Genomic DNA, 57,671 nt, shown 5'->3' with positions numbered 1-57,671 from the left:
ATCAAGGGCAGCAGCCCGGTCATCCAGCAGTGCATGGAGACCATTCGCAAGATCAGTACCACCTCAGCAACCGTACTTATTCTAGGGGAGAGCGGCACAGGCAAGGAGTTATTCGCGAAAGCCATTCATGATCTCCGTGAATTGCAGACTGCACCGTTCATCGCGATTAACTGCGGGGCAATCCCTGCTTCCTTGTTTGAAAGTGAGTTATTCGGCTACGAAAAAGGTGCCTTCTCCGGAGCGGATCCCAAAGGCAAAAGGGGCAAGATCGAGCTTGCCGAAGGGGGGACGCTTTTTCTGGATGAGATCGGTGAGATGCCATTGGAATTGCAAGTGAAGCTGCTTCGGGTGTTGCAGGAGAAGAGCTATTTCCCCGTGGGCGGAACGCGCATGAAACAGGCGGACTGCCGGATTATTGCAGCAACCAACCAGAATCTAATGAGTATGATTGCCCGTAATCAATTCCGAGAAGATCTCTACTATCGGCTGAATGTCATTAACCTTGTCATCCCTCCTCTGCGTATGCGCAAGGAAGATATATATGAATTAACCCAGACGTTCCTTCAAGAATTCTCATTGCTCTATAACCGTCATATTGAGTTGGTTCCACCTGAAGTGTTCAAGTTGCTGTTCCAGTATGATTGGCCAGGCAATGTCCGTGAATTACGAAATGTGATCGAACGCTTGACCATCCTGACGACAGATGGTGAGGTTAAATCGGAATACCTGCCTGACACCCTCACTTCCCTCACCATGCAAGAACAGTCCGAAATTCAACTGACATCCGGAATCCATTCACATGAGAGCAACGAATATCAGCAACGTCAGGATTCGGCGGGAGCAGGAGCAGAACAAGAACCTCGAACGGTTGCAAATGCGGACGAACTAGATACCTCGGATGATTCCGAACTTGTCTCCGGTGTTACCTATCAGCAAAAATTGGACACCTATGAGGCGCAACTTCTAATTCAATATCTGAAAGAAGCAGGTGGCAACAAACGAACACTCGCCAAGCAACTAGGCATCTCCAGAGCAACGCTCTATAATCGCATGAAGAGGCTTGGTCTATGACCAGCCTCTTCTTGTCGTCGCTATATTGAATCAACGAGCTATGCATTCGATGACAAATATTGTTCTGAACGGACTGGGCGAATGACGTTCTTCTCACTACAATATCCGCGCCAAGCGAGTCACCGCTATTCTGAGATGGCGATAGAAGGTCGCCCGACTCATGGAACACGTCTGGGCTGCGGCAGTTGGATTGCCAGCATGCGTCCAGTAGGCCGCGTACAACAGCATCTGATCCTGCGGGGACAGGCCATGCACTCTGCCTTCCAACAAATCCATGATATACAGCTGTAATTGCATACCATCCCTTACTCCTGTAACTCTGCCAGCGTATTCATGCAATTCTCCAGGAGATCGAAGGTATCCCAACATCTTGCGAACATCCTGTTCGGTCCAGACGACATCACCCGCTTCCGTTGTTTCCGGCTGTATACGATTCTCTGTTGATTCCGGATCAAGCAAAGACATGACCCACTGTCCGAATTGCCCACTACGCAAATCCAATTCAAGTACGTCCGCCTGATTCTCAAAGCTGTCGCAGACCCGGGTGCTTGTTCTTCGCATCTGAAATCCAATGCTTTGCAAAAACAGTTTCAGATGAGGATTCGTTGCGACGAGCATCGCTCGCGCACCATCACCCAGCAGAGCCAGTCGGTCCAGTGTCATGTATCCAACGAGTTCTTCTCGTGTATAACCAGGCACATCATCTCTTGCGGCAGCCAGTAAAGCAAAGTGCGTATCACTCTGATCCGGGTCATTTCCGAGCTCCTCTGATGTGAAGCATTCATACATCTCATTCGGAAAATATTTTAATAGCAGCTCACTACTATCCTTATGCACAAGCACTGTAATGAACATGGCGATTGTCTCCCCATGCTTGTCACGCATTAATACGATTCCTTCGGGATAACGGTGTGCCAGTTCATCCAGGAAGGGGCCATAGGGTACAGCCTGCCATGGTTCTACACTGTACTCGCACCATTCTTGTAACAGGCTGTGCAGAGCAGGCAGATCCTCGCTTCTCATCGTTTCCAGAGGTGAGAACAAGGAATCACGGGACACATCCGCGTACTTGCGGTATTGAAGCATGGATTCCTGACAGAGCAACAGCATCTTCCGGGCGATCTGGCGACGCTCATGCGGCCCCGCCTGTTCATGCAGCGGTTTGAGCAATTTCACAATCTTGATGCGCATGGTCTGCAATCGATGAGGCTCACGTTGGCGAAAGTCCCGGAGTAGATGTACCCTGGCCATATCATGCAGGGCAAGACCGTCCGGGCCGGAACGGATAAACGACATCTGTCTCAGCATGTGGTACTCTTCTTGTGTCACGGTCATATCTAGTACGGATGATAACAATTCCTGATTGGCTGTCTCAAGCAATGTTAGTACCTCCACCATGGGATGCAGACGTGGTGTAGTCAGTTCCAATAATAATCGAGCACTGATCATATGCGACAGTTCAGCCCATTCGGATTGCGGAAGATTCCGCCTCTGATCCGCAGCTTCTACAGCTAGGGCAAGACCCAGTGGATGCCCATCGGTCATTCTCGTAATGGTGCCTGCCATGCCCTGATTCAAAAAACCTGCCACCGTGATATATTCCGTAATCTCATCAACTGTGAAATGTTGAAGCCGCATTTGTATAAACCTCTGATGCAATCGGGGATGTGTCCGCCAGGTAGATGCTAATTCCGGGCGTGATGCAAGAATGACAAGTATTCCTCTTAACGGAAGTTTGGATACAAAGACTTCCATAAACCAACTTTCTAACAGAGCCAACTCTTCATAATTATCCACTGCCAGGACCATTCGCCTCTCGATGGATGTGTCTTTCAGCAGACTCAATGGCCGCGGGTACCCTTCACTATCCAGTGTTTCCAATCCTAATGTAGAGGACAAATAATCCATAAAAACGGAAGGTGTCGCTCCACATGATCGGCCATCCATCCAGATTGCTGTCGCACCTCGATTCCGAGAGAAAGATAACATCTCTGAAAGCAATGAAGATTTACCGATGCCTCCCATGCCGGTAATTGAAAATATGGTCAATGGGGCTTCCGGATGATTGAACCACCGCTCCAGTGTCGTCATTTCCATGATTCGACCAACAAAACGTTTGCCATCCTCAACATACTCGTCGTATTGAGCCTCACTACTGTTTCCCATATATGTCCTCCGTACTAGATACTGGTACTTTTAATGTATTTATTTTCTAACCAAAATTGAGACTATATTGAGACGCGCAGCTGCATGTGAAGTGATAGAATCTTGTTAAAAGCCAATTTATAGGGAATTATCAAAAAAAGCGTACAGGGAAACGTTTAACATGGTATACATAACCCCCTCTGCGCTACTTCTCAATATAATGGATCATTCCGCCAATCAAGTTACAATTACCATGTACATGAGCATTTACTGATCTCGAATTCATGCTTCCCTTTCAAACCCTACTACCAGCCCGATATTCCAGGAAAGGCGGATTTGTGTGAGAATAAACCTCGATATCTGTAATCTGAGCGGACAACTCGGAATCAATCCAAGACGACTTCATGAGTGGCTTCACCAAAGTGGCATTTCAACGGCAGCCAATGAAGCAGAACCGGAAGGACGCCCCGACCGGTCATCACCCCCGTATCGACTGGCTGCTCCCTCTTCATTATCACTTGCACCATCCTCTAGTCAAACGAAGCTTTATCGGGGCCGACGCTCCACTTCCACCCTGCAACGCCTGCCTGTTTCATCACAACATACCCGGCGGATTAGTAAAAACTGCTAGACTGTGCATAAGGTAGTTTAATATCGATGCACAGTCTGTCTTGCATCCCTTTCACCTCATTAAGAGGATTGCCACTGACCATTCTCGATCATCGCGTGCGCCAGTAGCGCCATCTCCAGACAGATTCTTCTCCCTTGATCCATGTAACCTGGCCCCATCAGTTCTTCCAGCTTCTCCAGTCTGTTGTACAACGTTTGCCGATGAATAAATAACTGGGCGGCTGCGTCCCGCTTGGAACCAAAGTTCTGCAGGTAAGCATCCAACGTCTCGACCAATCGCAGGTGATGCGTTTGGTCATGTTCAATCAACATACCCAAGTGATCTTGGACAAAGGGTTGCAGAAAGGATTGAGGCAATGCCTTTAACATTTGATATATACCCATACGTTCGTAAAAGTGAACATGTTCCATCCGATCTACCGACCTCGAAACTTCAATCACCTGATAGGCCTCCTGAAGGCTCTCCGGCAGGCTGGTCAAACGGCTGCGTAACTTGCCAATTCCCACATGAATCATAACCTGCTTCAAGTTACGACTGGCAAACCGTTTCACATCCAGGGCAATCCCTTCCAGCAATCGTAGCAGTTGATGACGTGCAGCAGCCGATACCGCTTCTTTCGCACAGCACAGATATACCTGGTTGTTCTTCAGCATAATCAGGCTAGGCAGATTGTTCTTCTTAAGCAGGGAACGAAGCAGGACAAGAACATCCTGATGATTCGCTTCCATTCGCTCCCGGCCTGTACCTTTCAATCGATGCTCTATCTCTATAACTCCTCCTGCAAACCAGTACTGTCCCTTCACCAGCAAACGAAGCCCCATTCGAGTCTGAGCTTGGTCTTCCTGATGGATGTTGCCATTCATCAGATCCTGGATCAGCTCGTTCTGATTGCGGACCATCTTCTCTTCAAGAAACTGGGAACGAAGTGTGAGTGCTGCCGCTGCCTTCGCTGTGTAGTCGAGCAGCAGCTTGAGATATTCAACTGGAGCCGCGGGATGCACAATCATGCCTACAGCAGAAAATACCTGGCCAAAACAGACGACCGGATGGCAGAGCAGAACTTTCTCTTCATCCATATGGAACCATAATTCGGTATCGGAATCATTCAAATCCAGATGTTCTACCTCTTGTTCATACCAGGTATAGATGGCCTGTTCCATCTCCGGAGCCAGTTCAGGCACAAAACTGCCCGGCTCCATGGACGAAATGTACACCACCGGTTTGGCAGCATACTCATGCAGCAGATTCAGTACAGCAGACATATCAGTACTCTGTAATGTTCGTTGCTGAAGCTGACGGGAGTAAGCTTCGAGACTCTTCAGCAGCTGGTGTTGATGATTAATGAGCAGCGAGTGAATATCCTGTGTGATCTCGACAAAACGGACCGGTTGCTCAAATACGATCAGTGGAAACTGGTGTCTGTCCGCCAACTCAATCAGTTCTTCCGGAATTCCGTATATGCTGGTTCCAAACTCCACACATAGCCCCGCTGCCTCACTGCCAATGAGCTGGAGCAGATACTCTTCGCGCCCTTCTTCCGATTGAAGCCACAATCCAGTGGATAAAATAAGGTCATGGGGGCTTACAAATGGAGATACATTCGTAATCTCAAGCACATGAACCCAGCCCACCTGACGGTTCACTCCATCCTTCCCTGCCGCTAATCGTGCTCGGCCAAATACCGGACGTGCAAGGATATCTTTAATCGTAAACACGCGATCATTTTGCAATGGCGATCCCTCTTCGTGTTATTTTTTCTTACATTATAATCCATGGACAAATGTCCTGAACAGTCTTTTTCGACAATATGTTGAGTACTATTTCTAATAATTAGACATCAAGTAAGGTGCAAAACGAATATCCAAGTCATAAACTTGTAGTATAAGCTAACAACCAATAAATGGACGAGGTGCATGGTGATGAGAATCGGAATTCCCAAAGAAATCAAAAACAATGAGAATCGTGTAGCAATGACTCCGGCCGGGGCTGCTGATTTCATCAGAACCGGTCACCAGGTGATGATTGAGCAAGGCGCGGGGATCGGCAGTGGATTCACGGATCATGAATATCAAGCTGCGGGCGCAGAGATTCGAATGGATGCCAAGTCAGTGTGGAACGAGGCCGATATGATCATCAAAGTGAAAGAACCGCTTGCCAGTGAATATGAATATTTTCGTCCGGGGCTAATTCTGTTCACCTACCTGCACCTCGCAGCGGAACCTGAGCTTGCAAAAGCGCTTATTGCAAGTCGGGTAACAGCCATCGCCTATGAGACGCTGGAGGTCAACAGTACTCTTCCCCTGTTAACACCTATGAGTGAAGTTGCAGGCCGCATGGCCTCCCAGATCGGAGCACAGCTGTTGGAGAAGACCGAAGGTGGCAAAGGCATTCTGTTGTCTGGTGTACCGGGTGTCAGTCGGGGGAAAGTGGTCATTATTGGCGGCGGTACGGTGGGAACAAATGCTGCCAAAATCGCCATTGGTCTTGGAGCGGATGTGACCATCCTCGATCTGAATCTGAATCGTCTGCGCCAGCTGGATGATATCTTCGGCAATCAGATCCACACGCTGGTATCCAGCCCGTCCAACATCGCGGCAGCTGTTGCGGCGGCAGATCTGTTGATCTGTGCGGTGCTGATTCCGGGCGCCAAGGCGCCAACGCTAGTCAGTGAGCAGGTCGTGAAGACGATGGCACCGGGATCGGTCATTGTGGATGTGGCGATTGATCAAGGCGGGATCGTTGAGACCATTGATCATATTACCACCCACGATGAACCGACCTATGTGAAACATGGCGTCGTGCACTACGCGGTGGCGAACATGCCGGGCGCTGTACCGCGTACGTCTACGGTGGCGCTGACCAACGCCACCATGCCTTATGCGCTGCAGCTGGCCAACCACGGTGCAGCCGCCGCGATTCGCGGCAGTTCGTCCATTCGCAGCGCGGTTAATGCGCTGAATGGACACATCACGTATGAGGCGGTTGCCCGGGATCTCGGGCATGCCTATGTTCCTGCGGGTCAGGCGCTGGAGAATGCCGCCGCCGTCCAGTAATCTTGATAGGATCGTTCCACCCCGGCGCCATGTCGCCAGGCCTGTGGAACGCAATAGAAGCGCGAGTCGGGCAGATGTTGTACCCGGCTTGCGCTTCTTGATTTTTTTGCACATATGAAATAGATCAATTCGGATAAGGCCTTGTCTTATGTTCCTCCGATTTTGGCGCTTTAGACCGCCCGTTCACTGCATACTTCGCGGAAGTTGCAATCCCGGCAGGACCGGTGCGAAGGCATCGCTGTGAAATAGCTGACGTCCTTTGGACGGTTATAATATTCATCCTCCACACAGGAGCGCATCTCCTCGATGTAACGACCCACGTTCTCTTCCACCTTCCGAATATCCTCTTCTGTGGCTGTAAACTCCCGATGTTTACCGGTTAGGAGGTACTCCACTCGCAGCTCAATCTGCTCCAAAGGAACCCGGTAGTGCTCTCTTACATACGATGCGTACAGCATGAGCTGATCCGAGAAGTCATCTTCCTTGCCCGTCTTCCAATCCACAATGACAATATTGCCGTTACTGCGCCGATACAATAAGTCCATCTTCACATACACGCGTGTATCGTGCAGCATCATCGTATCCCATTTCTCGATCTCCAGAATGTCCGTGCTTGCCCGGGACAAGTCCTCCCACGTAAGCGTCTGGTACAGATTACTGACACAGGCTGAAGCCCGCTCCTTAATCGTCGCGATCCGGTCATTCAATGTGTCATCCCCGTAATAGATCTCGGACAACATCGTGCGATTCTTGGGGTTCAGCCGCCACTGATCCGCGTCCATTGATTCCACATACGCCTGATTCAGCAGCTTGCGTATCGTCTGTTCCAAAAAGTGTTCACGCGGTTTATCATTACCCTCTTCTCTGCTGCGTACCGCCGACTCACACATCCGATGCGCGAGGTCTCCGAAGACAAGGTACAGATTGCTAAGTTGTTTCAAACGGTACAGACGAACCTGCATCTCATCAGCAGAGTCTGTCTTCCAGCCGTTATGGGCACCGTAATAATGATAATAATATTTGCGCAGGCACTCATCGAACATACTCGCCCGCGACTGCGAATAAGACCATTGCGGGTATTGTGCCATAAGAAATTCTGCCTTTCTGTATGCCGGATCTGCATGAGATCCCTTAATGCTCACAGTATAAAGCCAGGGCAACATTGCCGCAAGCTCGCTTCCGTTATTTTCTTCAGACGCAACCGTTTCCGATTCAATCCGTATCGTTTATATAGTAACATCACCAAAAGATGAAATTGCGGAGCAGAACGCATAATATACTCCATAGAGGGCAGCTAATCCGGGATGCTAGTTCTGATCTAGCCCGGGGCCAGTGCGGGCCCGGCGCTAACGAATCTCACACACCTTATCACGTGGATCATGAGGTTTTACGGAATCTAACGAACTCCAGAAACGCTAATTAGTCTTATTTCGATTGTAGAACGTGTTTACTGCAAGCAAATGATCTATAGCGTGTCTCTGATTCGTTACATTTTCAGATCTGCCGATTTACGTGAAATAAGACTTACTCGGTTCGTTAGAAAATGATTATATGAAAAAATTGTACAGGCATATCCAAAAAGGAGGCACGACCCATGAATCGACCGGATTGGTTCCAGGCGGAAGAAGCATTACAACAGATCCAAGTCATCGGAAGCGACCGGAATGAGCTCGTGAACATCATCGGCGATGTAGAAGGATTGAATTGCATTGGCACAGGTACGGATGCGGCTGTATTTACGTATGACGGCTTGCCGCAGTATGCCTTCAAGATGTACTCGGATCATGCCTTGGACAAACTAGAAAATGAAAAGCAGGTATACGAACAGCTCAAAGGACTGCCATACTTCCCTACCTATTACGGCAGCGGCCGAAATGTTCTCGTGATCAGTTTTGAACCCGGAGATACCCTGCTGGAATGTTTGGAAAAAGGAATCCCCGTCCCCGAGCAGGTGATGCTCGATGTGGACGCAGCGCGAGAAGCCGTTCGCAGCCGCGGGCTGAACCCCCGTGACATTCATTTGAAAAATGTAATTCTTCAGGACGGGCGTGGCAAAGTGATTGACGTATCCGAGTATATTCAAGACGGCAATGACAATCGCTGGGAGCATCTCGTCTGGGCCTATCACAACATCTATCCGCGAATCAAAGGAACGCCCATATCTCCGCGCATGCTGCAGACGATCAAATGGGGATACAATCAGCTCGATCATGCCAATGTCAAAATGGACGATCTCGCCAAGAAAGCCAATCGTCTGTTCTCCAGATTTATGAAATGAGTACGTTGTACACATTATAGGACTGTCTTTTTGCTTTATTAAAACCAAACCACCCGGATAATAGCCTTGAAGGGGCCTTTATCCGGGTGTTTTTTTTGTGTAGGTGCGTATGCGTATCCGTATGCATATGTGTGTGTGCTGACTGTTGCGGTAATCACTGATGTATACTCTGCTTCTGCTCACATTGTGATTGCGAGTTGCATATGGCTAAAGCCTTCGTTATGCATATTTTATTCGAGACTACTGCCAACCTGGTTGTGTTCAACCTTCTTTTCTCCCCCGCCCTTGCGAGGGGGTCATGCCCTTATATTGTTTGTATAACTTCGTAAAATAATTGGCATTGTCGCAGCCTACTCTGGCGGCGATCTCCGTAATGGTCAGACTGCTGCCTTGCAGGAGTTGTTCTGCCTCGCTCATCCTGCATCCGTTCACGTATTCAACAAAGGTACGTCCAGTCAGCTTTTTGAACATTTTGCAGAAGTGATACGCATTCAGTCCCACATGGCTTGCCGCTTCCGTAACAGACATCTTGCCTGTGGGATCCGCTTCAATCTGTGCAATCAACTGCTTGAAGCGTTCGCGGTTTGGAAAATACGATCCAACCGATCGATCCGGCAGCTGCTCCGGCATAAAGGTTCGCGCAAGCAGCGTGAATAAGGCATGCAGCTTGGACTTTACCACGAGCTGATAAGCCGGGGGCTGGAACGCCATTTCCTCCACAGCCTCATTTAGCAAAGAATAATAGCCTGTGCAGGCGATGTTTTCCTCGGCCGGTTTGACCGGAAACCTCACTCTTCCTTCCAGATACGGCGCGACATATTGCTCATGCACGGGATCGTGGGTGAAATCATGAAACAGTGCACGGTTGACTACAACGGAATCATAATGCACATCCCCCTCGTGCAAGGCATACCCCACATGCAACGTGCCTCCAGGAATGATGATGACCTCACCTGCGCGAACCACATAAGGCTTGCTATCAATATGAAACAGCGCACTTCCCTTGCGCATAACAATCAGTTCGAAATGTTCATGCCAATGCAAATACAGAATGCATTCTTCCGCTTTCATATCAGAACATCGATTTCGGAACAACTGAAATGGATGTGATTTATGATCAATTCGGGTATTTTCGTGAAGCGCTTTCAGATCCAGCACGACTTCTTCCCCCTCTTCACAAGATCCGACTAATATTACACAAGATTGTGTAGAGCCATCCCGTTAATGCACGGCTATAATGAGTGTGTCACGAAGTACTATAAGCCAATATTGGAGTGAAATACAACCATGAATAAATCATTACGCATCGGTACCCTTGTAGGCGGGCAGGACGCCATCCGCGTTATCCCGCAGATCATGCAACATGGCTTCGAATCATTTAACCTGACCTTCTGGCAAACCACTGGTGATCTGGACCTGGCTGAGACAGCCAAGCGTGTCCGTGAAATTGTGGACGAACAAGGTATTGTCATCTCCGCGGTGAGTGTATTTGGTAACCCCCTCACGGGAGCAGGAGACAACGCCGATACACTCGCAAGCTGGGAGCGGGTGATTGATCACGCACAGCTCTTCGGTGCAGATATTGTCTCCGGGTTCACTGGCCGATTGACCGATCAACCCATTAACGAGTCCATCCCCCGGTTCAAGGAAGTATTTGGTGAACTCGCACGCCGTGCAGCAGATCGGGGTGTACGGATTGCTTTTGAAAACTGTGATATGGGTGGAACCTGGCAGACAGGCGACTGGAACATTGCCCATAACCCGACGGCCTGGGAGATGATGTTCGATGCTGTTCCGGATGAAAATGTCGGTCTGGAGTGGGAGCCTTGTCATCAAATGTCCAGCCTGATCGATCCGATTCCACAGCTGCGCAAATGGGCTCACAAAGTCTTCCACGTACATGGCAAAGATGCCACGATTGCCTGGGATATTGTCAAGGAATATGGCGTACACGGTCCACGGGAATTTGTCTGGCATCGCACCCCGGGCTTCGGGGATAACAACTGGGCAGACATTATCACCATTCTGCGTCAGAACGGTTATCAGGGCACGATCGATATTGAAGGTTGGCATGATCCCGTCTACAAAGACGAACTCGAAATGACCGGACAGGTACATGCTTTGCGATATTTGAAACAATGTCGTGGCGGCGATTTTGTGCCCAATCCGACTTAGAGAATCAACCTCCACTGAAACTTAACCTAAGTTGCTGCTGGCCTAAGACTGAATAAAAACCATAGTTAAATCTATTTCTCATTTCTCGAAAACCATGCGAGCTAAAAACACAATCCATACGAAGGAGATGAGCGGATGAGTCATCCTTATCGGGTAATTATCGCTGGCTGCGGTGCCATGGCAAACACGTGGGCGGACTATGCCTTGCAAAGGCAGGATACAGAAATCGTCGGGCTGGTTGATCTCTATGAACAGACAGCCATTGCTTTTGCTACAAGACACGGCCTCACCTGCCCTACGTTCACCGATATCCGTGAGGCCATTCAAGCAACTGGCGCGAATATCGTATTCGATGTTACGATTCCGGCGAGTCATTACGGCATTGCCATGACAGCGCTCAAGGAAGGTTGTCATGTATTTGGCGAGAAACCCCTCGCAGAGTCCTTCTCCGACTGCACAGATATTGTACAAACCTCTCGCAGTACAGGACACATTCAAGCCGTGATGCAGAATCGTCGATTCGATCCGCGTATCCGTGCCTACCAGCATCTCATTTCCGGCGGAGCTATAGGGCAGGTAGGTTACGCAGGGGCAGACTTCTTCCTCGGGCCACACTTCGGCGGATTCCGGGATCTGATGGATAGCCCATTGCTGCTCGATATGGCAATACATACGTTTGATCAGGCACGATATATTCTCGGGGCTAACCCGGTATCAGTGTACTGCCATGAGTTCAATCCTCCAGGTTCCTGGTATCAGGGCAATGCGATGGCGTTATGTATATTTGAGATGTCTGACGGGTCTGTATTCAACTATCGCGGATCCTGGTGCGCAGAAGGTGTACCCACATCATGGGAAGCAAGCTGGCGCGTAATCGGTGAAAAAGGAACCGCCATCTGGGATGGTCATGATGACATCTATGCTGAGGTGGTCGCTGCGCAAAGCCTGGATGCTGATGGCAAACCATCCTTTTTCCAGCCAAATGAGCGGATTGAAGCGGAACTGCCTGTCATGGACAAAACAGGTCATCATGGCTGCCTCGAAGACATGTTCGCTGCACTGGAATCAGGCCGATTGCCTGAAACGGATTGCAGTGATAACCAGTTCAGCATGGCTATGGTCCTCGCATCTTTGGAAAGCGCACGCACAGGCCAGAAAGTATTCATCGCCGATCTGCTGAAAAACACATAACAAAGCGCCTGTGTACATCAATTAAACAAAGCCCAAACTGCAAATTTCAGCAGTTTGGGCTTTCTTGTTTTTTACCCACTTCCCTTTTCTATACAAGGTACAAAAAAAGTTTCTGACAAAACGAAAAGTAGTGCAGGGGACGAAATCGATTCTGAAGAAACGAAGTGTTCGCCTTTATCACCGGATTTCGACTTTACAAAAGTCGATCAGGAAATCCGGGGATAACAGCGATCGAAAGAACGATTCGTAACCGGAACGGCCTCTTTACGAGCAGTCAGCATTCTTTTTCCGAACTCAATCACCTATAGAATTCCTTTTTTCATTGCCTTATACACCAGTTGCGAGAACAGACTGTTGGACCAGGCAAACCACGGTCTTGTGAACGTGTTAGGATCATCGGCGTGGAAACCCTCGTGCATATATCCGGCACCCGCATCCGTGTTCTCCAGCAATTCAATCATGGCCCGCATTTCCTCGTCATTGTCTGCGGTCAGACCCTGCATGGACAGCGCCATATGCCAGATGTATCCCGGAGGGGTGTGGGGGCTACCGATCCCTTTGGCTACCTTCCCTTCATAGTAGAACGGATTCTCCTTACTCAAAATGAATCGGCGTGTGTTCTGATACACAGCATCCTCCACCGAAGCAAACTCCATATACGGAATGGACATCAGTCCAGGCGTGCCCGCATCATCCATAAGGCAAAAGTTGCCGTAACCGTCCGTCTCATAGGCATAGATCTGTCCATACTCTGGATGACGGTAAGTACCGTATAGGGAAATGCCATGTCGTATGTCTTCTTCCAATCGAGCCATCCGGCTCACCAGTTGTTCATCCCGAAATACCCACTTCGCAATCTCCCCCATCTGGCGCAAGGTTACCGCAGCGAACATATTCGCCGGAATATTATAATGAAAATCACAGGCATCATCGCTTGGACGGAATCCGGACCAGATCATACCCGTGTAATTCACAGGCATACCCAACCCCTCATTACGCAGCGTATCATGAGCTGGACAATTGCGACGCATGAACCGATAAGATGAACGCTCTGCATGATGCTGCTCTGTTTCCCATAAGTCTACGATATTCTCCATCACCCTCTTGAAGCGCTCGTCAAATATATCTGTAAGTTCCGTCTCCCGCCAATATGTATAAGCCAGCTTCATGGAGAAACAGAGGGAATCGAGCTCAAACTTCCGTTCCCACACCCAAGGTGACATCTGCGTCTCATCATTGGCATCCCAATGCCATCCATTCGCCGTTTCATTGAACGCATTGGCATAGATATCCTTATCAGCATAAAATGTATGCTTTTTGATCAGGCCTCCGATGATTCGCTGCAACTTCTCGTCATCCTTCGCAAGTGGAACATAATGCATGACCTGCTCTACGGAATCCCTTAACCACATGGCGGGAATATCCCCTGTAATTACAAAGGTTGTCCCATCATCATGCAGCTTCGTGGTCGTTTCCAGCGTATTGGGAAAACAATTACGAAACTGAGCCAGCAATCTCGGTCGATGTTGCAAACGCTCGTCCGCCTCAGTCAGAATATCCTGCACAGCTTGTGGCAACTCCAGATGCGGCATAGGGATTTTCGGTAATCTGAACTGTTCCATGGATGTCGTCTCCTTTGAATTGAGGTTTTATGTATAAGTTGATAAAAAGATTATTTACACTGGCACTACGATGACAGAACAACTTTCCAATCGCTGTTATCCCCAGATTTTTTCGATCCCCTTTCTCAAGGGGAAATCCGGTGATAAAGGCGAGGTTTATGCTTCCGATGCAGCTTTCTTGCAGAAAGCTTTTAGCTTCGCTTTGTCAATTTTCTTCTGTCCTCTCCGTTATCGTGTAAATGATTAGTTCAACTTATATAGATTGACTATATGACCAACTCTATTGTTATTTTTGTTATGATAAATTATAATAACATTATTATTTGTAAGTGTACTGTGTCCGAAGATGATCGTCAATTCTTAAAGGTCATCTCATTGGATTTATGCAAATCGCTTACATACGAAGGAGTAATGATATGTCACGCAAAGTATCCATTCAGACGCTGGCTGACCAGCTCGGATTATCCAAATATGCCGTCTCCCGCGCACTCAGTGGCAAGACGGGAGTTAGTGAAGCCACACGTGCACGGGTGCTGGAACTCGCTCGGGCATTGGGATATCGCCAAAGTACTCCAGGTGCTGCCAACGGTCCTGCTGCCGCAAACCATGTGGATCCTTCCGATCCTCCATTTGTTCTCATATGCATGAATCAGCTTAACCGCGGTGAACCCCACTACTGGCAACGTGTTCTGTCAGGCATGATCTCCGCCTGTAATGAGCGCGGTTGGCATCATGCCATTGTATCTCCCTCACTCGGAGTGACAGACGAGAACATCTCTCCCGAAAAAGCTATTGCTCCTCATTTGGACTGGGAACGTTGTGCAGGAATTATTGTCATGGGCGCTTTTCCTCATACGGTTCTGCAACGCCTCTCTCAGACGGGTCGGCCTATTATTCTCGTAGATCATCAGGAACCATTGCTGAATTGTGATACGATCAGCCATGATAATCTGGAAGCTGGCATCACGGTAGCGAGATATTTAATGTCGATGAATTGCCAACGGATTGGCCTCATCACAGATGATGGTCGTGCTGCGAGCTTCGCGCAGCGGAAGATCGGAATCGAACTGGCTTTGAACCATTTTCATGTAGATACGAGTCATACGACCAGCTTCAGAGAATGGAATATTCCGTATGAAAATGGGGAATGGGTTAACCAGTTGGCTACCACGATTCAAAACATGCCAGATGATGAACGTCCTGATGCCTGGATTGGTGTTAATGATGATATTGCCTTGCAGTGGATGCACAAATTACAGGAGATGGGCATCTCCACGCCTAAAGATTGCCTTGTCATCGGTATTGACAATGTACATTCTGCCGTTACGTCTTCCCCGCCCCTAACCACGGTTAACCTGTGCAAAGAGGAACTCGGACAACGTGCCGTTGAAGCTTTACAACGTCGGATTGAACGCCCGGGGACACCTAAAGAGACGGTGATGTTATCGACCACGTTGATTCCAAGGGAATCGGCTTAACTCGGCGTGGTACATACGAAAAGAGACCCCGCACAATGGTGCAGGGCCTTTTCGTATATTAGTCATTTATACTTATATGTCTATACATCCACACTTCAATCCTGTTGATCCATCCTTACTCCATCCATTCAAGCATTTCTTTACTTCACGGCTGAAGATCTACTATTGGTTATTTCAGCCAAGGCAGGCTGCTGTACGAAGGAAGATCGACTTCCCAATTCAGATCGCGATACTCCCTATCGACCACCTCACGTTTTAAAGTGAATTTTCGACCGTTATCTTTGTAAAAACCCTGGATGATGAATTGCAGTTTATCGGTAACATATTCACCATTACTATTAGGCTGATTTGGATAACCAACCACTTCCACAGGATATTCCGTCCCTTGCGAATCTATCGCTATCCAGCGATCGCCATGGAAGGCATTTCGAAACGTCCCTGTTCCACTCAGAACAAGGGAATATCCTTTATTCACATCACTCTTCTGAAGGTTATATGATTCTGGAACAGGATTATAATTAAAATCATCAAATATAAGCTTATCGCCAAACTGCTCAAATTTTACAAAGGTATGAAATGCAGTGTCCGTACGCCTCTTATCCAAATCAACTTCTACAGATTTCTCTTCCTTCACCGGAATAGTGTAGCCATCCAGCACAAAGCGAATGTTCTTGGCATCTAGCGATACTACAGATGGGTCCCATGTGTCTGACAATTTCAAAGCTCCATCATTCCTCACTTCACGCTGATCATGGAGTCGAAACTTGGGTTCACGTGCACCTGGTCTGTAACCGTTGAAAATTCGATATTCATTTGTTTCAGGAATTTCAAGATGGTAAATGATACTCATATAGCTCGCCCAGTTCTCATCAACTTTGCCACGAAGCTTACCATCCAGCTTCACATTTAGATCTAGCCGGGTTCCATTTGGAGTACGTACAAGCTGTGTCATATCGAGCTTTAGTCCTTCTGGCGTCGTATAGGTGTTATTCATTGGATTTTCAACAGCCAATGATTTTGCTTTGGTCATATCAATGCTGAATTTAAAACTCCAATCCACCATAACGTCTCTTTCCTCATATGACTCTGTCACAAAATTATAGAACAATCCTACTTTTAAATGTCCTAATTCTCCACGCACGAACACCTGATCAGGAATATCTTTGTCAAACTGAAATACAAATTTATCAAGAGAGCCACTGCCTATTCTGCTATCCCTTGCAAGGGTCGCAACCTCTCTTCCCGTTTCATCAGTGACATGAACTCTTCCCATTTCAGGATATAAAATTGACATTCTGGTTCCATCAGGTGCTGTTTGTTGCAGCCTCATTACAATCTGAGAACGATCCACCAGTACATCTTCAATCTTGAGCTTATATCCTTGATCTTCAATAAGTAGATTCGGATTCACCACTAGTCCATGGGGTTTAAGACGTTTGTAATCATCAGCCAAATATGAATATTTCAATGCTTCAGGCACAGAGATGTTAGGCAATGGCAGATGATCCACAGCATTTACCGCGGGTTGCGCTGGCTCAGCTGTACGATCAAATGCAAACCAAGCTACTCCCGCAAGAATCACAACTGCCGCTGCAACAATTCCTGTCTGGCGCATCCAATGCGCTCTCATGGATTTTTTCACGAACAGAGGCTCTTCTTCTCCACTTTCCATGGACACCCCATCCAGCTTCTGCATGAGCTTAAGCGTAAAATCCGCATCCGGCTCCTCTCGGTACAGGTGTTCATCCCACAAACGATCCTCATCCCTTGAAATAGGCTTCATACGTAGCTAAACCTCCTTTGCGTTCCATTTGCTTCCTCAGCGTTTTTTTCCCGCGATAAAGGGCGTTACGCACTTTGGTTGAACTCATGCCTGTAATATCTGCAATCTCTTCATAGCTCAACTCGTTTGTGTACTTTAGTAATAACACCAGGCGATACGAATCAGGTAACTGTTCGAGATGTCGGTATATTTCACGCTGCATTTCTTTATGCAGCACACGTTTCTCCGGTGTTTCATTACTGACCGGTTCGATTCCTTGATCGACCGCAGTCATCACGGGTTTCTTTTCCCGTATAAAATCCCGCATCCGATTCACCGCAATGGTATACACCCACGAAGAGAAACTGCTCCCCTCCCGCCTCGACGGAAGATAACGATAGATACGAATAAACGTATCCTGAGCGAGATCCTGTGCATCCGGATGACTCGCACCCATTCCGCGCATGATGCCGTAGACTTTATTTTTATATCGATCCACGAGCACGGAGAACAACTGCTTATCCCCTGCAATAATGCGCTCAATAAGCTCCTCCTCCGGTATCTGTTGAGTCATGTAATCCCCCTTCTCTACAGCTTCCATGCATGGTTCTGTACTATATAGACGGAAGCCGTTCCCGAAACCTCTCACTTTATCCAAAAAAAAGAATTCGCCCTGATCGGCGAAGCCGACAGGGTGAACTCTGCGTACCAACATCTTTGATTGTCGCTGCACATTCTCTATAGGTTTCGTCGTAGCCTATTACTGCTTTCCTACCTCTTCTGTCTTTCTTACCCCTTAATTTTCCCTGTTCTTGTCCGCAACAAAATCAGCAAGCTGTGAATAGATCGCCACAATTTCATCCATCGACATGCGTACGAGTCCACTGGACGATGGAGCGACAAACTCCTGAATTTCCTTGACGACCGGGTCGTCCTGGAATCCCCATTGCACTTTGGCGCGCTTGCTGTACTGGGTGTATACCCCTTTTCCTACAAAGCAGGCGATGTCCGGTCGGTAGTCCTCCAGCTTTTGCCGCAAAATCTGGCGTCCTTCTGCGTACTCTTCCTTCGTAATATCTTCCACACCTCTGGTGGGCCGGGCCACGATATTCGTGAATCCGTACCCCAGCTTCAGCAACTCTCCATCCTCTTGTGCATCATATAAACGCGGAGTTAATCCCGACCGTTCAAGAATGCGCCAGAACCGGTTACCTTTGTAAGCATAATGATGACCCGTCTCTCCAGACGTAATGCTCGGATTGAAGCCAATAAACAATATCGATAAACCAACATCCAGATGATCTGGAATCATGATGCAACACCTCCTGATCTTTTTTAGCCTATTCCCACATTTGGTTGTGTATAAAATGATATAATAAGCAAAGCATTTTCGAAATCGGATGAAATTTTCATGAAAAAGGAAGCTGAACTAATGATTGCAGACATCATGCTTGAAGTCGTCCTACCCGTCTTTCTCCTGATCGCCGTCGGATCCTGGATGCAAAAGGTGTTCAAGCTGGACTTGTACACCCTCGCCAAAATCAATTTCTATTGTATTACCCCCGCAGCCGTCTTTATGAGCATGTATCACTCGGATATGTCGGGCGAATTGCTCGGGACTGTGACATTATTTTACGCAATCTATGTATTGATTCTCTATATTATAGGTTCAGTCGTTTCCCGTTCTCTCCGGATGAATAAAGGCATGAAGGCTGCCTTCAACAACAGTATTATGCTGGATAACGCAGGCAACTATGGTCTGCCTATCAATGCATTGGTATTCCGCGGCGATCCACTCGCCTCTTCCATTCAGGCGCTGGTCATGTCTTTACAGGCATTACTGACATTCACCTATGGCGTGTTGTCCATTCAGGGCGCGAAGCTCAAGGGTAATTACCGGGCAGTGATTATTGGATTTCTTAAAATGCCCGTTCCGTATGCACTCTTGTTAGGGATTCTGTTCCACATGTGGAACGTTCCCTTACCTACGTTCTTGTCTATGCCGCTAACCTATGCGCAGCAAAGTATGGTCGCTGTGGCGCTGCTAACACTGGGTGCACAGATTGTAAAATATCCCATCCGACTGTACCGTCTTGATGTGTATATTAGCACATTTTTGCGACTCCTGATCGGCCCTGCTATCGGAATTTCGATTGTGCTCATGCTTGGATTGGAAGGCATCGCTGCACAGGCTCTCATCATTGCTTCGGGTATGCCGACAGGTGTCAACGCATCCATCCTGGCGGAAGAATACGATAACGAACCCGATTTTGCAGCCCAGACAGTGCTGATCTCTACGCTCTTGAACATCATCACGATTACGGCACTGATCTCTTATGCCAAAACGTTCTGAATATAGAAAAACAAGTCCATGGCCCGTGAACAGGGTTGTGGACTTGTTTTTTTCTGATTGCCAAAATTATGATTCAAACGTCGTTCGTTCCGGGAATTTGCCGCCTTCCCTGAATAAACATCGTACCAGTCGCTGCGCGGCTCGATTAAAGAAAAAACTCGGACTCACCCCATCCACCTGGACAGGTTCCAGTTCCCTCACACTTTCCTTGATCTTATTCATCTCAATGAGCCCCATCTTTCGCTCATTCGGTCCGAATCGATAAATAACCTTCTCATCGTCCTCCGTCTGTTTCACCAGCAGAATCATAGATGCCATACAGGTTACCCCCTATCGTTACGTTATGAGATTCCATTCATCACTTGCCTACTATAATTATTACCCAGATTCTAGGGGAAGGATATAGGACTTAAGTTAGTTATACCTAAATTAAATATCCTGATTTAAAGATTTTCTTAAATGAGTCGTTAGGCTTACAACAACGCGTTTACGCTATCCTTCTGGATAGTCACTGTCATGAAAGTGCGTACTGCCCAAGTTGTTTTTCTCCGTTTATACTAGGGCGTATCTTGAATTACAAAGGAGAGAAACATATGACTACAACTCAAATTTACAGCCACGGTGTCCCGTGGGAAGAAGCATTTAGCGTGGCTCAGGGGTACAGCGTTAACGGTATGATCTACATTGCAGGGCAATTTTCCCATGATATGCAGGGGACGTTTATTGGTGTCGATGATATTGAAGCACAGGTTCGCCAGACACTGGATAACTTGGATCGCGTGCTCGCGGGATTCAACGTGACGAAGTCGAACATTGCTGAACTGGAGATTTTCCTGGTTCACCCACAGGAGCATCTTGAGCCATGTGTTGCCGTGTATAAAGAGTATATAGGTACGCATCGTCCGGCTGTCACGATGGTTGGGACATCGGGGCTGGCCTTCCCTCATCAACTGGTTGAGATTCGCGCAGTTGCACATACCTGATAAGGAACTTGCTTTAACGAAGTCTATACACCAATGAAGCCGGCTCGGATTAACTCCGAACCAGCTTCATCTTTATTTCTTATTCTTATTCTTATTCTTTTACTATATCAATTCACAAACGTGGGTCTACTCGCTCCGACTCCAGCGATAACGTTGCTAGCACGCATTCGTGAATTCGTTCCACTGGCTCTCTGCGTATAAAGCGCTCAATACCCTCCATCCCCAATGCACTCTCCATTAAGGCGTGACGTTCTTTTTTGGACGTTTTACGTTTACGAAGCCTTAACAGATTCTCGGGTGCCAGGTAATCCATCCCGTAAATGATGTGCAAATACGCACGTCCTCGTACTTTAATCGCAGGCTGAATCATTTTGTTGTTATTCCAGGCGCGGAACGTTTCAGGTTTGATCACAATGCCTTCATGTCCTTCTGCTGTAATCTCATTCCACCAACGAATAACATCCGCTTCATCTGCCTCACTTGCGATCACGCGATATTCCGTCTCCATCATCAAGTTCGATATCCGGGCAAACTCACGGTTTTGTTCCATGTGCCATTCATGCGTTTGCTCCCAAAATGCTCCGGAGCTATGTGCCAGTGTGTGGAACGGCGCAATCCGTATATCATTGATATCATCCACATCCCAACAGTACTTCTGGAATACATTGCGAAATGTCTGGGCATTGGCAAGTTTTCCTGCTGTCTCCTGCAACCACTCATCTACATTCCGACCTGCTGCTTCGGCTTCACGCAGTTTGTCCAGCAACGTAGAGCGATCCATCAGCGAGGCTTCGGCCACGTGTGCATATTGTGAAGCAATCAGCTCACGCGCCTTTAGATTCCAAGGAACAATCTCGGCATCGAGCAGTACAAACTTCGTCTGATGACGATCAAAATAACCATCTGCAGTAAAGTCCGCATGTAATCTGGAGAGCACATCCTGCTCTGTTGAAGGATCAAAAAAGGATCGGCCCGTCCGTGTCACGATGTTCCCCAGCATCGGTCGGCCCACACGCTGCTCCGCAGCTTGCTCATCACGGAAAAGAAGTAAAATGGCCCGGCTGCCCATATGTTTCTTCTCGGCAACCATACGGGTAACGCCCTGTGAGCGATAATACTGGAATGCATCCTGTGGATGTTCCAGATATCCCTCTACGGAACATACACCCGGCGGCGGACTCATCGTAGGCGGGATATAGAGCAGTTCTTCCAGTGGTACAGTATAATGGGAAAACGTATCAATTGCCGTCTTCGCCACCTCACCGTGCACAGACACATCCAGTTTAGATGCTGTTTGAACCGTGAAACCCTCTTTGAACTTACGTATGTTAGGCGGAGCAAAACGCCGCTGTTCCCAGCGCTTTAATGGACTATCCGGATCTCCAGCATAATCCTGCCTCGCCGGAACACTGACTGCCTCACGTTCTGGCATTCGCCAAGCAGTGAGCATGCCACCAAAAACGACACCTTGATCAATATTGACCGTATCATTCACAATCGTAGGATATGGACGAGGATCATGTCCCCAAACGATGCATTCACCTGAATTGTGATCCACGTACCAATCCTTGCGCACCGGCCGACCTTGCTCATCCGTCCCATCCACATCGCCATATCGGCAGTAATCCTGAATGCGTTTGGACTGTTTCCCGATAAAATGATCTCGAATCCCTGCGTGTGCAACAACGACTTGTCTTACCCCATTGCGGGAAAATACCAGATGAGATGGTGCTTCAAGCAGAAATGATCTAAGCTCTGCACGTACTCGCTTCGCCGTCTCCTGACCGTGCTCCTGTTCAAGCTGTTGCAACTCTATCTCTACACGTTCGTCACCATGATTCAGCGTAACGTCATGACCATCCAGATAACGTGCAATCTTCCAGCCGTGATTGCTGTCAATCATGTAGGCGAGCTCGGCGTCACAATGACGTTGCCAGAACAACAGAGATTTTAATGATTCTGGTCCACGGCTCGTTACGTCGCCGACCGAAACCAATTTCCGTCCTTCAGGATGACGGTACAAGCCACTTTCATCCTCGTCCACATACCCGAGACGCACAATTAATTCCATCATTTCTTCGTAACAACCATGAATATCTCCGATGATATCTATACCTGTACCCATGTCAGTCACCAGCGGATTGGATGTGCGGACAAACGTAATCTCATCCGGCTGCTTCAGCACATAACTGGCATCAAAGCCATCCTCACGGATCGAGCGCAATGTGCGCTTGAACTGCTGCACCTGTTGTTTCACCCGTTGGCGTCCACGCGGATACTCCCGCTGGGCATCACGTTCCAGCAGTTCTTTTTCCGGGATATCCAGCACAACAGCAATCACAGATACATGAGCTTTTCTTGCCACCTGAATCAGCCGCTCCCGATCCTCTGGATACAGATGTGTCGCATCCACCCAAGTCAGCTTGTTCAGACGACAGCGGGTTGCGAGCATCGCCTCCATCGCTTCAAAGGCTTTGGCCGATACTTGCTGATACTCCGCATAGATCACATCCGCTTCACTACGGGGACGGTGTTTCCAATCCACATACTCATCATCTCCAACCAGCATGCGGAATTGATCGGACGAGACGGCTTCCGTGCGGCGAATGACGCTTTCTGCAACGAGACGATTCAGCAACGTACTTTTGCCACTGTTGGATGGGCCGACGAGAACGACAATGCCTGCGTGGGGTAGACGAATCTCACGCTGTCTTTCCTCCGTCCCACTTTTCCGATCCTTCTGTTCTCTGCCATTATCCGAGATTTCGTTCGGTCTCATTTTTCTCCTCATGATTGACTCTCCTTTCTCCGCTCAAAAATGACCAGTTGAGTAGGTTGTCCATAGCCTTCTACATGCTCACCGATACCCTTAATTTCATAGCCATAGCTCCCCCGTTGCGTCCATTCCTCACACCGGGAAGCCAGCTCCGCACGGGTCCACTCAAAGCGATGATCATGGTGACGGAAACTTTCCTGCTCCATTGCGTACACTTCGTTATATTCCTTGTTTGGCGTAGTAACTAGCAGCACTTCTGGCTGATATTCGTTCATGATTGTATCCATAATTCTGTTCAGACGATATTCCTCAATATGCTCAATCACTTCGCACAGGATCATGACGTCCTGGTTTTGCATCTGCTCGTCAAAATAAAAAAGTGAACCGATGATCGGCTCCGGTATAGCCACCACTTCAGAACGACCCTCCAGCTTCGCGAAGCGCTCCATGGCCCGTAGTCGTGACTGACCTGAAGGTTCAACCGCCAGAATTGACTCCACACCGGAGATGTGCGCCAAACGAGCAGACAGCTTGCCCTCACCAGCTCCCATATCAACAATGCTCCGTTTGACTGGCAACGCTGATACCACATCCGTAATCGCTCGATAACGCAACTCGTTTAACCGCACAGGAGGTTCAGAATGCCCGCCATCGCTAACGGACTCGGACTCACGTTGATCTTGTTCTCTGTCTTCCCGATGTCCCACGTTATTCTTCTGAATAACCGTATCCAAGACTTGAGCCATTCCGCTCTCCAGTCCAAAAGACGCATACAAAGCACCCTCTTGACGCTCATACTGCCGGATCAGTTCGGCAAAACGAAGCGTACGCTTCACAATGAGCTCTTTCAGTGGATGAGCATCCAGCCACCCTTCACCGTAACGTTTGATTTTATCGATCTCATCTTCACTGATGAAATAGTGTTTGTAATTATCCAGCACTGGAATCAGCAGAAAAAGCTGACGCAATGCATGTTGTACCGTGTTACGACCACGCAAGGTGATATGGCGAACTGTGCTTTTATTTTTCAGATCAAAGGAATAGGACAACTCTCCACGTTCCATCGAAACTGCGTATCCTAATGGCGAGAATAATTCCTCCACAACCCGATCCGGCAGGTCGGATGCCACCGGTCCAAAGGTCAGTTCCAATTCGAAAGCGTGACCTACCCATTGCACATAGTCTTCCTTGGGCTTGCCATTCAGGGCCGTTCCTAGCGCCCCACGTATGTAGGAGCAGAACAGGCTGCTGGTCACGAACTCACGATCATTGATATATTGCGTTATGTCATACCCATCCGGCGTGCCTCTGACCAGATCCACAGGATCAGGCTCGGCATGAATCAGCACTTCTGTTTCGGTCTCTGTAGCCTTGGTGTACACCATTCTTACACGCACGCCTTTGTCTACACGATCATATATATTCAGCGGGTTCTTCGCTAACAAATGGGATATAACCCCCGCGTCAGCGCCGCTTGCTTTCAAGATCAGATGCATCAGTTCTCCTCCTTTTATTTGAAAATTTCATCACGCCCCAGAGCTTTCATCACGCCCCAGAGCGTGTCTACTAACCTGCTGAAAGCCCCAACATACTTGAACGTCCCGGAGTGAGAGCAGCACAACTACATGATGGAGCGCTAACGAATCGCTGGCGTCTTATTTCATGTGGAGCAGTGTCCCCGTAAATCTAACGAACCCGAGTCACGCTATATGGAGCTAAACCGCCTTTTCCCATCCTTTTATCCAACTTTTTCGGAAAATAACGTGTCCCATGTTCCTTACAATTTAAAAAGACACTCTGGATGCCACAGTAGATGTCCTGTGTTCCTTAGAACATTCTCTCCCTCGTGATTCTTCACAATCAGCCAGTCGACTTGGACTTTATACGTTCTAGACGTGAACATCCCTCATTTGATCGCACGCCTGGGTGAAGGAACGTCCTAATTATTCCCCTTCGCCCCACACCTCTTGCAATGCCAAGCGGAAAATTCGATCCAAATCTTCAAATTGAATCACCTGCTCATTTTCCATCTGTCCGGCCAGTTGTTCAAAATGCTCGATCTTCTCGGCCAGAAAAGTCTGTATTGCTGGCAACTGCGGCTCCAGATCCAGCTCCTCGCCTGCCTTTTTGCGGCGCAGCAATTCATGAATCTCCGTATACAGCGATGTATTCGCAGGGACAAGTTCTCGCACCAGCTCTTCAAATGCCATTGGTGGCATCGCATCATAACGTTCGATCCACCCACAAGCGAGCAATGGACGAAGAACATAGAAGTACTTTTTAATCTTCACTCGCTCACCTTGTAAATAATCCCGGAAATTGCCCTTCGCCATATTCAGATAATGATACATGCAGGACTTGGGCGAGAAGGTCAACGGTGAAAGGGCCCGGATATGCTGTGCCACGTTATACCGTTCATCATACTGGATGGGGGATTGCAGCCACTCCAAGAGTGGCGGGTTCGATTTGCGAAACAGCTTCAACGCCTTGCGCAGATCCCAACCATTGATATCAAGCTGATCACTGATCGGGCGCTCAATAACATCCCTTCGATCCTTGATCGACAAGTACCATTCCAGCGGTCTTACATACAGAAAACGCACATCATAATCACTATCCTGGGAAGGAAATCCCCACGCCCGGCTGCCTGATTCACAGGCATAAATGATCCGTACCTGCTCCTCCTGTTCAATCTGCTTCAGCTGTTGTCTAATCGTATCTTTCATTTCTTCATGAACGTAGGTCATGGTCAGCCGCCTCCGAATTCCCTCAATTAAATCTCTATCTCTCTAACCCGGTCCGCGAGTATATCATATCCGGCCACAGTCTCGGCAATATACGTCAATACTGTTTCACTCCAGCCGTAGATGTAAAAGGTCTTGCCATCCCGCGGTGGTACCAGTGCTTGCTGATAAGGTGCTATATCCACAATAAATGCCTTTAGCTCCGGATTCATCATCCGGCGATATCGCTCAAGCTCGGCATATAACGGGCTGCCTTCATTCTGCTGTTCATCGGTAATCATAATGATCTGATCCACTTTTTCTCCGATATCCCGAAGTTCCCGCACAGGTCGACCTGTGTCTGTCCCACCTTGTGCGCGAATCCGGTGAGCTTGAGAAAGAATGCTTTCATTCATCTTGGGACGAGCATCTTCAACCATATGGTCGAATAACCAGAACAGTGCGTTACCTCCAGTTTGTTTATAAAGCGCCAGTGCCAGCACCGAACCGATGCGTAAATAATCCCCTTGCATGGAACCGGAGCGATCCAGGAAAATGGCGGTTCTTCCCGGCAGCGATGGCAGGTTGCCAATCGATAGCTCCACCGCTTGCCGCAAAGCATCCCGCAGTTCTTCCCTCGCAATCATTTCATACGCACTGGCGAATCGGAAAGGTAAGATTCGCGACTTGTGCAGGGCTTCTGCATCCGTTAGACGGCCCGTTACGTAATCGATATTTTTCGATTTTTCAAAAACACCTGCCCGATCCATTGCGTTCAGATGACGCAGCAACGCAAAGGTCGGCATCTGTGACATTAACGCCTCCCACACCGTACGTGTCGGTTGCATGATCGATGTTACCACCGAGTACGGGAGTTTACCTTTCTCGATCAGATGCATCCGGCTTGCGGGGTTGGGCGTAGCTTTCAGTTCTTCCAGCGCTTGCAACTGTGGCAGTTCCGTAAGATCCACCTCATGTCCGAGCAAATAACGAAACAAGACTTGCTGCTTCATATCTTTCGGCTTGGGGTGTGCTGTAGCGATCATATCTCCCAGACTGTATCCTCGCCCGCGTCCGTTGTATTTGATCGCCCAGTATTCACTGATCCCGTTCAAAAAGAGACTCACCTGACGCTTCACTGCTCGGCCGCCCTGCCCTCGACCCATTCCTCTCAGAATGGTCAGAAAATCAGCCAGATCAGCCGGTGTCTGTACGACTTGAGAGAACACCTTTGCAAACTGATCCACGTCCACTTTGGACAGCAGTGCCAGCCCGTATAGAGGCTGTAACCGCATCAAACCTTCATTACGAGCATAGACCAGCGCCCGCGCCATATACCCTGCATCGACCTCAGCCATCTCCTGATGACTGACCATCGCATCGTGCATCAGTTGCTGGGTATCTGCATAGAACGTATTGTTCAATGTATTGGTCATCAACATCTGTATATATTGTTCCTCCACCAATCGCTCATAGGCTCCGTAGCCCCCATGATTACGTGTCGTTGGCTGAGGTTGATTGAATAATTGTTTCGCTCTGCTCATCACTCATGACCTCCCGGTGTGAGTCTATTTACTGTTCTTTCATAATAAAATGTTCCGAGGAAAAAGGTGGGAAGGTATAATACCCGCTCTACCGCTGAGCTACACCGCCATGAACGGCGGCGATTGGATTCGAACCAACGACCTGGTCGATTAACAGTCGAAGTAACCCTCCCTGGCGCCTCGGAACCTTGATCCACAGTGCTTGTTGCTGCCCCGCTTCACAACCTCATTATGCCTCATACATCCGCACGCGAACATGGCAAAAGTATGACGACACCATTTCTGAAATGGAGTCATCCTTCATAAGTTTAAAATGAAACCTGACACTCTTCCTGCTACAATAAAGGGATAACAAGGAGTGAATGTGCATGGCAAGAGAGAGTTTTGACAAAGAAATTCAGTTCTTACGCATGTTATCCCTGACAAGCGGTGCGTATAACCGCAAACAGTATGCCGAGCGGCTTGGCATATCCGTACATACCTTTGATAAAACCAATCGCCGATTAAAAGAAATCATGCAGACCGTCGCTGATCAACGTTCAGGTGCCGAAGCAAGCCGGGAAATGGCAGACCTCGTTCGTTTCCAGTACGGAGAATCTGCAGAGCCCATGCTGCTCTTCCTCTTCCGCGCCAAGTCGATGAAGGAGACTGAAGTTCAGCGCCTTTCTGTCCTTTTGCATACCCTACAAGATACAGCCCTGACCGCGATGGAACTGCTGGACGCCTGCTTTGCTGATCTGCCGGAAGATTTGGCATTACCTGACGAGAAAACCATTCGCTCCGATCTGAAGTATCTGGAAGAGGTTGGGGTTATTCGAAAAGAGCCCGGTGGCAGACCGTATCGCTATGCTTTACAACAGGATGTCCTTACCGAATTAACAGTGGAGGAACAGCTGGAGTTGTATGATTTTGTGGATATGATGGCGAACACCCAGGTTCCTTCTGTCCAAGGTTACTTGTTGCGGGACAGTCTGAAGAAAGCCATTACGGCAAGTTTTCCACAAGAAGAAGCGACCGAACCCTATATCTATAAGTATCACTATTATTCTCGTATCCTAGACGAAGCTCATCTCTACACGCTGCTTAGTGCGATTCGTCAGCGCAAGCGTGTGCAGTTCCTATACTATTCTCCTAAAAAACCATCCAGCTACAGTTCACAGAATACGAATCCACGCTTTGAACGTGAAGCAGGTGGTCGATCCAACCGGATCGTTCCCCTTGAAGTGGTCTATGACCATCAGTATGGTCGTTGGTATGTCATTGGATATCAGGGCCGCCGTGGCTTCGTGAAATTCCGCATGGAAGGCATAACCCAACTGGAGGAAGAGGATTCAGTCGAAGAGGAATACATGCTCGAGTTGAAGCAGCAGTGGACTGACATTAGTCGCTACAGTTGGCTGGTAGATACGGGGAATACCGTGACGGTTCAAGCTCGCTTTTTCCACCCGGAGCGTGGTCAGCGCAACTTCATTCTGGATCGGGTTCGTCTGCAAGGTCAATGGGGCAAGATCATACCCGAAACGGATCATACTTTTCTCTACGAAATCCAGGTCAACGGTACCACCGAGATCAAACCGTGGTTACGGAGTTTTGGCTCAAGCTGCGAAATCATCGCACCTCAGAGACTACGCCAGGAGATGATCAAGGAATGGAAGGAGATTGCGGAATATTATGAACCTGTTCGAGAAGATGTTCAATTACCAGATGATGACCCGACTGAATGAAACTGGACTGTTCACCTGGACCTCACAGGAACGGGCCTGGCTTCGCATGATGCTGAATCACCCTGCCGCAAGAGAAGCCCTGAGCGCTGTAACATTGGACAAAATGCACAACATGCTGGAGGGTGAGCAGGACCTGAACCTTCAGGACTATCTGACCGAAAAAGCCAAAAGTGAGGAAAACAGTGTCTCTCATCCACTTCTTAGACAGTTACGATTAATCATTCTGCATCATCAGGGATTTCGAATGACAGGCCGCGTGCGCAATGGACGCACGAGTCATGATGAATTTGGTTTCCCGTATAAACTGGAGTATTCCATGGTCAAAAAAGAATGGTACGTGCTCTGGTACGCGCCTCGCTTCGACAAACTCATGTCTACCAAGCTGCACAGCATCGTTACCGTGGAAGCTCAACCGGTTGAGCCGGATACCGCTTCGGGTTACACTGCCCGAATTGCTGCAAGTACGGAGAAGCGCAAAACGACCATCACCATCGAAGTATTGCCTGAGTTCAATCAGGAGCTGTCCCGAATCCTCTATGCCTTCTCCTGCTTCGAGAAACAGGTCGAGTACATGGAAACCAAGCAGACGTATCGGATTGAGCTGACCGTCCCGCGGAATGAGATGGATTATGTCTTATCCAAAATGCGTTTTCTCGGTAAACGGGTTCGAATCGCTAACCACACGATGCTGCGGGAGCGAATGTCCGAGACTGCTGCGAAGGCATTGGCCCGTTATGCGGAAAACGAGCCTGATAAACATGACGAACACTCCAATGAAGTTCAGCACCGCCAACCCGAGGAAAAACCGCTCGCAAAAGCCGATGGTCATTGATTTCGTAAAAGTCGGTTAACCAAAACCCTTTGCGCTCAAAAACAATCCCATATAAAAAAGGTCTGGATGATCTCATCCAAACCTTTTTACTGTACTTACTTGCTGGTAAAACGGGCTGTAACCCTATGATCGAACAAGAGCTTTCCCAAGAACACGACGAATCAGCGCTACCGTATTACGTACCTCCACTACTGCTGGCAGCTGAATTTCGCCTCTTGTTAATCGCATGCACGCCCATGACCACTGCAATTAATTCATATGTGTCCAGTTGGTCCGACTGGTTATCCAATACAAATGCCCCTGAACTAAACCAGCCGCTGGTGCGACGGAAACTTGCCACGATGCGTCCACCGCTTCCACTGATATCATATTCTTGCGAGAATGCCGGAGCAGACACATTGTACGTACCACGCGATCCGGCATCATACTCATACTTTTTGCTGAAGAAACTAAACCTCGCTCGCAATACTCCCAGATGTGTCCCATCGGCTGCAGTGATATCCCAACGATTGGTTAACATGCGGAATTTGCCGCTACAGACCAATCCTGAGTTATCGGATACATCGAGCGAAGAGCCAAAAACACTTTTCAAATCCAGATGTCCTACCTGTTCCTGATTCGGATTCATAATCTCGGTGTAACCCGCATTAAAAAAATTATCTCTGAAGTAAAGTTCCATAATACGTTCTCCTTTCCCTTACATGGCCCCTTTCGTTCTCTTTAACCTAGTCTCGCATCGTACACACAATATATCTATATGTAAATATTATTACTGGGGTTGGATTCAAAAACCGGATCATCACTGGATGTAAAAAAAAACGAGCAACCCTGGTTGCCCGCATCACGTTCAAGTTATCCTGTCATCAGACTTCAACTTTTTTGTTGTTCAGATAAATGGTAGCCCACACCAAGATAAATGCTACGATGACTTCAAATACAATACTCCCCCACATACCGTCCGACCATAATACGCCATTGGCTGTGATTGCAATACCTGTACTTTCTTCGGTGTAACGGAACATCTCATTTGGACTGAAGCGTCCTGTCGTAATTATATTCTCCAACCAGCCAATCAGATTAACGAGGACTAAGAATGCAACGATTCCGATCCACGGCCCGGTTCTCCAACGGAAGCTGCCCGCAATCGAGATCGAAAGGAAGATGATGACAGTCATGAATACCATAACCCAAGCGATAAACAGTAACAAACTAACATAATCCGAAACATGCAGACCCGAAAGATCAATATTGCTAGCCATGTTCATTCTGAGCTTCATTGAGATATAGATGTAGGCATGAGTCGTAAAAATAATGACTAACCCCAACCCGCAAAGTAGTCCAAAGATCAAAGGAGACAACACATGCGATAGTCCTGTTACGGGTAAAAGACGGCGATTATAAGAGCGGATATTGGACATGTATGTTTTGATCATTTTCACATAAATAGCCACACCTACCCCAACATAACCCATAATTCCAAGCACAACACCTGCGACCTCAGACATGAAAAGGGAGAGCGCCACTTGCGCAATAATCAAAATAACCAGCCCAGCCAGCAGTGTATTCCAGTTCCTTCTAAAGTCATACTTCAATAATGTCATCATTCCGCATAGACCTCCTTGAACATCTCATCCACACTTTTCCCATATTTCAGACGGAGCGTTTCCACTTCTTCCCGCATCACCAGTTGCCCTTCACGAATGAAGACCACTTCATCAAAAATCCGTTCGATATCATTCACCAGATGTGTGGAGATGATCAGACTGCTGTCTTCATCATAGAATTTGACGATCGCATCCAGAATCTTGCCACGCGCAACCGGATCTACTCCGCCAATCGGTTCATCCAGTAGATACAGACGAGCCTTACGGGATAGCGCCAGTGTTAGTTGCAGTCGTTCATTCATACCTTTGGATAGATGCCGCACCCGATCACTCTCGACAAGGTTCATGAAATTGAGCATCTCCCGTGCCTTCTCCTCGTCAAAATCAGCATAGAAATCGCGGTAGTACGCAATCGCATCCCGCACTCTCATCCACTTCTCGGTTAATGGACGATCCGGCATAAATGAAACCAGCGACTTCGTTTCCAGTCCAACAGGCTTACCTGTGACTTGAATCGTTCCACTGCTCGGATGCAGCAAACCTGCAACCAGTTTCATGAGCGTGCTTTTGCCACTGCCGTTGCTACCCAGCAAACCTACGATTCGGCCAGGAGCAATATCCAATGTGATATTACTGAGCGCTTTCTTATTGCCGTATGTCTTATTAATCTGGTTCAGCTCAAGGATGTTACTCATGTGTTGTTCCTCCCTTTCCTTCCGCAACGGCATCGGCTACGATCGATAAGATATCCTGCTCTTCAATCCCCAGTTCCTGCATTCCGGTCAGAAAGCGTTCCAGCAACTCACCGGCCATCTCTTTTTTGATCGTCATAATCTTCCGCTCCTCACTTGTCACGTATCTGCCCAAACCCCGTTTGGTTTCGACCACTTCTTCTCGCTCAAGTTCCTGAAATGTCCGTTGTACTGTATTGGGATTGATCTGTAATTCAGCCGCCAGTTCACGAACCGAAGGGATTTTGTCACCTGCCTGAAGTGTCCCGGTTACAATCTGTCTCTTGATGTACTGCATAATCTGCAAATATATTGGTAAGTTGTTATCAAATTCCATAGTCACAAAGCACTCGCTCCTCTCTGTATCAGTGTGTTAGTTACATAGTACACTAGTAAAATAGTGTTGTAAAGCCCATTTGTCAAAATATATATTCACTTTGTTGATGTACAAGCTTCGGTTATCAAAATAAATACAAAAAAGAGCAGATCGTGAAGATCTGCTCTGCATAACTTATTAGTCTTGTTTCACACGATATCTAAAGGTACCTTGCCTTTAGGTGCAGGGAAAGCCTCATCCAATTGGGTCCGTTCCTCTTGTGTCAAAACGATATTCACTGCTGCTGCATTGTCTGCCACATGATTCAGCTGTACCGCCTTGGGAATCGCCAGCACATCTCCGTCCCTGATCACCCAGGCTAATGCGATCTGAGAAGTTGTAACTCCTCGATCCTGCGCAATCTCCTGAATGACCGGATGCTCCAACAATTCACTCCGAAGTCTGCCTCCCTGAGCCAGTGGACAATATGCCATTACAGGAACGCTACGTTCCCGCATCCAGGGTAGCAAATCATATTCAATACCACGCGAAGTTGCATTGTACAGCACCTGATTCACCATGCACTGAGAACCCTCTGGCAAACTCCATAATTCCTGCATATCCCTTGTATCCAGGTTGGAGACTCCCCAACGCAAAATTTTACCGGATTGCTTCAATTGCTCCAAGGCCTGAACCGTCTCTTCGAGTGGTACGCCTCCACGCCAGTGGAGCAAATACAGATCCAGACGATCTGTACCAAGACGCGTGAGACTACGCTCACAGGCGGTAATCATCTGCTTGCGATCTGCATGATGGGGATATACTTTGGATACGAGAAAGACTTCATCACGAAGGCCTGAGATGGCCTTTCCCGTAACGACTTCCGCCCCACCTTCTGCATACATCTCCGCTGTATCAATCACGGTCATTCCCAATTCAATACCGGAACGCAGTGCCCGTACCTCTTCTTCCTGGCTGGATTGCTTCTCTCCCATGTACCATGTGCCTTGTCCTATCACGGGCAGGACAGTTCCATCTGGAAGCAGAATCGTGCGTGTCTGATCACCGTGCATCATCTATATTCCTCCATTCTGAAGAATCTATGGAAATTATCTCTAACGACGATTATACGAATCATAAATCATGCCATCACTTACATGCCTCCAGTGGCTCATCATCATGATATATAACTGATCCAGTGGCATGGTAAGGCTACTTTGGGCAACGCTGATGGTCGCATCGACCATATTGCTGTTGACCGTCATCAATTTGCGTTTCATTCCATTCTGACGATCCAGAAAGGCTTTCTCGTCCCGCAATTTAACCCCGATCATTTTCTGTCCCATCAATTCATACATAAAAATATTCTCAACGTCTTTCCAGGCCACTGTCCCTCCTGCGGTATAAGAAGATGCATCTACAAACCCATCCTCATTGATCACAAAAGAAGGCTCCTTCTTAATCATCTTTACCAGACTGTAGCAAAAACATAGCCCAAAAAACAAAATGGATAGTATTCCAATCACCCCCGAGAGGATGGAATCATTCGTAACTGAAGAACGATCAAAAATCAAAAAAAATCCGGCTGCCACAAAAAGTGCTGCCCCTACCGTAAGCCACGCCATTCGTTTCCGGTTTGGATATTCTACATGCTGCTCATAGGATGTGCTCAACGTGACGTTCCTCCTCCATTGCGACTGAATCATACAAGTTCTATATAAACGAATGGTTATGAACCAAATACCCTAATGTAGAACAGGAATTGCATTGTCCATTAAACCAAATTCACCGAAGTTAAACATTAAATTAAGACCATTTTTCATCATTTCTGCGCTTATTCCACATTAGGATTCGTCATCCTTCGAGCAATTCCTTTAACACACCTATATGAATTGAACAAAGAATATTTACATGGGTCACTCCGATGACAGAACAACCTTCCGATCGCTGTTATAAAAGTCTCCCTCCCATCCTTAGTCATATTGTCCTGTCCCATGCTTTCCGTTAATATAAATGGAAAGGTTAGGAAATTAACCAATTCCAATTCATGGTGGGAGGACAAACAATGATGAGTCAGCGCGGCATAACATCGGAAGATCTTTATCAGATTACATGGGTTAACGATCCGACTCCGTCTCCTCAAGGCGGACAACTGGTATATGTAAGCCGGAAAACGAATGAAGCACGTGACGGTTATTGTTCTCACCTGAGACTGCTGCATCTGGGGAGTCAGAAGGACAGGCCCTTTACCTCTGGAGAGAAGGATCATTCCCCGGCCTGGTCGCCCGATGGGTCCCAGCTTGCCTTTCAACGAGAAGTTGACGGGAAGTCCCAAGTGTGGATTATCCCCAGTGATGGCGGAGAAGCACAGCAAATCAGTCACTTGAAACACGGCGTCAGTTCCTTTCTCTGGTCACCAGATGGCCATACCTTACTTGTGAAATCTTCCGTGGATATGAGCGGAGAAGAAAAATCAGAACATACCGATTCTAAAGACGATGGCCATAAACTGCCGCAAGAACATGTTGTGGACCGAATTCGCATGAAATCAGATGCAGGCGGATTGTGGGACGGAAAACGATCCCATCTCTTCACCATCGCGCCGATCGACGCAGAAGCTATCCCTGTAACTACAGGTCATTATGACGTTGGCGACTACGCCTGGTCACCGGATGGAACATCCATCGTATGGATCACGCAAATGCCCGAAGCAGGCGAGGAACACAACGATTACACCCTGACCAATCATGTGTACCTTGCCAAGGCAGACGGATCGGATGTGCAGCAGTTGACCCCGGAAGGATATACATTCAGCCGACTGTCATTTGCGCCGGATGGACAATCCCTGGCCCTGCTCGCCAGTGACCGTTCTTATGGAAATGCCACACTTGTGAAGCTATATACCCTGCCTGTATCAGGTGGTGAACCCGTATGTCTGAGCACGGATTGGGACGTACAGTTAAATCACAGCATTGTTGGTGACATGCGATCACATCTGACAACCACGGGACCTGTATTCAGTCGGGATGGTTCATCCATCTTCTGTCTGGCAACCATTCATGGTAGTGTACGCATCGCCAAATTCGCACGAGACGGCAGCAGTGCCGAGTATATATTGCCTGACGAACAGGAGATTTATCAATTTACGGAATTGGAAAACGGACAGATCGTTGCCGCTGTTGCTGATACGCGGAGTCCTGGTGACCTCTATCTGTATGAACAACCGGAAGATTCCGGTGTAGAACCGATTCAGCTCACCCGCAGCAATCCACAGCTTGAGGATGAGATCCATCTTAGTGCACCAGAGACCTTCTGGTTCAACGCCTCGGATGGCCTGCGGCTGCAAGGGTGGATTATGAAACCTCGTGGCATGGTCGACGGGGTCAAAATCCCGACCATTCTTGAGATTCATGGCGGCCCGCACATGATGTATGGTTTTACATTTATGCACGAGTTCCAGATTCTCGCCGCACAAGGCTACGCTGTTGTATACATCAATCCACGCGGAGGACTTGGATACGGGCAGCAGTTTGTAGACGCCTGTCGCGGAGATTATGGCGGTGGCGATTATCGCGATCTCATGGAGAGCGTGGATTATGCCCTGTCCCAATATGAATTTATTGACGAATCCAGACTGGGCGTAACCGGTGGCAGTTATGGCGGCTTCATGACCAATTGGATTGTCGGGCACACCGATCGCTTCAAGGCTGCTGTTACCCAACGTTCCATCTCCAACTGGTTATCTTTCTACGGCGTCAGTGACATTGGCTATTTCTTTACGGAGGATCAGATTGGCGGTAACGCGTGGGATGACACGGAAAAACTGTGGAAACATTCCCCGCTCGCTTATGTCGGCAACGTGAGTACTCCGCTGCTCATTTTGCATGGCGAACAAGATCTGCGGTGTCCGATTGAACAGGCGGAGCAATTATTCATTGCGTTGAAACGCCGCAAGCAGACCACTCGTCTCGTTCGTTTCCCTGGGGCCAACCACGAGTTGTCTCGCGGAGGTCATCCCCACTTAAGGGTACGCCGTCTGGAGCATATTGCCGGTTGGTTTAACGAGTACCTGTAAACAACATCAAGTTCCCGAGAAGAAAAGAACCAGATATCAATTCAAACATAAAAGCCGCCCGTAGAAATCTGTTTCGATTTCAACGGACGGCTTTTGGCGTTACCTTTTGAATAATAGAAGAATACGGATCACTATACTTTGAACGACTCAAGCAGGATAGTATGAGGACATGTGGTTATACTCGTCATTACTCTTCGCTCCACACCACGGTGATTTCATTCAGATCCTTGTTGGTTGCAGACACAGAACCCGTAATGGTTACGGCATATTTACCATCTTCACGACCTACGATACTGAAGCCGTCTGCCTGTATATCCTGAGTATTTTGAGTCAAGTTTTTGGTCGGATAATAGTCTTTGTAGGATGTTCCAACGGTTAGCAACGTTTCTTTTGTTGTGTACGTGAGGACAACTTTTTTGTTGCCATCCATGATGTTCTCAACGAGACTTGTCGCCTTCGCATCCTTCGGTAATGGGAAATCTGCTGGCAGATACTTGGACTTCACGCCTTCAGCCTGTGTGTTCGTGCCTGTAGATGGTGATGTTGATCCGCTGTTACCTGTGGATGTCGACCCACCAGAAGAACTTGAGGAACCAATGCTTACTTTATTGTTTTGGGAATCATACTTTACTTCGGTATTCAACGCATCTGCAATCGAACGAACGGGGAGATATGTGCTGCCTTGATATGTAATTGGCGCAAGTTTCTTACCTTGGTCACCTGTTGGGGTAAATTTCTGTCCGTTCACTTCGATGGCGAGCCCATGGTTCAGATAAGCTTTGATCGTCTCCAGTTGTGTACCTGCATATACGCCTGCCGTTCCGGTCAACACCATGCCAAACACACCCGCAGCAATCAACCACTTTTTGCTTTTCATCCTTAAACGCCTCCTGAGTTCAAATGTCAGCCTTTTGCATAATACGATTCATGACAACCGCACGATTTACGCAAAAGACTCATGTCGTTATGCTCATCATGTATGGGTACGAGCTTATTCGGATAACAGCCCATTGTTCCACCAAATGTTAGCAATATAATAGCATCTGACAAGAAGTTGTAAACGATAAATGGATAAAACAGGTCCAAGGGCGTACTAAAATAGTCTTTGTCGTATGCCTACTGTTCTCTGACTCGTTAAGCTGTTCTTATATGAATAAAGTCCTGAATTCCGGACCATACATATGAAGCTAATCATACACGTACAACAGTTGCGAAATTAACCAATGTATTAGATAATAATTTGTCGATTTGTGGTCGAAAGAACGGAACTCAAGGGGGATTTATACGATGAACAATAACAGTATATTTGATCAGTCTATTAACCGGATCTCTACCGGATCAGAGAAGTGGGATGCACTTGAGGATATCTTCGGTGCTGCTGATGCGCTTCCGATGTGGGTGGCCGATATGGATTTCGCTGCTCCACCATCCGTTATTCAGGCCCTGCAAACACGGATGGAGCACGGAATTTTTGGTTATACAGTACGAACTGAGGCGTATCATGCCGCTGTTGCAGGGTGGATGGAACGGCGCCACAACTGGAAAATTAACGATGACTGGATCGTATTCACTCCAGGTATTGTGCCCGCACTCAGCATTGCTGTACAGCGATTCACTGATCCGGGAGATGCAGTGGTCATCCAGACTCCGGTGTATGCTCCCTTCTATGAAGTTGTACGTGGTCAAGGCCGTAAACTGATCACCAATCCTTTGGTAGAGAATAATGGTCATTACACGATGGATCTGGAACAACTGGAATCCAGCTTGCAGACCGGTCGGGTCAAAATGCTGATTCTGTGCAGTCCACATAATCCGGTTGGACGTGTATGGACTCGTGAGGAGCTTGAAGGCCTTACGTCGCTGTGTCTGCAATACAACGTACTGATGGTTTCGGATGAAATTCATGCCGATCTTGTTCACCAACGTGGAGCTCATACACCGCTCACCCTGATCTCGGACGCCGTCTCTGATCTAAGTATCATCTGTACGGCTCCAAGCAAAACGTTCAACATTCCTGGCCTCTGCACGTCCAACATCATCATCCCAAATGCCAAGCTGCGGGAATCTTTCGCGCAGGGTGTACAAACGATGGGACTTGCCGGTATCAGCACACTGGGGGCTGTTGCAACCGAAGCTGCTTACAATGATGGCGAGGAATGGCTGGAGGAATGCCTTGCATATATCCATGGGAATATGGAGTATGTACAACAATATGTTGCAGAACATATGCCAGCGATCAAATTGCATCTGCCCGAAGCAACCTATCTGTTATGGATGGATTTCCGGGAGCTGAATATCCCACATGCACAACTGTGCAATATGCTGCTTCATGAAGCAGGGCTTGCCTTCAATGACGGGAGCTCCTTTGGAACCGAGGGTACAGGGTTCATGCGTATTAATGTAGCCTGTCCGCGTTCCACGGTGGAAGAGGCGATGCGCAGATTATCTGTGTTGCTCAGCAAATTGTCGGACAAATAAGCTGACAGTTAACTCTATGCACGTTGCGAACAGAACGTATGCTGATCGATAAGACAAATATCTGTAAAATGGAACAAGGGGTGCCCCGTAGTCAGGTCCATGACTCACATTCATGGTCAATGACAGTACTAGGGCCCCCCTTTTCGTTTTCTATTCTATTCTCTTCTTTTCTATTCAATCCATATATTTATTGAAACATAATTAACCTTACAGTGACATCGCAATCGGCATCGGAATGATTCTGTCGCACAACCTGTTCAGCAAATCCCGATCATGGCTTATGATCAGTAATCCCAGATCACGCTGGCGAGCCACTTCCATCACAGTATGCCAGATCTGTGCCTGAGTGATCGCATCCAGCATCGTGGTCATTTCATCTGCAATCACATAACGTGTCGATGTACCGAGTGCTCGCGCCACACAGAATCGTTGCAGTTCCCCACCGGATAATTCACCCGGTCTGCGGTCCAGCCAAGTCTGCTGAATCCCCAAATCTTCGAGCAACTGCTCATCCTGCACAGCCGCCTCCTGAAGTACACGACGCATCCGCCAGCGTGGATTCACAGCTTTCTCCGGGTGCTGGAACACCAGCTGAACCGGACATACGCCTGTACGAGGGAGTGGTTCACCATCCAGTAATACTTGTCCTGCCACGGGTTCGGCATATCCCGCAAGGATGCGCCCAAGACTTGTTTTCCCACAGCCGCTCGGTCCCCACAAACCAACGACTTCGCCTTGTAGCACCTGCATGTTCATCTGCTGAAACACCCACGAATTCTGATCGTAACGATAACTTACATCCTGTGCTTTAAGTGACATGGAGACACCTCACTTCTCCGCCTCGTATCTGACGAAGCGGAGGACGTTCGCGGGTACATGCAACGGTTGCTGAGCTACATCGGGGAGCAAATGAACATCCTGTGATGATCTCTTGACCTGCCAACGGCTGGGAGCCTGGGAGTGGCTGAAATCCATTCTGCGGCAATGCATTCCAGAGGGCTTTCGTATACGGATGGCGCAGTCGCTCTCCATTGCCCGTAAAATCATCCACCTGCGCTGTCTCTACATTGGCACCCGCATAAAATACAGCGATGCGATCGGCTGCCGTCAGGGCAGTCGTGACATCATGGGTAATCCATAGAATGCCTACGCCTTGATCTGCGAGTTCGCGAAATTGCTTCATCGTCTCGGACAGCACTTCGGGATGAATGCCTGGTGTCGGCTCATCGGCAATGATCAGCTTCGGCTGACCTGAGGTCGCTGTAGCCATCAACACCCGCCTTGCCATACCTCCGGACAACTCAAACGGGTATTTCCCTCCTGTTCCCTGAGGGAGTTGATAACGCTCCATCAACTCCAGCTCCGTCTTTTTCACGTGGGATTGAGTCTTGAAGCGGCGCTTTCGCCCCGAATCTCGGGTTACCGGCTGAACTTGTCTCCCCACCTTCATCAGAGGGTCCAAATAACTGACGGATTGCGGAATTAACACCAGTTCGTCTCCACGCAGATGAAGCTGCCGCTCTGGGGTCAAAGGCTCGCCATTGTAGCTAATTCTCCCTTCCAACTTGGCATTGGTAGGCAGAATGCCCATGATAGCCTGCGCCAGCACACTTTTACCCGATCCACTTGCGCCTACAACAGCCACAATCTCACCCTCGTTTATGGAAAGATCCAGATTCTGAATGACATCAGTCTGTTCGTGTCCAAACCAACCACGAGCGCGCCGAAATGACACTGATACTCCCTGAATATCAAGAAGAGCCATATCTACCTCACCTCCCTTGAACTACCTGTACCCGTCAATGTCTTCAGACTGTTGCCCAATACATCAAACGCACGAACAACCAGCAATAATGCCAGTCCCGGGAAAAAGGCGAGCCACCACATGCCAGCAGATAAATATCTCATCGACTCTGACAAAATAATGCCAATTGCCGGTTGCTGCGGGGACAACCCCAGCCCCAGAAACGTAATGGCTGCCTCATGCAGAATCGCATGGGGAAAGATTAGCAGTACGCCCACGAACAGTTGCGGGACCAGATGTGGCAGCATATGCTGCACCGCAATTCGCAATCGCGATTGACCCAACTTGTGTGAAATCTGAATATATTCTGCGGATTTCAGTTGAATCATCTCCGCTCGTACAATCCGGGCCAGATTTGGCCAGTGCGTCAGCGCGATGGCTGCCGCCACTCCTGCCAAACCTCCACCAAATACAAAGGCCAACATAACCAGTGATACCAGATGTGGCACACTGAGAAACAGGTCGATAATCCATGAGATCACCCGATCAGCAGCCTTGCTAATAGCAGCAGCCAAACCCAATAACATTGCGATCAATCCACCACCACATGCAGCAAGCAGTCCCACTTGAATGCTGGTTGCCAGTCCTTTTAACGTACGCATGAACATATCTCTTCCAAGCCAATCTGTGCCAAATGGATGCGCCCAGGTTGGAGACAGATTTCGATCCATTAATGAAGTCAGCGTAGAACCAGCGGGAAACAATCTTCCCGTCGACCAGACAACGGCAATCCAGATTACTGCAAGGCTTCCCCAGATCACGGCCCTTTGGCGAGGATTTCGGAAATTTGGGTCTCCGGCACCCGCATAACCTTTTCTCGTTTGGCGTGTTGTTACTGTTCTTTTTCCAGTCTCAGCTTGTAGTAATCCCGGATTAATGTTGTACCTGACCTCTTGATTCGCAGTTTTCACTTTCTGTACTTCAGCTGTTTCTGCCGTCTGCTCAGAGGAGCGTTCTGCCGTCTGCTTCATGACATCAGCTCCTCCTTCATTCGCGGATCAATCATACGATACAGAATGTCGGCAAGCATATTACCCGTAAAAACAAAAATCGCACTGCACATCACAAGTCCAAGCAGCAGTGGAACATCTCCACGCAACCCCGCTTGAACCGTTGCCTGACCAAGGCCAGGGTATGAAAATACCTGCTCTGCAAGAACAGCCCCACCGAACAGTTCACTGAACGAAGCAAACTGCAGCGTGATGGCTGGCAAAACAACATGTCTGAACCCATGTCGACGGAACAGCTGAAATCCACGCTCACCTCGCGCTCTCGCAAACAGAATATAATCTGACTCCAGCACATCCGTAAGCTTCTGCCGGGTATGCAACGCAATGGAGGCTACCCCGGTCAGGCTGAGAGTCAACGCTGGCAAAATCATATGAATAACCCGATCTCCCCATGTGACCTGATTAGCTGACATCCCTGCGGGTACTCCAAGCCCAACCGGAAGCCATCCAAGCCACACACCAAATACCATCAGCAACAACAGCGCAATCCAGAATACCGGCGTGGAAGCCAACGTATAACAATACCAGCAGATCAGGCGATCCAGCTTCGAATCCCGTCTCATGGCGGCAACTACCCCAAGAGCGAACCCGAAGATGCCGGATAATAGCCAGGCTACAGCCATAAGCGTGACAGAATTCATGAACCGTTCCTGAATAATATCTGCTACGGGTTGTCTATAAATCATCGATGTTCCCAGATCTCCCTGAATAAGTGCTTGTCCCCAAGTGAGCAATCGTTCCATAGGAGATTCATTCAATCCCCATCGTTCTTCGATAAGACTGCGCTGTTCGGCACTTACTCTAATCATGTCTCCACCAATATAGGCTTCGATCGGATCAACTGGAGAGAATTGCATTAATATAAAAGACAACACACTGACTCCGACCAATAAGGATACAAGTCGCAACATTTTAAAACCAACAAATCTGGCCCATCCATTCCTACCCGTCATCCAATCTCTCCCCAATTCAGGCTAAAGCTACCGATATGCCTCTTTACTTCGCGCTGTTATCCCAGGACCATTCCTCCAGATTGGATGTCACAGGCCAGCCGTGACCATGGGGGTGAATCTGCTGCTCGCCAATGTCTAGTCCATTCGTAACCAGATACAGATGATCTATATTTACGAGCCACGCCCAAGGTGCATCCCCCTGATAACTGAAACCTGTTGTGCCATCCCATTCCGCTTTTTTCCAGAAGGGCAATGCCTCTTCCTCACTGGTTGCCTGAAGGGCCTTCTCCATCCATGAATCCACGACAGGATTACTGTACAGTCCTACATTGTAATATCCTTCTCCCTTGTGGGTACTGCTATAGAGGTTATAGGTTTCCAGTGGATCATGACTGCCCCAACCAAATAATACAGCGTTGGAGTAAGCCATCTTTTTCGTCTCTTCACGGCTTTTGCCTTCAACATTGATTTTAATTCCCGCCTGGGCAACCATATCCGCAGTAGCTAACGCCAGAGATTGTCTTGTTAAATCACCTGCAAAATAAAGCAGATTGAACTCGGCCTTAACTCCGTTTTTCTCGAGGATACCATCACCATCTGCATCCACCCAGCCACCAGCCGCCAGAATGTGCTTCGCTTCTTCGAGACTGGCATCCTTAAATACAGCTTCTGCATTGCTCCAAGGCAGATCATCACTGACGGAATAAGCGGGACGACCATACCCTTCCAGTACAGCCTCAACCAAAGCTTTACGATCAATCACAACATTCACCGCTTGGCGAATCGCCAGATCGGATGTCACATCATTCCCTGCGGGGAGACCATCGCCCGACTTGGCACCAGCAGGCTGCATGGGGAACATAATGCCCCGGTTATCTACCGTTTTTACGGCCTCTAATGTCATGCCATTCACCTGTTGTTTGCTAAATGCTGCTGGGATCGCAGCGATATCCACTGTACCTGCCTGTGCAGCGGCATAGGCCGCATCTTCATCCAGATAGAGGAAGGTGAGTTTGTGGAATGCAGACTTGTTACCGTAATATTCTTCATTCGCTTCAACGATGGCCTGTTGTCCTTTGTCCCACTGAACCAGCTTATATGGTCCTGATCCGACCGGATGCTCTGCATAATCGGCGCCATAGGCGTGTTCAGGCACAATGCCAAGTGTCGTCAGCAGGCTGATGAATGTTGACTGCGGTGACTTCAATGTGAATACGACCGTTCTATCATCAGGTGCCTGCACATCAGCCATATTCGTCAAATCAATCACAGAACCACTCTGAGCAGCCGTATCAAACGTAAATTTCACATCCTCAGACGTCAAAGGTTCCCCATCAGAGAACTTCACATCATCCCGAAGCGTAACCTTCCAGGTTAACCCATCTTCACTAACGGAGTATGCCGTAGCCAGATCGTTAACCAGTTGAAGCTTAGCGTCTCTCTTTAACAAAGTACTCTGGAAAAGTGGCGAACCATACTGCCCCCATCCGGTTGTCGGATCAAAACCACCTTCCGGCTCTGTACCAACAGCCAGCACCAATTCGTCTTTGGTGGTGGAAGTCCCCGGTTGTCCGTTCTCTGCTGCTGATGATGCTGTCGGTTCTACGCCCTGTGCACAACCAGATAATCCAATGGAACATATAAGCAGGATACCAAGTCCTGTTCTAACATTTCGTCTTCCCCATCTCCATGAAAATCTACCCATTCTGGTCGTTCCCCCTCTAATATGCGCTGCACTCACTTTTTTTCGTGTTACTTTTTAGAGAAATTGTAGCACAAAACACAAATCATATGTCAACAAAGTTCACTTCGTAATCCATATTTTTTCATATTTCAGAATTAATAATTAAAAAGTTATATAACCGAGCATTTGTAGCGCTCTATAAAGTCAGGTATTATAACAAACAACAAAAAAACAGACGGTTGGCATCTAACCAATAGTCTGTTTTTTATATTTGCTATATTTTCATAGAAATTACACTCGTATTTGTCTTACTCCGTAGAGCGATGATGATGGCTGTGACCATGCTGACCCGTACTTTGGTTGTGATCCAGACTTTGATCCGGATTGCCATCCTGACCGCTACTCTGAGCATGAGCCAGTTTGTTGAGTTCATCTACATAAGTCACAGACAGCTCCGCATACAAAACACCTTTTTGTACCTGGATCTGTTGATGCAGATGACGCAATCGTCCCAGGTTTCCCCGTACTGCAATTACCTCCAGGCATTGGTCATGGTTCAGGTGCACATGCATATTGGAAATGATGTCATGATGCGCCTCATGCTGCAGCTCCATCAAGCGAATGGGAAGATCACTGATATGGTGATCGTAGACCATCACAATGGTGCCAGCCACATCCTGATCGGATTGCAGTACAGAAGGTTGAAGTAATGTTTTTCGAACAAGATCACGGAAAGCTTCGGATCGGTTTTTGTATCCCTGTTCCTCAATATACTGGTCAAATTGCTCAATCAGAGGTGTAGGAAATGCCACACCGAACCGGGTCAAATCTTCTTTGTCTGCCATGCTTCTCCTCCTGCGCCCTCATTTGCTTCGAGTGTACCACAGACTTATCTGCTCATCGACTATACTGTTGCATAAAGCGTACTGCCGAATGTATCGCCTGTTGTCCAGCTTCAGTCTCCAGATCAAATTGATAGTCATGTCCCAGCTTCTCTAACGAGTTCGAGAAAAATAAGGTTTCCACCTCAACATCAAGGCGCTTCAAGACTTGTGCCAGCTCAATCGATTGACCGGTCAACGGGTCATCATTCCCTGAGGTAATGAATGCAGGCGGGTACGCTGCTGTGGCCTGAAGCACGGTCGACATTTCATGCAGACGTGGATAGTCTTCAAATGTTTTGACTCCCGTATATGACCAGAGAAATGTCCTTATGAGTGGAAAGCCGGTATTTGCTACCGTACTTAGATTGTAAGGACCACAGAATAGAAGAACCCCACGTAATTCTTCTGGCTGAACGGATGGTGTTATATTCATGAGCTTGGCAAGGGATGGATTCGTCACCACTGCCGCAGTCTGACTTGCAATCTGGGCACCTGCCGAATTGCCTGCGAGAAATATGTTTTCCGGGTCACCCTGATACTCACTGACATGGTTCTTCACGTAGGTCAAAGCCTGATTCGTCTGGATCACGGGAATGGGATATCTTGTATCCGGTGCGAGCGCATAATTCATATTAACCACAACGTAACCCTGTTTGGCTAATTGTACGGCATAATCTGCGATATCTTCTTTATCACCCAAGACCCATCCACCGCCATGAACCCACAACACAACAGGCAAAGGTACCAATGTTACGGAAGGATAATAGATATCCAGCGTACTGTCATTAAGGCCTTCGTCTGCATAGGGCACATTCGCAACACGAGTTACCCCTTCCGCGATCATACCATCCTTACTGTTCGTATCTTGATTAGCAGTTTCAATAAATGATTTTAATAAAAATACCGTTATTTTTGGTGTCCATTGTGCACCAATTCCAATAAAACCTATGATGAAAATGAGTACAACGCTGGGAATCCAGTACCGTTTACGTTTAAACCCTCTTGCCCCCGTAAGTTTTGTTTCCAACTTGGACTGCAATAGTTTCACCTCGTTCCATCATCATCGAAGCGTCTTTACATCTAAAGTGGTGTACGTTGCGGGGAGGAGCGGGTTTCCTCTTATTTGGATCTCTTGGCGATTTCCTGTCTGACTTTAATATATGTAGTGGATACTTTTTGCTCCAGTGTATGAATATTTTGTTTTGTGCCTGCCCACTTCTCTGCTGCAGAAGCCAATGCGTTCAATGAGCTGAGTACACGTGACGTTTGACCTTGCTTTGTACTCTGTTTGAACTGTTGTAATGCGCCCGAATATCGTTCTTTCGCCAGACTCGCCTGTTTTTTAGCCGTTTGAATCTGTTTCTTCGCGGAGTCGGTTCCTGCTAGCATAATACGTAAACGTTTTATTTCAGCACTCTTCCGTTTACGTGCTTCGGCAAGTTCCTTTTTCTTGATCCGAATGTCTTCTCTGGCAAGCTGTACAACGGGTCTCAATGTGTCTGCCTGCGTACGAATCGCTACACTCCATTCCTTATTTTTGATGGCTTTGGCTGCATCCAGCTGATGATTGACTGAACTATAGAGGGCGAATAGCGGTTCATATCGGGCTTGGGTTTGTTTTACTTTTTCAGTTAGAGCCGCGATCTTCGCGTCATCGGTTTGTCTTATTTCTACACGTAATCGCTCCAATTCAGCGGTATTGGCGGCATGAAGTGTCTTTGTCTTTTGTTCCCAAGTCTGCTCTTGAGCCTTCCAGTTCCCTACTTTCTCATACGTTTGCTTCAACGTTAACTTGGTTGGGGCATCGGCTTTTTTCAAAACGGAGTCCCAGGCTTTCTGCGCGGTTACGCCAAGATCTATGCCCGCCGCCTCGACTGAAGAAGCAAAATACATCGTGCCTGCGCCGAACAAAATCACAAGCCCTATGAGCAGGCGTGGTCCAAATAAAAGATGAGCGAATGATCGCAAATGAGATCGTTGGACTTTACTTTGACGTGCTACGTGACTAACGCTATATCCTGTCAAAACATGAGATAGACTTAAACTTGTCTCCATTTGAACTGTACCTTCTAAAGCTAAATCTTCGATAGGCTTTCGACCCTTCTTTCCTTCCACCAAACCATGATGATCTATGAAGTGATGTGAGCTTGATCGTTCCAATAGGGAACAACCACATATCATCGCTAACATGGCCTCCTGATCGTTTATCGTTTCCTCCCACACTTCTGTTTGCATGCGTCTCTACACCCTTTCTTCTAAAATATGTAGCAGAATAGCCAACGAAATCAGCGAACGACAAAAAAGCACCCGCAAGTCAGGCATTTGCCTGCTCTTACGGGTGCTTCCCTCATAAGCCGTTCCATATGAGATTCGATTGAACGAGTCGCTCAAATCTTTCCTTTTTCTAATATATTCCATTCACTGTATCTGGTCAAGTCGAGTCTATATAAATTGAATTAAAGAATATTTACACTGCACACTCCGATGACAGAACAACCTTCCGATCGCTGTTATCCCCAGATTTTTTTGATTCCTTTTATAAAGGGGAAATCCGGGGATAGCGTATGCTTCCGATGTAGCTTTCTTGCAGAAAGCTTGTAGGCGCACGCTCCGCTTCTTCAGGTCCTTTCTGTCCTCTCCGTTTTGTGTAAATAGTTTAGTTCAATTTATATAGTTTTCCTTGTCTAATATCAACCCTTTAATCAACGGGAGAACCCTTCCCGCTTATGGTTAACAACCTACATAACTCAGCTTATTGATTGACCAGAATAGCTTTCATCGCCTCGGTCAGATCTTCTTCTTTCAGCATCATGTAGATGTTCTCGCCACGAGTCACATTCAGCTTGATCTGATAGATGGTATCTTTCTCGGTTAGATAACCAGACCGTTGACGTTTGAGCAGATCGCTAATGATTTCTTTATTTTGGGTTGCGACCTGCTTCTTGATGCTTAAACTCCCATCGATATATTCGGGCTCCGGGTTCGCCCACTGAAGCGAACCCGGACTGTTAATCTCCTGCTTCGCAAACTGAGCGGACACAATCTCGTCTGCCTGGACAAGCAACTGATCGTATAATTTGTTCTCTTTCAGCCAAGCCATTACCCGATCATAGCTAGGTTTGATCTCAAAATTCCACATCTCCCTCGGTAGAAATGGATCTTTCGAAGTAGAGTCCTGATTCATCTCTGCATAAGCAAACGACTGCCACGGAGAGCGCTGTTCTTCGTAGGTCTGATCCAAAATGTCCTGTTTCAAGAGTTCCTTGAATTCACGGACTTGCTCTGGATTGCTAATATACACCTTTCGGTATGAACTAGTGGAAGAGCGAATACCAAAACTTAATGCATCTTCTTCCAGCTTATACGTTTCAAAGGCAACTCTTTTGTAGTCCTGGGATTGTTTCAGAGCCATCAATTCCTGATGGAATTCAGCTTCTGGAATATAGTATTTACGTTTCATCACCTTGCCGTTATCCAGCTTGTAGTTAATAAATATATACTCATCGTTACGCATCCCTGGATTGATCGGATCATTTAATAAAGGAAGATCGGAATCCACGATTTTTTGATGAAGAGCGATAACTGCCCCCATGTATTCCGCATCATTAGAATAGAGGTGACCGTCATCCATCTTCTGATTGACACCGTTACTATAGATGTAACGCTCTCCGCCAAGCTTGATACTTTTAACCTTATTCAGTTCAGGCACCCGGGCAGCGTATCCATTCCAATCGGCAATAGGTACGTACAGTATCAGACCAGCGATAATACCATATAGAATCATCTTGGGTAGTAACTTGCTGCTCCAGATCAACCATGTTTTACGAATAATCATCTCGGCAACGATATAACCTACAACGCCACCAAGAATGTATCCGAAGATTCCCCATCCGGCTAATCCTCTTGGAGCAATAATCGTGAAGTAAGCTCCGCCAATCAGAACCAGCGTAAACATTAAACCAAAGCGGAATATAGGTTTCACAAGAGTGAATGTAACTGCTTGCGTAGCGGATTCAACCTGTCTCTTCGCATAGAGCACATAAGTCAGCGGAATAAACAGGATTGTAAATATCGAATAGATTATAAGCTCTCCATTAGTGACAGGAGAATAACTGATTGAAGCTACACGAAGAACAAGTGACATTTCTTCCGCATTACGTCCCAATTCATCGTACGGATATCCAAGCAAATAATGCTGGAGATGAAGTGACATAATGAACCACACAACAACAGGTAACAAGAGTAGCGCGTACACGGTGAGCCCCTGCAATACAGATTGACCAATACACATGCCGACCGCCACAGTTAGCATGAACATAAACAGCGAGTAGATACTCATGCTCAAGCCCCACATCCAGATTGTACTGCCATCGAACAGAAAAGCAGGTTGATCCAGTACAGCCCATACCCAGCCTGTAATCGCAGTTGTAATCCAGATTGGCAGCAGGATCAAGGCATATCCGGTCAACAGATTAACCGTTAATAGATGTTTACGACGTAACGGCAAACTATGGAACAGATCAGAAGGTGAACCTGATTGAATATACCGAAAAAGAAAGATTGCAGCCGCTACGGGCAGCGTAATGGCGAACAAAATCTGCACTTCACCATTGGCCTGAAACAAACTTGTAATCTGCTCTGGCACATCCCTGTACTCGGTAGCGATATATAATGGAAGTGAGAACAACAATGTGATGAGATATAAAATGCCTATCCATCCATGCTGTCTGAAATTTTGGATCAGGATGCCCCGGTTACAGAACAATCGGTTGAATATCATACCCTGCGTCCTCCATTTCGTAGATAAATATTTCTTCGAGCGTCAGAGGCAGTACATCCAGCAGATACGGATCATGTATACGGAATTGTTCCGTTACCTGTTGTCGGTTGCCTTTGACAATGTACAGGGATACACTTCCCCGTTTCTCTTCATGCAAAATATCAATCTGCTCATCCATGGCTTTAGCATGGTCCGGGTGGCGGAAAGCGACCTGGATTTTATGCGTATCGGCCTTCAGATCATCGAGATCCTTCTCTACAATAATTCGGCCTTTGTGCATAATCGCCACATGGTCACACAGATCTTCGATCTCACGCAAGTTGTGCGACGAGATGACAATGGTTACCTGACGCTCAGCTGCTTCCTGGAACAGCAAGTTTTTGATCTGCTGGCGCATGACCGGATCGAGGCCGTCAATCGGCTCATCCATCAGCAGTACTTCAGGCATACAGCTAAGTCCCAGCCATACGGCTGCCTGACGGCGCATGCCTTTGGACATGCGATGCAACTTGCGTTTGACATCCAGCTTGAACACGGTCGCCAGTTGCTTGAACCGTTCCTCGTTCCAGCGTGGATATACCGAACGATAAAATGCAGCCATCTGAGTTATTGAAGATTGTGGGAAAAAGTAGGGCGCATCTGCCATAAAGATTGTGCGGCCTTTGAGATCCATATTTTCATAAATCTCATTATCTTCGATACGAACTGTCCCGCTATCCTGACGGTAAATGCCAGCCATCATTTTGAGCAGCGATGTCTTACCTGCCCCGTTGGAACCGAGCAAACCATAGATCGACCCCTTATGTATGTGCATCGTTACGCCATCCACTGCCTTTTCCTGTTCAAACGCTTTGACGACTTGATTCAGCTCAATCATGAGGCTCCTCCTTCTCTATACGGGCCATCGCTTCCTCAAACAAAAGCGTCATATCCGCTTTGGTCAAACCGGAATACGAAGCTTCTGCAATCAACTTCACCAGAGACTCTCTGATCTCATCTCTCATGGCTTCATTCGGATGTTCCACTGACGATGATACGAAGCTTCCTTTTCCCTGCAAAGAATAGATGTAACCTTCACGTTCAAGCTCGCGATACGCTTTTTGAATCGTATTTGGATTCACAGTCAGCTGCGTGGATAACGCACGAACGGAAGGAAGCTGCTCGTCGGGCTTTAGAATACCGTATACGATCATTTCTTTGACTTTGTCCACAAGTTGCTCGTAGATCGCCTTACGGCTGCGTACATCTAATTCGAACATCCCGCACCTCCTTTCTGTAAATGTGTGTGAAATAACCTATGGGTTTAAATGACTGTATCTGAAGTGTATTAGGTGTATTAACTGTACTACTATTATTAATACAGTTAAATCACATTGTCAACCGTTAACTTTGACTTCCTGTTTTATTCGGAGTACGTTAAAGAGAGAGATAACATATGGTTTATTTGACATATAGAACATTTAGGAGCAAGTTCATTTCACCTTAGGATGGGGCATAATCTGGGTAGCATTCACATGAGGTAAGGCAAAGTGGGCTATTGGAAGCGTTACGACTACTTGAAGTGATCCGTCTACACGAAACCTTTGCTTTTAACGTTTAACGTTTAACGTTTAACGTTTAATGTTTGTCCAAATGACATACAAAGGTTGTTCAGGTCTTCCCCCTTCCGTTATGATGGAAATGAATATTGTTCGATAATCTCTGTATCTTGATTACTTTTTTGTGCGCGTTTAACCTGATTGATTGTTAGGTCTGTTATGCGTTATATAATATTGGTTTCCGTTATAGATCTATTGTCTGCACAGTAGTTGGCTGTTCAGCAGGCAGCTAAATTAGAGTTAGCGAGACTATGTACTTGCTTTAAGTTCGGGTTTGCACAAATGAGCTACTGTGAGAGGGCGAGTGTAGACTCGGCCATTATTCATTTGGTTTGTTGGTATGAAATTTGAAGATTGATATAGGGTTAGCGTTGATTGTGTCTGGGTCTGGGTCTGGGTCTGTGCAGCCTTCAGCCTTTTCAATCTTTTATTTGTTCGTTTGGAGTGCCAACTTGTGCTGTCCCTACTGGGCATACATATTGTAGATATGTCTTTCAAAAGGTGGACACGGACATGAGCAATCAACTTGGAATTGATATCCTACATATAGATTATTTACACTCTTTTATCCCAAAACATCTATATGTAGTGTTTCATTTTCCCGGATAGGTATAGTACCTTTTTAGAAAAAGTGTCCACTCTTTGAAAGACAAAAATGAGATGAGTGTCCTTTTGTAGTGGACAAGTATATGCCCCAATTCAATTGATGCAAGTTGAACTATACATTCACACGGAAATATCGAAAACAGGAATAGAACCGAAGAAGTGTAGCTAAAGCTTTCTATAGAAAGCTGCTCCCAAAGCATCTGTTACACCCTTAATACCTCACAAGGAGAATTCGAGATGAATGAACATAAACAGGATGAACAGCAGAATAATAAACCGAACGCATCACTCGAAACCAGTGGACACCAGAGGGAAATAACTGGGGAAATAACCACTTCAGATATCCGTTCCGTACAAACAACTTCATCATCACGTGTGTTAATTGTCACCGCGGTGGATGCGGAAAAAGATGCGGTCCTCCGCGGCTTGGGAGATACGGCCGCGGAACGTTTTGACGTCATCGCTGCGGGCGTTGGCCCAGCCTCAGCCGCTGCGGGAACAGCCGCTACATTGGCATATGCCGTAGCGGCTGCAAGCACAAGTGCGTTGGCGCACGGTTCCACCGCGCCAAGCCCATCGGATGTGGCACAGACATCTGCCACATCTTCAAGGCCGGGGCCCCTTGCCGGGGCCGGAAATTCACCAGCCTACATGCTGGTGATCAGTGCCGGCATCGGCGGCGGGTTCCCCGGCCGGGCAGACGTCGGCTCCCTCGTGGTAGCCGACGCCATGGTTGCTGCCGATCTGGGCTCGCAGACGCCAGACGGCTTCCTTAGTGTGGACGAGCTCGGATTCGGCTCGTCCATTGTAGCGGCGGACGCGGAGCTAGCCGCTCGCTTGCGCCATGAGCTGCAGCGGGCCGGGCTCGCTGTCAGCGGAGGCACGGCGGTCACCGTGTCCACGGCGACCGGAACAGCGGAGACGGCCGCGGAGCTATTGCGCCGCGTGCCGGATGCCGCCGCCGAAGGCATGGAAGGCTTCGGCGTGGCAACCGCTGCCCAGCAGTTCGGCGTGCCAGCACTCGAACTGCGGGCCATATCCAACGCGGTCGGTCCACGCGACCGCGACGCTTGGCGCATCAAGGATGCCCTCGATGCGCTCCAGGCTGCAAGTTCCATTTTACGGGAGGTTATTACATCATGAAAATTGCATTTTCCCCTTGTCCAAATGATACATTTATCTTTCACGCATGGGTGCACGGTTTGATCCCGGGCGCACCTGAGCTCGAAGTCCGTTATGCTGATATTGATATTACCAATGGTCTGGCGGCAAATCCAGATGGACCCGACACACCTGAAGTGATGAAAATATCTTATGCAGCACTGCCATACGTGTTATCTGATTATGCTCTGCTTCCTGCTGGAGGCGCACTCGGCAGAGGATGTGGTCCGCTGGTTCTGACCGCAAACGGTACGACCGATCCAGCCTATCTGTCTGGACGACGGGTTGCTGTGCCAAGTGAACGCTCGACAGCATATCTATTATTCCGTCTGTGGGCAGCACAAAATGTTCCCGGTGGCGTAGGTGAGATTGTCGTCATGCCATTCGACCAGATCATGCCTGCTGTGCGAGACGGCAAGATCGATGCCGGACTTGTTATCCATGAAGCACGCTTCACGTACCAGAACTATGACCTCAAACTGATGACGGATCTTGGTAACTGGTGGGAAAGCGATACGGGTCTTCCGATTCCGCTTGGAGCAATCATTGCACGTCGCAACATGGATGCTCATGCCCTCGCCGGATGGGCACGCGCCTCCGTTGAATATGCATGGGCGCACCCGGATGAGTCGAGAGCATACGTTATGGAACATGCCCAAGAAATGGACCCTGACGTAGCTGCACAGCATATCGGACTGTATGTTAACGAATTCAGCGCTAATCTGGGCGATGATGGCTACGGTGCGATTACTGCACTTCTTGGACGTGCCATGAAAGAAGGACTCGTTCCCGAGTTCGATCTTGATCTGTTGCGGATTTAACATTGCTTGATTTGGAGCTATAGCTAGCTGTACGCTCTAAAACTAACGAATCCTGTGCACCTTATTCAGCCGAATATCATACGTCAAAAATTCTAACGAATCCCAGACACTCTATTCAGCTAGAAATCGGTCATATCACCAACAAACTCACTTAATTTCACACAATAACGCTTCTACGATTCGTTAGAAATTGCGATGTGCCTATTTTTCGGCGAATAGCGAGCTCTCGGTTCGTTAAAGTCCGTCCCCAGGCGTTCTGAGGAGCAAGCTTCGTAGAAGCCTATCCGGGGATTCGAAATCTAAATGGTTTGTAAGTGTAGACTTAGGGTGCTACAAATTCGCAGGTTCTTTTCTAACGAATCCTATGCACCTTATTCAGCCGAATATCATACGTCAAAAATTCTAACGAATCCCAGACACTCTATTCAGCTAGAAATCGGTCATATCACCAACAAACTCGCTTAATCTCACACAATAAGGCTTCTACGATTCGTTAGAAATTGGTTTGTGCATATTTCCAGCGAATAACGTGCGCTCCTTTCGTTAGAGTACTGCATAGGGTACACTCGGGGATACAAACCTCTTAGCTAGCCTAGGTGATGTGGGTGTTCTAACGTCTTGTTTTTTTAGTGCTTGGTTACTTAGGGTTAAATAAAGGTCGTATTCAGAAAGCTCATGAATCGGAGTCTGTCCTTTAAACTCCCCGTAACCTGTTTCGCTAAATCCCTAATTTCTAGCAAAAGTGTGGTATAAGCCTTACCTGTTTAACAGTTTGGGGTTTGGGGTTTGCGGTTTGCGGTTTTAGAGTTAAACTGGCGAGATACCCACTGCAAACTAGCGACTGACCTCACTAACCATGTTGGACCATACATGACACACAAAATAGAAAGAGCTGTCCCTTAACGTCAGACGTATGACGACGGGACAGCTCTTTTTTTGACTTATATTTCAGCAGAAAGTACGCCTGCTTTACTCAACCTCACGCTCTCGACTTCGTCCTGTTCCTACCTACTCCTACATCCAATCCTTACTCCCACTTCCAAACGCACTTCTAATTAATCCTTCTTCTCTTCCTCTTAGCCGTATCTATTCTCGTTAGCCATGCCTACTCTCGCAAGCATTCCCTACGAATCAGCCACAATGGTGCGAATCATCATCCGCAGCGCATCCAGCATCACGGGTATAGGTAGCGAAGGGACGGAAGGTTGCAATACAGCCATCTCTGTCGAGGCCGGAAAGTGTACAAATCCGGCACGGATCGGAAGTTGCCCTACTCGAATGTGATCCAGCACCCGGTACATCGTGTTGTTGCAGATATACGTGCCTGCTGTATTGGAGACGGCTGCGGGAATACCTGCTGCTGACATGTCATTCACCATGGCACGTATAGGCAACGTGGAGAACAAACCGTCCGGGCTACCATCAACAATTGGCTCGTCCACGGGACGCTGCCCCTGGTTATCCGCGTAGGAGCCCTGCGGAATGTCTTTGACATTCACGGCGATCCGCTCTGGTGTGATGGATGTTCTGCCCTTGGCCAGCCCACAGGCGATGACCACATCTGGCCGATAGGCTTCCATCTCTGCGATCAGCAAGTCTGCACATTCATCGAAGTGCACGGGCAACAGTACTGTTTTTAGCTCAGCACCCTCCATCACTTCGTTCGCAAGAGTTTCCATTAACGCTCCTGTTGGATTCACCACATCCCCGCCAAAAGGTTCAAACCCGGATATCAGAATTTTCACCATCACACGTCAGCTCCTGTCTGTTTACTCCGATTTGTAACGCAATCCCCACTGGCCCCGAATCGTGTCCATCAGTTTCATGATTTCCAGGGATTCGTCCAGTTTAATGGTATGGCTCTCCGTCCGACCTTCGAGAATACAGCGTCCCGCTTCTTCTGCCTCAAAAGCATAACCAATACATGTTCGATCATCCGTGAACTTCTCCGGCTCGTCCTGACCATTCACATGAAGATAGGCTTCTTTGCCCGCCAGGAATAAAGGGAGACGAATCTTGCCTTCCGTACCGTATATGACCGCTTCATTGCTGAGGTTCAGACGAATGGCAGCACTCAGTGATGCCGAACGCCCTTCGGAATAGGACAATAATACGGAAAACTGCTCGTCCACCCCCGTCTCACCGATATTGGCCGTACTCCATACATGCTGGGGCTGTTCGCCAAAGATCATCGAAGCAAAGGAGATCGGATACACCCCTGCATCAAGCAAAGCTCCCCCACCCAGATCGGGATTAAGCAACCTTCCTTCCGGCTCCCAGCCGACACGGAATCCAAAGTCTGCCTGGAGCAAACGTACTTCACCGATTCGTCCTTCTGCAATCCATGCTCTGGCTTGAGCGATCGGCGGCAAAAAGCGTGTCCACATCCCTTCCATAAGGAAGAGGTTGCGCTCCCGTGCCGTCTCCATAAGTTGCTCCAACTGACGCGCATTCATCGTGAACGGCTTTTCACAGAGCACCGCCTTGCCTGCCTCCAGACAAGCCATGACATTCTCCTTATGCACAGGATGAGGTGTTGCCACATAGATAATATCTACCTCAGGATCTTGCAGCATCTCATCATAAGAACCGTAAGCGCGTGCAAAACCATATTCAGCTGCAAACTTCTCCGCGCTTCCCGCTGTCCGTGAACCTACCGCTGCTTTCACTGCGTTCCCGGCATGCTCCAGATCCCTTGCAAACTGGGATGCAATCCATCCCGTGCCCATAATGCCCCAACGTACTTTGTCCCGTCCCGCTACTTCTGTCATATTAAAGCCTCCCTACTGCAAATGGTGTTAAAAAGGTTCATGATTCAGATCAGG

The 57,671-nt window shown here is 47.9% G+C and carries 48 protein-coding genes (1 of these 48 running past the window's edge); 15 read left to right on the top strand and 33 right to left on the bottom strand.

Annotation, left to right across the window (positions count from 1 at the left end):
* On the top strand, positions 1-1,071 hold the 3' portion of the coding sequence (locus NKT06_RS05795; protein ID WP_253431199.1) for a sigma-54 interaction domain-containing protein. Its footprint begins 783 nt before the window's first position; only the last 1,071 of its 1,854 coding nucleotides appear in the window; its start codon lies beyond the left edge, outside the window; it ends in the stop codon at positions 1,069-1,071.
* Positions 1,072-1,167: 96 nt separating this feature from the next.
* Here the strand turns inward: NKT06_RS05795 and NKT06_RS05790 are convergent, their stop codons facing one another.
* Positions 1,168-3,237, bottom strand: coding sequence for an ATP-binding protein (locus NKT06_RS05790; RefSeq protein ID WP_253431195.1), 2,070 nt, complete (start codon positions 3,235-3,237; stop codon positions 1,168-1,170).
* Positions 3,238-3,556: 319 nt separating this feature from the next.
* Here NKT06_RS05790 and NKT06_RS05785 point away from each other — a divergent pair, with 319 nt between their 5' ends.
* Positions 3,557-3,847 (top strand): hypothetical protein, encoded by a 291-nt coding sequence (locus tag NKT06_RS05785; RefSeq protein ID WP_253431191.1) that lies wholly within the window; start codon positions 3,557-3,559, stop codon positions 3,845-3,847.
* Positions 3,848-3,906: 59 nt separating this feature from the next.
* Here NKT06_RS05785 and NKT06_RS05780 read toward each other — a convergent pair whose 3' ends face one another.
* Positions 3,907-5,577, bottom strand: a complete 1,671-nt coding sequence (locus tag NKT06_RS05780; RefSeq protein WP_253431173.1) for a PucR family transcriptional regulator — start codon at positions 5,575-5,577, stop codon at positions 3,907-3,909.
* A 189-nt stretch (positions 5,578-5,766) separates the two neighbouring features.
* On the opposite strand from NKT06_RS05780, the gene ald reads away from it, so the two are divergent.
* Positions 5,767-6,900, top strand: a complete 1,134-nt coding sequence (gene ald, locus NKT06_RS05775; protein ID WP_253431169.1) for an alanine dehydrogenase — start codon at positions 5,767-5,769, stop codon at positions 6,898-6,900.
* 170 nt (positions 6,901-7,070) lie between these two features.
* Here the strand turns inward: ald and NKT06_RS05770 are convergent, their stop codons facing one another.
* Positions 7,071-7,988 carry a PD-(D/E)XK nuclease family protein gene (locus NKT06_RS05770; protein WP_253431166.1) on the bottom strand — a complete coding sequence of 306 codons (918 nt, stop codon included), beginning with the start codon at positions 7,986-7,988 and terminating at the stop codon, positions 7,071-7,073.
* A gap of 506 nt (positions 7,989-8,494) precedes the next feature.
* Here NKT06_RS05770 and NKT06_RS05765 point away from each other — a divergent pair.
* Positions 8,495-9,178, top strand: coding sequence for a serine/threonine protein kinase (locus NKT06_RS05765; RefSeq protein WP_253431163.1), 684 nt, complete (start codon positions 8,495-8,497; stop codon positions 9,176-9,178).
* Between the two features lie 261 nt (positions 9,179-9,439).
* On the opposite strand, the gene NKT06_RS05760 is transcribed toward NKT06_RS05765, so the two are convergent.
* The gene (locus NKT06_RS05760) at positions 9,440-10,336 is read right to left on the bottom strand and encodes an AraC family transcriptional regulator (protein ID WP_253431159.1); all 897 of its coding nucleotides are present in this window, start codon (positions 10,334-10,336) and stop codon (positions 9,440-9,442) included.
* Positions 10,337-10,465: 129 nt separating this feature from the next.
* On the opposite strand from NKT06_RS05760, the gene NKT06_RS05755 reads away from it, so the two are divergent.
* Positions 10,466-11,353 carry a sugar phosphate isomerase/epimerase family protein gene (locus NKT06_RS05755; RefSeq protein WP_253431156.1) on the top strand — a complete coding sequence of 296 codons (888 nt, stop codon included), beginning with the start codon at positions 10,466-10,468 and terminating at the stop codon, positions 11,351-11,353.
* A gap of 135 nt (positions 11,354-11,488) precedes the next feature.
* Complete coding sequence (locus NKT06_RS05750; protein WP_253431153.1) at positions 11,489-12,544, top strand: Gfo/Idh/MocA family protein; 1,056 nt, start codon at positions 11,489-11,491, stop codon at positions 12,542-12,544.
* A 302-nt stretch (positions 12,545-12,846) separates the two neighbouring features.
* Here the strand turns inward: NKT06_RS05750 and NKT06_RS05745 are convergent, their stop codons facing one another.
* Complete coding sequence (locus NKT06_RS05745; RefSeq protein ID WP_253431150.1) at positions 12,847-14,166, bottom strand: glycoside hydrolase family 125 protein; 1,320 nt, start codon at positions 14,164-14,166, stop codon at positions 12,847-12,849.
* A 416-nt stretch (positions 14,167-14,582) separates the two neighbouring features.
* On the opposite strand from NKT06_RS05745, the gene NKT06_RS05740 reads away from it, so the two are divergent.
* Positions 14,583-15,644 carry a LacI family DNA-binding transcriptional regulator gene (locus NKT06_RS05740; RefSeq protein ID WP_253431147.1) on the top strand — a complete coding sequence of 354 codons (1,062 nt, stop codon included), beginning with the start codon at positions 14,583-14,585 and terminating at the stop codon, positions 15,642-15,644.
* A gap of 169 nt (positions 15,645-15,813) precedes the next feature.
* Here NKT06_RS05740 and NKT06_RS05735 read toward each other — a convergent pair whose 3' ends face one another.
* From NKT06_RS05735 to NKT06_RS05725, 3 genes are all read right to left on the bottom strand, one after another.
* A complete protein-coding gene (locus NKT06_RS05735; RefSeq protein WP_253431144.1) occupies positions 15,814-17,316 on the bottom strand; it encodes a DUF4179 domain-containing protein in 1,503 nt (500 codons plus the stop codon).
* Positions 17,317-17,404: 88 nt separating this feature from the next.
* Positions 17,405-17,980 carry an RNA polymerase sigma factor gene (locus NKT06_RS05730; protein WP_253431141.1) on the bottom strand — a complete coding sequence of 192 codons (576 nt, stop codon included), beginning with the start codon at positions 17,978-17,980 and terminating at the stop codon, positions 17,405-17,407.
* A gap of 222 nt (positions 17,981-18,202) precedes the next feature.
* Complete coding sequence (locus NKT06_RS05725; RefSeq protein ID WP_253431137.1) at positions 18,203-18,718, bottom strand: mismatch-specific DNA-glycosylase; 516 nt, start codon at positions 18,716-18,718, stop codon at positions 18,203-18,205.
* Between the two features lie 120 nt (positions 18,719-18,838).
* Here NKT06_RS05725 and NKT06_RS05720 point away from each other — a divergent pair, with 120 nt between their 5' ends.
* Positions 18,839-19,759, top strand: coding sequence for an AEC family transporter (locus tag NKT06_RS05720; RefSeq protein WP_253442404.1), 921 nt, complete (start codon positions 18,839-18,841; stop codon positions 19,757-19,759).
* Between the two features lie 66 nt (positions 19,760-19,825).
* Here NKT06_RS05720 and NKT06_RS05715 read toward each other — a convergent pair whose 3' ends face one another.
* Complete coding sequence (locus tag NKT06_RS05715) at positions 19,826-20,077, bottom strand: RNA-binding protein (protein WP_145320846.1); 252 nt, start codon at positions 20,075-20,077, stop codon at positions 19,826-19,828.
* Between the two features lie 275 nt (positions 20,078-20,352).
* On the opposite strand from NKT06_RS05715, the gene NKT06_RS05710 reads away from it, so the two are divergent.
* Positions 20,353-20,742, top strand: a complete 390-nt coding sequence (locus tag NKT06_RS05710; RefSeq protein WP_253431134.1) for a RidA family protein — start codon at positions 20,353-20,355, stop codon at positions 20,740-20,742.
* 112 nt (positions 20,743-20,854) lie between these two features.
* Here NKT06_RS05710 and NKT06_RS05705 read toward each other — a convergent pair whose 3' ends face one another.
* The 4 genes from NKT06_RS05705 to NKT06_RS05690 all read right to left on the bottom strand — a co-directional run bounded on the left by NKT06_RS05705 (position 20,855) and on the right by NKT06_RS05690 (position 27,785).
* Positions 20,855-23,533, bottom strand: a complete 2,679-nt coding sequence (locus NKT06_RS05705; protein ID WP_253431131.1) for a polynucleotide kinase-phosphatase — start codon at positions 23,531-23,533, stop codon at positions 20,855-20,857.
* Entirely contained in the window at positions 23,530-25,014 is a 1,485-nt protein-coding gene (locus NKT06_RS05700; RefSeq protein ID WP_253431128.1) for a 3' terminal RNA ribose 2'-O-methyltransferase Hen1, read from the bottom strand. The genes NKT06_RS05705 and NKT06_RS05700 overlap by 4 nt, the downstream gene beginning before the upstream one ends.
* Before the next feature lie 447 nt (positions 25,015-25,461).
* Positions 25,462-26,265, bottom strand: a complete 804-nt coding sequence (locus NKT06_RS05695) for a nucleotidyltransferase domain-containing protein (protein ID WP_253431125.1) — start codon at positions 26,263-26,265, stop codon at positions 25,462-25,464.
* 26 nt (positions 26,266-26,291) lie between these two features.
* Positions 26,292-27,785 carry a TROVE domain-containing protein gene (locus NKT06_RS05690; RefSeq protein ID WP_253431122.1) on the bottom strand — a complete coding sequence of 498 codons (1,494 nt, stop codon included), beginning with the start codon at positions 27,783-27,785 and terminating at the stop codon, positions 26,292-26,294.
* 368 nt (positions 27,786-28,153) lie between these two features.
* Between NKT06_RS05690 and NKT06_RS05685 the strand changes: the two genes are divergently transcribed.
* Together NKT06_RS05685 and NKT06_RS05680 are read left to right on the top strand one after the other, a co-directional pair.
* The gene (locus NKT06_RS05685) at positions 28,154-29,509 is read left to right on the top strand and encodes a helix-turn-helix transcriptional regulator (protein WP_253431119.1); all 1,356 of its coding nucleotides are present in this window, start codon (positions 28,154-28,156) and stop codon (positions 29,507-29,509) included.
* The gene (locus NKT06_RS05680; RefSeq protein ID WP_253431116.1) at positions 29,457-30,341 is read left to right on the top strand and encodes a WYL domain-containing protein; all 885 of its coding nucleotides are present in this window, start codon (positions 29,457-29,459) and stop codon (positions 30,339-30,341) included. The genes NKT06_RS05685 and NKT06_RS05680 overlap by 53 nt, the downstream gene beginning before the upstream one ends.
* A gap of 175 nt (positions 30,342-30,516) precedes the next feature.
* Here the strand turns inward: NKT06_RS05680 and NKT06_RS05675 are convergent, their stop codons facing one another.
* The 6 genes from NKT06_RS05675 to NKT06_RS05650 all read right to left on the bottom strand — a co-directional run bounded on the left by NKT06_RS05675 (position 30,517) and on the right by NKT06_RS05650 (position 34,665).
* On the bottom strand, positions 30,517-31,020 hold the full coding sequence (locus NKT06_RS05675) for an LURP-one-related family protein (RefSeq protein ID WP_253431113.1): 504 nt from the start codon (positions 31,018-31,020) through the stop codon (positions 30,517-30,519).
* Between the two features lie 184 nt (positions 31,021-31,204).
* Entirely contained in the window at positions 31,205-31,945 is a 741-nt protein-coding gene (locus tag NKT06_RS05670; protein WP_253431110.1) for a hypothetical protein, read from the bottom strand.
* Entirely contained in the window at positions 31,942-32,640 is a 699-nt protein-coding gene (locus NKT06_RS05665; protein WP_253431107.1) for an ABC transporter ATP-binding protein, read from the bottom strand. The genes NKT06_RS05670 and NKT06_RS05665 overlap by 4 nt, the downstream gene beginning before the upstream one ends.
* Positions 32,633-33,019, bottom strand: coding sequence for a GntR family transcriptional regulator (locus NKT06_RS05660; RefSeq protein WP_026081254.1), 387 nt, complete (start codon positions 33,017-33,019; stop codon positions 32,633-32,635). Before NKT06_RS05660 ends, NKT06_RS05665 begins: the two co-directional genes overlap by 8 nt.
* Before the next feature lie 182 nt (positions 33,020-33,201).
* On the bottom strand, positions 33,202-34,068 hold the full coding sequence (locus NKT06_RS05655; protein ID WP_253431104.1) for an aldo/keto reductase: 867 nt from the start codon (positions 34,066-34,068) through the stop codon (positions 33,202-33,204).
* Positions 34,069-34,107: 39 nt separating this feature from the next.
* Positions 34,108-34,665, bottom strand: coding sequence for an STM3941 family protein (locus tag NKT06_RS05650; protein WP_253431101.1), 558 nt, complete (start codon positions 34,663-34,665; stop codon positions 34,108-34,110).
* 392 nt (positions 34,666-35,057) lie between these two features.
* Between NKT06_RS05650 and NKT06_RS05645 the strand changes: the two genes are divergently transcribed.
* Complete coding sequence (locus NKT06_RS05645; RefSeq protein WP_253431098.1) at positions 35,058-37,067, top strand: S9 family peptidase; 2,010 nt, start codon at positions 35,058-35,060, stop codon at positions 37,065-37,067.
* Between the two features lie 187 nt (positions 37,068-37,254).
* Here the strand turns inward: NKT06_RS05645 and NKT06_RS05640 are convergent, their stop codons facing one another.
* Positions 37,255-37,944, bottom strand: coding sequence for a stalk domain-containing protein (locus NKT06_RS05640; protein ID WP_253431095.1), 690 nt, complete (start codon positions 37,942-37,944; stop codon positions 37,255-37,257).
* A 410-nt stretch (positions 37,945-38,354) separates the two neighbouring features.
* Between NKT06_RS05640 and NKT06_RS05635 the strand changes: the two genes are divergently transcribed.
* A complete protein-coding gene (locus NKT06_RS05635) occupies positions 38,355-39,545 on the top strand; it encodes a MalY/PatB family protein (protein WP_253431092.1) in 1,191 nt (396 codons plus the stop codon).
* 207 nt (positions 39,546-39,752) lie between these two features.
* Here the strand turns inward: NKT06_RS05635 and NKT06_RS05630 are convergent, their stop codons facing one another.
* The 11 genes from NKT06_RS05630 to NKT06_RS05580 form a co-directional block, all read right to left on the bottom strand.
* Complete coding sequence (locus NKT06_RS05630) at positions 39,753-40,364, bottom strand: ABC transporter ATP-binding protein (RefSeq protein ID WP_253431088.1); 612 nt, start codon at positions 40,362-40,364, stop codon at positions 39,753-39,755.
* Entirely contained in the window at positions 40,354-41,310 is a 957-nt protein-coding gene (locus tag NKT06_RS05625; RefSeq protein WP_253431085.1) for an ABC transporter ATP-binding protein, read from the bottom strand. The genes NKT06_RS05630 and NKT06_RS05625 overlap by 11 nt, the downstream gene beginning before the upstream one ends.
* A gap of 2 nt (positions 41,311-41,312) precedes the next feature.
* Positions 41,313-42,320, bottom strand: coding sequence for an ABC transporter permease (locus NKT06_RS05620; protein ID WP_253431082.1), 1,008 nt, complete (start codon positions 42,318-42,320; stop codon positions 41,313-41,315).
* Positions 42,317-43,312 carry an ABC transporter permease gene (locus NKT06_RS05615; protein ID WP_253431079.1) on the bottom strand — a complete coding sequence of 332 codons (996 nt, stop codon included), beginning with the start codon at positions 43,310-43,312 and terminating at the stop codon, positions 42,317-42,319. Before NKT06_RS05615 ends, NKT06_RS05620 begins: the two co-directional genes overlap by 4 nt.
* Positions 43,313-43,355: 43 nt before the next feature.
* Positions 43,356-45,017 (bottom strand): ABC transporter substrate-binding protein, encoded by a 1,662-nt coding sequence (locus tag NKT06_RS05610; RefSeq protein ID WP_253431076.1) that lies wholly within the window; start codon positions 45,015-45,017, stop codon positions 43,356-43,358.
* A 287-nt stretch (positions 45,018-45,304) separates the two neighbouring features.
* Positions 45,305-45,841 (bottom strand): nickel-responsive transcriptional regulator NikR, encoded by a 537-nt coding sequence (gene nikR / locus NKT06_RS05605; RefSeq protein WP_253431073.1) that lies wholly within the window; start codon positions 45,839-45,841, stop codon positions 45,305-45,307.
* 52 nt (positions 45,842-45,893) lie between these two features.
* A complete protein-coding gene (locus tag NKT06_RS05600; protein ID WP_253431070.1) occupies positions 45,894-46,919 on the bottom strand; it encodes an alpha/beta hydrolase in 1,026 nt (341 codons plus the stop codon).
* A gap of 80 nt (positions 46,920-46,999) precedes the next feature.
* Positions 47,000-47,935, bottom strand: coding sequence for a hypothetical protein (locus tag NKT06_RS05595; RefSeq protein WP_253431067.1), 936 nt, complete (start codon positions 47,933-47,935; stop codon positions 47,000-47,002).
* 697 nt (positions 47,936-48,632) lie between these two features.
* On the bottom strand, positions 48,633-50,660 hold the full coding sequence (locus NKT06_RS05590; protein WP_253431063.1) for a hypothetical protein: 2,028 nt from the start codon (positions 50,658-50,660) through the stop codon (positions 48,633-48,635).
* Positions 50,635-51,537: an ABC transporter ATP-binding protein gene (locus tag NKT06_RS05585; protein WP_253431060.1), complete on the bottom strand. Its 903-nt coding sequence runs from the start codon at positions 51,535-51,537 to the stop codon at positions 50,635-50,637. The genes NKT06_RS05590 and NKT06_RS05585 overlap by 26 nt, the downstream gene beginning before the upstream one ends.
* Positions 51,530-51,919, bottom strand: a complete 390-nt coding sequence (locus NKT06_RS05580; RefSeq protein WP_036606399.1) for a GntR family transcriptional regulator — start codon at positions 51,917-51,919, stop codon at positions 51,530-51,532. The genes NKT06_RS05585 and NKT06_RS05580 overlap by 8 nt, the downstream gene beginning before the upstream one ends.
* A gap of 1,182 nt (positions 51,920-53,101) precedes the next feature.
* Between NKT06_RS05580 and NKT06_RS05575 the strand changes: the two genes are divergently transcribed.
* Together NKT06_RS05575 and NKT06_RS05570 are read left to right on the top strand one after the other, a co-directional pair.
* Positions 53,102-54,007: a futalosine hydrolase gene (locus NKT06_RS05575; protein ID WP_253431057.1), complete on the top strand. Its 906-nt coding sequence runs from the start codon at positions 53,102-53,104 to the stop codon at positions 54,005-54,007.
* A complete protein-coding gene (locus NKT06_RS05570; RefSeq protein ID WP_253431054.1) occupies positions 54,004-54,846 on the top strand; it encodes a 1,4-dihydroxy-6-naphtoate synthase in 843 nt (280 codons plus the stop codon). Before NKT06_RS05575 ends, NKT06_RS05570 begins: the two co-directional genes overlap by 4 nt.
* 1,124 nt (positions 54,847-55,970) lie before the next feature.
* Here NKT06_RS05570 and NKT06_RS05565 read toward each other — a convergent pair.
* A complete protein-coding gene (locus tag NKT06_RS05565) occupies positions 55,971-56,594 on the bottom strand; it encodes a pyroglutamyl-peptidase I (protein ID WP_253431050.1) in 624 nt (207 codons plus the stop codon).
* A gap of 21 nt (positions 56,595-56,615) precedes the next feature.
* Entirely contained in the window at positions 56,616-57,617 is a 1,002-nt protein-coding gene (locus NKT06_RS05560) for a Gfo/Idh/MocA family protein (RefSeq protein WP_253431047.1), read from the bottom strand.
* Positions 57,618-57,671: the final 54 nt, after the last annotated feature.

Source organism: Paenibacillus sp. 1781tsa1 (assembly GCF_024159265.1).
GTDB lineage: Bacteria > Bacillota > Bacilli > Paenibacillales > Paenibacillaceae > Paenibacillus.
This window is presented reverse-complemented; position numbering and strand designations above follow the sequence as displayed.

What these genes read in the sequence shown, in the direction of transcription:
- NKT06_RS05790 (WP_253431195.1), bottom strand. Translation starts at nt 3,237, where the DNA reads ATGGGAAACAGTAGTGAGGCTCAATACGACGAGTATGTTGAGGATGGC.
- ald (WP_253431169.1), top strand. Translation starts at nt 5,767, where the DNA reads ATGAGAATCGGAATTCCCAAAGAAATCAAAAACAATGAGAATCGTGTA.
- NKT06_RS05770 (WP_253431166.1), bottom strand. Translation starts at nt 7,988, where the DNA reads ATGGCACAATACCCGCAATGGTCTTATTCGCAGTCGCGGGCGAGTATG.
- NKT06_RS05765 (WP_253431163.1), top strand. Translation starts at nt 8,495, where the DNA reads ATGAATCGACCGGATTGGTTCCAGGCGGAAGAAGCATTACAACAGATC.
- NKT06_RS05755 (WP_253431156.1), top strand. Translation starts at nt 10,466, where the DNA reads ATGAATAAATCATTACGCATCGGTACCCTTGTAGGCGGGCAGGACGCC.
- NKT06_RS05750 (WP_253431153.1), top strand. Translation starts at nt 11,489, where the DNA reads ATGAGTCATCCTTATCGGGTAATTATCGCTGGCTGCGGTGCCATGGCA.
- NKT06_RS05745 (WP_253431150.1), bottom strand. Translation starts at nt 14,166, where the DNA reads ATGGAACAGTTCAGATTACCGAAAATCCCTATGCCGCATCTGGAGTTG.
- NKT06_RS05740 (WP_253431147.1), top strand. Translation starts at nt 14,583, where the DNA reads ATGTCACGCAAAGTATCCATTCAGACGCTGGCTGACCAGCTCGGATTA.
- NKT06_RS05735 (WP_253431144.1), bottom strand. Translation starts at nt 17,316, where the DNA reads ATGGAAAGTGGAGAAGAAGAGCCTCTGTTCGTGAAAAAATCCATGAGA.
- NKT06_RS05730 (WP_253431141.1), bottom strand. Translation starts at nt 17,980, where the DNA reads ATGACTCAACAGATACCGGAGGAGGAGCTTATTGAGCGCATTATTGCA.
- NKT06_RS05725 (WP_253431137.1), bottom strand. Translation starts at nt 18,718, where the DNA reads ATGATTCCAGATCATCTGGATGTTGGTTTATCGATATTGTTTATTGGC.
- NKT06_RS05720 (WP_253442404.1), top strand. Translation starts at nt 18,839, where the DNA reads ATGATTGCAGACATCATGCTTGAAGTCGTCCTACCCGTCTTTCTCCTG.
- NKT06_RS05715 (WP_145320846.1), bottom strand. Translation starts at nt 20,077, where the DNA reads ATGGCATCTATGATTCTGCTGGTGAAACAGACGGAGGACGATGAGAAG.
- NKT06_RS05710 (WP_253431134.1), top strand. Translation starts at nt 20,353, where the DNA reads ATGACTACAACTCAAATTTACAGCCACGGTGTCCCGTGGGAAGAAGCA.
- NKT06_RS05705 (WP_253431131.1), bottom strand. Translation starts at nt 23,533, where the DNA reads ATGAGGAGAAAAATGAGACCGAACGAAATCTCGGATAATGGCAGAGAA.
- NKT06_RS05700 (WP_253431128.1), bottom strand. Translation starts at nt 25,014, where the DNA reads ATGCATCTGATCTTGAAAGCAAGCGGCGCTGACGCGGGGGTTATATCC.
- NKT06_RS05695 (WP_253431125.1), bottom strand. Translation starts at nt 26,265, where the DNA reads ATGACCTACGTTCATGAAGAAATGAAAGATACGATTAGACAACAGCTG.
- NKT06_RS05690 (WP_253431122.1), bottom strand. Translation starts at nt 27,785, where the DNA reads ATGAGCAGAGCGAAACAATTATTCAATCAACCTCAGCCAACGACACGT.
- NKT06_RS05685 (WP_253431119.1), top strand. Translation starts at nt 28,154, where the DNA reads ATGGCAAGAGAGAGTTTTGACAAAGAAATTCAGTTCTTACGCATGTTA.
- NKT06_RS05680 (WP_253431116.1), top strand. Translation starts at nt 29,457, where the DNA reads ATGAACCTGTTCGAGAAGATGTTCAATTACCAGATGATGACCCGACTG.
- NKT06_RS05675 (WP_253431113.1), bottom strand. Translation starts at nt 31,020, where the DNA reads ATGGAACTTTACTTCAGAGATAATTTTTTTAATGCGGGTTACACCGAG.
- NKT06_RS05670 (WP_253431110.1), bottom strand. Translation starts at nt 31,945, where the DNA reads ATGATGACATTATTGAAGTATGACTTTAGAAGGAACTGGAATACACTG.
- NKT06_RS05665 (WP_253431107.1), bottom strand. Translation starts at nt 32,640, where the DNA reads ATGAGTAACATCCTTGAGCTGAACCAGATTAATAAGACATACGGCAAT.
- NKT06_RS05655 (WP_253431104.1), bottom strand. Translation starts at nt 34,068, where the DNA reads ATGATGCACGGTGATCAGACACGCACGATTCTGCTTCCAGATGGAACT.
- NKT06_RS05645 (WP_253431098.1), top strand. Translation starts at nt 35,058, where the DNA reads ATGATGAGTCAGCGCGGCATAACATCGGAAGATCTTTATCAGATTACA.
- NKT06_RS05640 (WP_253431095.1), bottom strand. Translation starts at nt 37,944, where the DNA reads ATGAAAAGCAAAAAGTGGTTGATTGCTGCGGGTGTGTTTGGCATGGTG.
- NKT06_RS05635 (WP_253431092.1), top strand. Translation starts at nt 38,355, where the DNA reads ATGAACAATAACAGTATATTTGATCAGTCTATTAACCGGATCTCTACC.
- NKT06_RS05630 (WP_253431088.1), bottom strand. Translation starts at nt 40,364, where the DNA reads ATGTCACTTAAAGCACAGGATGTAAGTTATCGTTACGATCAGAATTCG.
- NKT06_RS05625 (WP_253431085.1), bottom strand. Translation starts at nt 41,310, where the DNA reads ATGGCTCTTCTTGATATTCAGGGAGTATCAGTGTCATTTCGGCGCGCT.
- NKT06_RS05620 (WP_253431082.1), bottom strand. Translation starts at nt 42,320, where the DNA reads ATGAAGCAGACGGCAGAACGCTCCTCTGAGCAGACGGCAGAAACAGCT.
- NKT06_RS05615 (WP_253431079.1), bottom strand. Translation starts at nt 43,312, where the DNA reads ATGACGGGTAGGAATGGATGGGCCAGATTTGTTGGTTTTAAAATGTTG.
- NKT06_RS05610 (WP_253431076.1), bottom strand. Translation starts at nt 45,017, where the DNA reads ATGGGTAGATTTTCATGGAGATGGGGAAGACGAAATGTTAGAACAGGA.
- nikR (WP_253431073.1), bottom strand. Translation starts at nt 45,841, where the DNA reads ATGGCAGACAAAGAAGATTTGACCCGGTTCGGTGTGGCATTTCCTACA.
- NKT06_RS05595 (WP_253431067.1), bottom strand. Translation starts at nt 47,935, where the DNA reads ATGGAGACAAGTTTAAGTCTATCTCATGTTTTGACAGGATATAGCGTT.
- NKT06_RS05590 (WP_253431063.1), bottom strand. Translation starts at nt 50,660, where the DNA reads ATGATATTCAACCGATTGTTCTGTAACCGGGGCATCCTGATCCAAAAT.
- NKT06_RS05585 (WP_253431060.1), bottom strand. Translation starts at nt 51,537, where the DNA reads ATGATTGAGCTGAATCAAGTCGTCAAAGCGTTTGAACAGGAAAAGGCA.
- NKT06_RS05580 (WP_036606399.1), bottom strand. Translation starts at nt 51,919, where the DNA reads ATGTTCGAATTAGATGTACGCAGCCGTAAGGCGATCTACGAGCAACTT.
- NKT06_RS05575 (WP_253431057.1), top strand. Translation starts at nt 53,102, where the DNA reads ATGAATGAACATAAACAGGATGAACAGCAGAATAATAAACCGAACGCA.
- NKT06_RS05570 (WP_253431054.1), top strand. Translation starts at nt 54,004, where the DNA reads ATGAAAATTGCATTTTCCCCTTGTCCAAATGATACATTTATCTTTCAC.
- NKT06_RS05565 (WP_253431050.1), bottom strand. Translation starts at nt 56,594, where the DNA reads ATGGTGAAAATTCTGATATCCGGGTTTGAACCTTTTGGCGGGGATGTG.
- NKT06_RS05560 (WP_253431047.1), bottom strand. Translation starts at nt 57,617, where the DNA reads ATGACAGAAGTAGCGGGACGGGACAAAGTACGTTGGGGCATTATGGGC.